We start from the raw sequence: 54,255 nt of genomic DNA on the forward strand, positions 1-54,255 counted from the left end.
TCCGGCGCGCTGGGCTGGAACGGCATGATCACCTTCGGCGCGCTCTACTTCATGGTGCCGCGTCTTTGGAACCGCGAGGGTCTGTATTCGCTGCGTCTGGTCAGCTGGCACTTCTGGCTCGCGACCATCGGCATCATCCTTTATGCGGCGTCCATGTGGGTCAGCGGCATCATGGAAGGCCTGATGTGGCGCGAAGTGGATGCGAACGGGTTCCTCGTGAACAGTTTTGCTGACGTGGTCGCGGCCAAATTCCCGATGAACGTCGTGCGCGGCCTGGGCGGGGTGCTGTTCCTCGCTGGCGGTATCGTGATGTGCTACAACCTTTACATGACCATTCGTCGGAGCCCGGCCGTGGAGGCCACTAACTCCGCCGTTCCGGCAGAATAGGGAGGGGCCGGAAACATGGCACTTCTGGACAAACACAAGATCCTTGAGAAAAACGTAACGCTGCTGGCCATCTTCGCCTTTCTGGTGGTCACCATCGGCGGCATCGTACAAATCGCACCACTGTTCTGGCTGGAGAACACCATCGAGGATGTGGAGGGCATGCGCCCCTACTCCCCGCTGGAACTGACCGGGCGCGACATCTATGTGCGCGAGGGTTGCTATACCTGCCACAGCCAGATGATCCGCCCGATGCGCGACGAGGTCGAGCGTTACGGCCACTATTCACTGGCGGCGGAATCGCAGTATGACCATCCGTTCCAGTGGGGCTCCAAGCGCGCGGGGCCTGATCTTGCGCGTGTCGGCGGGCGCTACTCGGATGAATGGCACGTGGATCACCTGAACGATCCGCAATCGGTGGTCCCCGAGTCCCTGATGCCGAAATACGCGTTCCTCGCGGACCGGCTGATCGACGGGCAATATGTCGGCGATCTGCTGAAGACGCACCGCTTTGTCGGCGTGCCTTATACCGATGAGATGATCGAGAACGCAGTGGCCGATTTCAAGGTGCAGATCGACCCGTTCGGCGATTACGACGCCATGCTGGAGCGCTATCCCGGCGCGCAGGTGCGCAATTTCGACAATCAGCCGGGTGTGTCGGAAATGGATGCGCTGATCGCGTATCTGCAAATGCTGGGTACGCTGGTCGACTTCTCGACCTTCACGCCCGTGGCCAGCCGGTAAGGGAGGGCGAGCGATGGAATCCTATACGTTCCTGCGCGCCTTCGCCGACAGCTGGATGCTGATCGCACTCTTTGCGTTCTTCATCGGTGTCTGCTTCTGGGTGTTCCGCCCCGGCGCGACCAAGACCTATGAATCGCCGGCGAACATTCCCTTCCGGCACGAAGACAAACCGGCGCCGCCGCGCGCGGAAGACCCCTCAGAGGAGGCGTGATCGACATGGCAAGACCACCGAAGAAAACCAAGGAAGATCCGAATACGACCGGCCACCAGTGGGACGGGATCGAGGAATTCGACAATCCCATGCCGCGCTGGTGGCTGTGGACCTTCTATGTCACCATCATCTGGGCCGTCGGCTATTCCATCGCCTATCCGGCATGGCCGGGCATCAAATCGGCCACGTCGGGGCTGCTGGGCTATTCCACCCGCGCCAACGTGGCAAGCGAGATTGCCCGCGTGAATGCGGCCAATGACGCGATCAACGTGCGCCTTGCATCCGCCGATCCGTCGACCATTGCGACCGACCCCGAGCTGTCGGGTTATGCGGCATCCGCTGGCAGCGCCGTGTTCAAGACGTGGTGCGCGCAGTGCCACGGATCGGGCGCGGCAGGCGCAAAGGGGTATCCGAACCTTCTGGACAACGAATGGCTCTGGGGCGGTGATATCGAGGCGATCCGCTATACCATCGCCCATGGTATCCGCAACGAGGAAGACCCCGACGCGCGCTTTTCGCAGATGCCCGCCTTCGGCGAGATCCTTGATCGTCAGGAGATCAGCCAGGCCGTCAATTACGTGATGTCGCTGTCGGGCACGCCCGACGACGCCGATCAGGTGGCGGCGGGCGAGGCTGTCTACATGGACAACTGCTCGGCCTGCCACATGGAGGACGGAAGCGGCGACCGCATGCAGGGCGCGCCCAACCTGACCGACGCGATCTGGCTTTATGGCGGGGACGTGGACACGTTGACGGAAACCGTGACCTACAGCCGCTATGGCGTGATGCCGCCCTGGAGTGAGCGTCTGACCGACGCGCAGATCGCGGCCGTGGCCTCTTACGTGCATCAGCTGGGCGGGGGCGAGTAACGCGGCGGCGAAGGAACATCCGCGCGCCTTTCGGGGCGGGCGGATGGGTGTCGGTCCGGTTCGCTCTGTTCGCGCGTTACGGACCGGGCCGGCGCCAATTTCATATCGCGGCGGATCGGGCCCTTCGGGGCCCTTTTTGCTGCGCAGCTGCCGCTTGCTGCCAGCGCCGGGCGCGCCACGGCCAGGGAGGCGGCGGCGCGCGGTAGGGGCTGTCAGTCACGGCGCCGCGCGATCAGGTGCGCCTCGATTTCCGCATTCGCGCGGGTATCGAACCGGGTGCGGCGGCCTTGATGCCCTTCGTTGTTCCGGGGGGCGGCGTCACGGGAGGCCGGCTCGGGCTGGCGGACGGCTGTCATTATAGATTTTGCAAAGATGTTCAGCATGGTGCATTCCTTTTGCAGAGTGACGATATGCTATACTTATGCAGGTATGGCTGCTATCTAGCGAGTCTGAAAGATTTCGCAAATGTAAGGCAGGCTTACATATGGATTGGCTGGCTCTTCCCCCACTGACCGCTTTGCGCGCCTTTGCCGCGCTGGCGCAGACCGGCTCGGTCAGCGCGGCAGGCGCGCAGCTGAACGTCACCCATGCCGCGATCAGCCAGCAGATCAAGACGCTGGAGGCGCATATGGGTCTGGCCCTGACGCGCCGCGATGGCCGCGCGCTGGCGTTGACCGGGGAAGGCAAGTATCTGGCCGAGGCGCTGACCGAGGGGTTCGGCGTGATGGCGCAGCGGGTGGCCGCCCTGACCGGCGCCGATGCGCAGCGGCCCTTGCAGATATCGGTGACGCCGCAATTCGCCGCCAGTTGGCTGATGCCGCGCCTCGGCGATTTTCAGACGCGCCATCCGGGTGTCGATCTGATGGTTCACCCATCGGCGCAGCGCGCCGATCCGGCGCCGGGCGGCGTGGACATCGCCATACGGTTCGGCCTCGGTGAATGGCCCGGCCTGCAATCCGAGCTTCTGGTGCCGACCGATATCGTCGTGGTCGCGGCGCCGTCGCTGGTGGGCGATCGCGTGTTTACCCGGCGCGAGGAGCTGCAGGAATATCCTTGGCTGGCCGAGCTGGACGCGAGCCCCGCGTCGGACTGGATGTTCCGGGCGGGCCGCGAGCGGATGCGCGGCACGTCGGTCACGCAGGTGCCCGGCAACCTGATGCTGGACGGCGCGCGCGCGGGGCATGGGATCGCGGTGCTGACGTCATCCTCGGTTGAGGATGACGTCGCGGCGGGGCGCCTGCGCATCCTGTTTTGCGATTCGGGCGAAACGGGGTATTTCATAGTTACGCGAGAGGGCGTCATGCGCCCTCAGGCCAAGGCTTTTGCGCGCTGGTTGCGCGCGCAAAGGCCGCATGGCAAACCGGATGCGGCCCGGATATGAGCGGGGCGCGCACGAGCAGTTGATGCAAGTCAAGGCAGCGCCAGAGAATGCCGCGCAGAACGCGCGGACACAATACACCGGAGATCAGTCCAGTGGCAGACACTCAGCCAGATACCCCACCTCCCAGCCTTTATGCCGCGCGCGAGCCGATTTTCCCCAAGCGGGTGAGCGGCAAGTTTCGCAATCTGAAGTGGGTGATCCTGATCGTCACGCTCGGGATCTATTACGTGACGCCTTGGATCCGCTGGGATCGCGGCCCGAACCTGCCGGATCAGGCGGTGCTGGTGGATCTGGCGAACCGCCGGTTCTATTGGTTCTGGATCGAGATCTGGCCGCATGAGTTCTACTTTGTCGCGGGCCTTCTGGTCATGGCGGGGCTTGGCCTGTTCCTGTTCACATCGGCGCTGGGCAGGGTCTGGTGCGGCTATGCGTGCCCGCAGACCGTCTGGACCGATCTGTTCATCCTTGTCGAGCGCTGGATCGAGGGCGACCGCAACGCGCGCCTGCGCCTGCACCGGCAGGAAAAGATGGACGCGCGCAAGCTGCGCCTGCGGTTGACGAAATGGCTGGTCTGGCTGCTGATCGCGATTGCCACGGGCGGGGCGTGGGTGTTCTATTTCACCGACGCACCGACGCTGCTGGTGGATCTGTTCACGCTGAACGCGCATCCCATCGCCTATACGACCATCGCCATTCTGACCGCGACGACGTTCTTCTTCGGCGGCTTCGCGCGCGAGCAGATCTGCATCTATGCCTGCCCGTGGCCGCGCATTCAGGCGGCGATGCTGGACGAGGATACGCTGACCGTCGGCTACCGCGAATGGCGGGGCGAGCCGCGCGGCAAGGGCAACGTGCGCCGCCGGAGCACCGAACAGGCGGTTGAGGCCGAACAGATGAGCCGTGCCGCCGGACCGGGCCAGCGCGTCTATCCGCCGACGCCCTATCCCGGCCAGCCACTGGGCATCCAGGGCATCACCGAAGGCCCCGGCGATTGCATCGACTGCATGGCCTGCGTCAACGTCTGCCCGATGGGCATCGACATCCGCGACGGCCAGCAGATGGAGTGCATCACCTGTGCGCTGTGCATCGACGCCTGCGACGAGATCATGGACAAGATCGGCAAGCCGCGCGGCCTGATCGATTACATGGCCCTGACCGACGAGCAGAACGAGCGGGCGGGCAATCCGCCCAAGCCCATCCTCAGGCACATCCTGCGCCCGCGCACGATCCTCTACACCGTGCTTTGGCTGGCGGTCGGATTCGGGCTGATCTTTGCGCTGTTCATCCGCTCGGACATCGAGATGACGGTCGCGCCCGTGCGCAACCCGACCTTCGTGACCATGGCGGACGGCACCATCCGCAATACCTATGAGGTGCGGCTGCTGAACAAACAGGGCGAAGCGCGCGATTTCAAGCTGACCGTGACCGAGGCCCCGGACGTCAATCTCGTTGTCGAGGGCGAGAAGGGGGCTTATGTCAAGGTGCCGGCGGACCGGACGATGAACCAGCGGGTTTATCTCGAAGCGCCCGCAGGCACGCCGCCGGCGACGTCCGAGCGCACGGATGTGCGGATCTGGGTCGAGGACCGGTTGAGCGGCGAACGGACCTACAAGGACACGATCTTCAACGGAAGGGCACAGTAATGGCCACGCGCGAGATTACCGGACGGCATGTCCTTTTCGGGTTTGTCGCTGCTTTCGGTGTCATCATCGGGGTCAACCTGTTGCTGGCCTATAGCGCGGTCAGCACGTTCCCCGGTCTGGAGGTCGAGAATTCCTATGTCGCCAGCCAGCAGTTCGATGATCGCCGTGGCGCGCAGGAGGCGCTGGGATGGACGGTGGATGCACGCCATCGTTCCGGCATCCTGACGCTGGCGATCACCGACACCGCGGGCAAGCCCGTCGAGGTGGCCGAGCTGGACGCGGTGCTGGGCCGCGCCACGCATGTGCGCGACGACACCGCGCCCGATTTCCGGTTTGACGGCGCCGCCTATGTCGCGCCCGTCGATCTGGCGCCGGGCAACTGGAACATCCGGATGGAGGCGGTCGCGGCCGACGGCACGCTCTTTCAGCAGCGCGTGGTGCTGCATACGAAATGACGAGCGTCCTGCGCCCTTCCTTCTCGGCCTGTCCGGCCTGCTCGGCGGCGCCTGCCGCCACGGACGCAGCGCAAGCGCAGGCAGCGCAGGCCGCGAAGGGTGACGCGCGCCTGATGCTGTCGGTGCCGGGCGTGCATTGCGCGGCCTGCATCACCAAGGTCGAGCGCGGGCTGATGGCCCATCCGGGCGTCAGCGCCGCGCGCGTCAACCTGACGCTGAAACGGGCCACCATCACGGCTGCGCCCGATATCGAGCCGGCCGAGATGATCGCGCTGGTCGAGGGGCTGGGATACGAGGCGCACGAGCTGGACGCCGCCGCCCTGCGCGCCACCGCGACGGACCGCGCGGGCCGCGAGCTGCTGATGCGGCTGGCCGTCGCGGGGTTTGCCAGCATGAACGTGATGCTCCTGTCGGTGGCCGTATGGTCGGGCGCGGCGGATGCGACGCGCGACATGTTCCACTGGATTTCGGCGGCGATCGCGCTGCCGACGATCGCGTTTTCCGGTCAGCCCTTCTATCGCAGTGCGTTTCACGCGCTGCGCAGCCGGCGGCTCAACATGGACGTGCCGATCACGCTGGCGATCCTGCTGGCCATCGGCACCTCGCTCTGGGAGACGGCGCTGAGCGGGCATCACGCTTATTTCGACGCGGCGCTCACGCTGGTGTTCTTCCTTCTGGCGGGGCGCTACCTGGACCATCGCACCCGCGCCATTGCCCGCTCGGCCGCCGAGGAGCTGACGGCGCTGGAAGTGCCGCGCGCCTGGCGGCTGGACGGCGCGGGCGAGACGCAGGTGGCGGTGGCCGAGCTGCGCGTGGGCGACCGGATCCGCGTGCGCCCCGGCGGGCGGATGCCCGTGGACGGCGTGATCGTGCAGGGCACATCCGAGCTGGACCGATCGCTTCTGACCGGCGAGACGCACCCCGTCTTCGCGGGCGAGGGGCAGGCGGTCTCGGCCGGCGAGATGAACCTGACCGGCCCGCTGACCTTGCGCGCCACGGCGGTGGGCAGCGATACGTCGCTGCACCGCATGGCCGATCTGGTGGCGGTGGCCGAGGCGGGGCGCGCCAATTACACATCGCTCGCGGACCGGGCTGCGAAGCTTTATGCGCCCGGCGTCCATATCCTGTCGGCGCTGGCCTTCCTTGGCTGGCTGATCGGCACGGGCGACATGCGCACGGCGCTGAACATTGCGGCGGCGGTTCTGATCATCACCTGCCCCTGCGCGCTGGGCCTGGCCGTGCCGGCCGTGACCACGGCGGCCAGCGGGCGGCTGTTCAAGCGCGGCATGCTGATCAAGCACGCCACCGCGCTGGAGCGGCTAGCCGAGGTGGATACAGTCGTCTTCGACAAGACCGGCACGCTGACCACCGGCACCCCCACGCTGGAGGCACCCGAGGGGCTGGACCCTCAGGCGCTGTCGGTGGCGGCGGCGCTTGCGGCGGGCTCGTCCCATCCGCTGAGCCGGGGCATCGATGACGCCGCCCGCCGCCTGGGCATTACGCCCGCGGATCTGCGCGATATCCGCGAGGTTCCCGGCTATGGCACCGAAGCGCTCTGGGATGGCAGGCGCGTGCGGCTGGGCCGGGCCAGCTGGACCGGCGCCGCGCCGCTGCCGCAGACGGCGACATTCCTGCAGCTGGGCGAGGGCGCGCCGCTGGCGCTGCGCTTTGCCGATACGCTGCGCACCGGTGCCGCCGAGGCGGTGGAGGCGCTCCGGTCCGCGGGCAAGCAGGTGATGCTGATCTCCGGCGACAGCCCCCCCGCCGTGCAAGCGATGGCCGAGCGGCTGGGCATCCCCGAATGGCAGGCCGAGGCGCTGCCCGAAGGCAAGGCCGCGCGCATTCAGGAACTGACGGATGCGGGGCAAAAGGTGCTGATGGTCGGCGACGGGCTGAACGATACGGCGGCGCTGAGCGCGGCGCATGTGTCGATCTCGCCCGCCACCGCGCTGGACGCCGCGCGCGCCGCGTCGGACATCGTGCTGCTGGGGGCGGACCTGTCACCGATCGCCGATGCCTGCGCGATTGCCCAAAGCGCCACGCGCCGCATCCGCGAGAATTTCCAGATCGCCACGGTCTATAACATCGTCGCCGTGCCGCTGGCCGTCGCGGGGCTGGCCACGCCGCTGATCGCGGCGCTGGCGATGTCGTCCAGCTCGATCATCGTGTCGCTGAACGCGCTGCGGCTGAAAGGGGGGCGGAGGTGAATATCCTTGTCTATCTCATCCCGATTTCGCTCTTTCTGGGCGGTATCGGGCTGGCCGCGTTCGTCTATACGCTGCGCAGCAACCAGTATGACGATCCCGAAGGCGACAGCCGCCGCATTCTCTCCGACGAATGGGATGACCACCCCAAGCCTTGATTGTGCGGGCGAGGGGGCGGATGACCCCAAAAAAAAGGCGCGGGGGACGTTACCCTCGCGCCTTTTTTATGGCGGATGACAGATTGCGGCGGATTACTCAGCCCGGCTCGATCATGAAGCAGGTGATCTGCCGCGATTGCAGCCTGCGGCAGGCCAGATCGGCGGTCTCGCGGGTCAACCCCATGAAATTCGCGTCATAGCCGTTGGAGCGGTTGACGACCTTGCGCAGCGAGCCGTCCAGCGTGCTCATTTCGCTCAGCGCGGTTTTCAGCAGGATCTTGCGCGCGGCGTACTGGCTGGGATAGCGCCCGACATTAATGCCCCAGTTGCGCCCGCCCGAGGTGGAGACGCGCGTGACGACCTCCTGAATCGGATCCTCGTCGCTGGTCTGAAGGCTGGCGAGGGTCAGGTCGGTCGGACGGTGCACCGGCTTGACCGTGGCGGGAACGGTTGCCGCGACCTGGATGACATTTTCGGGCGACGCGCCCGATTGCGTCGCAAGGGGCTGCTCGGCGCCGGGCAGGGTGGCGGCGGCCACCTCGACCTCCTGCGCGGCCTTCAGCGCCTTTTCGATGTCGTCCTGCGAGGCGACCAGCACCGGCGTATCGGGCACCGGGCGCAATCTGGGGCGCAGGCTGGATTTCACGGCCGCCGCGGCGACCAGACGCACGGTTTTACCTGCAACGCCCTGCTCCTCGCTGTCGCCGGCGGTGCGGATGACCTGCGTGCTGCCGCGGCCCATATAGACGGGCTTGGCCGGGCGGTTGACTGCAACGCGGGTGGGGGCCTGCCTGAACCCGAGATCAAGCAGCTCGGCCACGCGTGCGTTGCGCGTCGCGGTCGACCGGCCGCCAAAGACCGTCGCGATCACACGCTCGCCGCCGCGCTCGGCGCTGGCGGTCAGGTTGAAACCGGCTGCGCGGGTATAGCCGGTCTTGATGCCATCGGCGCCGGAATAGTCGCGCAGCAGCTTGCGGTTGGTGTGATACACCTTGCCGATGCCCGCATCCGCGGTGATGCGCGAGAACAGGTTGTAATATCCGGGGTAGTCATAAAACAGGTGCCGCCCCATGATCGTCATGTCATGCGCGGTGGACAGGTGCCCCTCTTCGGTCAGGCCATGCGCGTTCTTGAAGGTCGTGCGGCTCATCCCGAGGGCCTGGGCCGTGCGGTTCATCCGGCGGGCAAACGCGGCCTCCGATCCTTCGAGCGCCTCGCCGATGGCGGTGGCCGCGTCATTGGCCGACTTCACCGCAGCCGCGCGGATCAGGTAGCGCAGCTTGATCCGCTGGCCCGATTTGAGGCCCAGCTTGCTGGGCGGCTCGGCCGCGGCGTTGCGGGTGATGGTGACTTCGTCATCCAGCCCGATCTCGCCGTGCTCGATCGCCTCGAAGGCGATGTAGAGCGTCATCATCTTGGTCAGGGAGGCCGGATGAAGCCGGGCATCCGCGTTTTCCGAATGAAGCACCTTGCCCGATCTGGCATCCACCACATACGCCGCATAGGGCGCCGCAACCGCGCTCAGCGGAACGATGATCAACATCCAGATCGTGGCAAATGCCCACAGACCCAGCCGGAATGACTGCCTGTTCCGCGTTTTCATGGAACTACTCTTTTTTACTGCCTCGCGCCGCCGATTTCTTCGACTGACTTTCATTATTACGGCAAAGGTAGCACATGATTTGTTTCTAATAAAGTGTTCAATTCACTAGAGTTTACAAGGCGTGGCAATGGTCCGCCGCAAGATGTTGCGGCATGTCCCGCGTGGCGCACAACACCGGCCAATGTGGCAAAATCATGGCGCGCGGGGCCTCGGCGACCGCCCCATGTCCGCCACGGCGGCGTGGCGCGGGCAACTGGTCACGTGATCGTTGACCAGCCCGCATGCCTGCATGAAGGCATAAACGATGGTGGGGCCGCAGAACTTGAAGCCGCGCTTCTTCATATCCTTCGAGATTTCGGTTGAAAGAGGCGTGTAGGCGGGCACGTCCGCAAGGCAGTCCCAGCGGTTCTGCACCGGTGCGCCGCCGACGCGGTCCCAAAGATAGCGGTCAAATCCCATCTCCGTCTCCACCTTCTGCCAGGCGCGGGCGTTGGCGATGGTGCCCTCGGTCTTTCCGCGGTGCCGCACGATTCCCTTGTCGCTCAGCAGGCGCTGGACGTCCGCCTCGCCCCAAGTGGCGATGATGTCCGGATCGAACCCCTGAAACGCGGCGCGGAAATTGTCGCGCTTTTTAAGGATCGTGATCCAGCTGAGCCCGGCCTGAAACCCGTCGAGGATCAGTTTTTCCCACAAGGCGCGGCTGTCACGCTCGGGAACGCCCCATTCCGTGTCGTGATAGGCGATATAGATCTCTTCCTGGCCCACCCAGCCGCATCGCTCGGTCATCTGCATGCTCCTGCATTTCAAATTGTTCCTTTAAACCTTCCTTAGCGCATGGGGCGCAGATTGGGCGACAGTCAAATCGGAGCGACGCATGATGGACCAACGCAAGGCGAAATGGGCGGATATTCCCGCAGGGCTTCAGGACCCGTTGTCATACGCCATTTCGGCGCGGGATCAGTCGACCATTGCCATGGTCGAGGAGGCGGTGCGCCACAAACAGGTAATGCTGGCGTTCCAGCCCGTGGTCCCGGCGGGCCAGACCGAACGCGTGGCGTTTTACGAGGGGCTGATCCGCATTCTGGACGACACCGGGCGAATCATCCCCGCCAAAGAATTCATCGGCGCGATCGAGACGACCGAAACAGGGCGCATTATCGACTGCCTATCGCTGGAAAAGGGGCTCAGGACGCTGTCGATGCACTCGTCCTTGCGCCTGTCGATCAACATGTCCGCGCGCTCCATCGGGTATGGCCGCTGGATGCGCACGCTCAAGCGCGGCCTCGATGCCGATCCCACCGTGGGCGAGCGGCTGATACTCGAGATCACGGAAAGCTCCGCCATGCTGGTGCCTGATCTGGTGACGGGCTTCATGGCCGATCTTTCCGCGCGCGGTATCAGCTTTGCGCTGGATGATTTCGGCGCCGGTTTCACATCGTTCCGATATCTCAAGGATTTCTACTTTGACATCCTCAAGATCGATGGTCAGTTCATCCGCGGCATCGCCAATGATGCGAACAATCAGGTCCTGACGACGGCGCTTGCCACGATCGCGCGGCAGTTCGACATGTTCACCGTCGCCGAAAGCGTCGAGCGCGCGGATGACGCCGCCTATCTGACCGCGATCGGCATCGACTGCCTTCAGGGGTATTACTATGGCGCGCCATCGGTCAAACCGATCTGGCTGACGCCGGAGCCGCGCCTTGCGTCGGCATAGGGCGGCCGCGCGCTGCGGCGCGTGCCGTCCCGGTTGCCGCAGTGCGGCGCATGCGATATGAAAAATGACAACGGGCAGGGGATGGTGCCGGCCACAAGCCGGATCGCCCCGGCGCCTGGCAACACCCTGTCGGAGGATTATCCATGACAAATGTCGTTATCGCATCTGCCGCGCGCACTGCCGTAGGCTCGTTCGGGGGGGTGTTTGCGAACACGCCCGCTCATGATCTTGGCACCGCCGTGCTGGAGGCGGTGGTCGCCCGCGCCGGTATTGACAAGTCCGAGGTGTCCGAGACGATCCTTGGCCAGGTTCTGACCGCGGCCCAGGGGCAGAACCCGGCGCGCCAAGCGCACATCAACGCCGGTCTGCCGCAGGAAAGCGCGGCATGGAGCATCAACCAGGTTTGCGGTTCGGGCCTGCGCGCCGTCGCGCTGGGCGCGCAGCATATCCAGCTGGGCGATGCGGCGATCATCTGCGCCGGCGGTCAGGAAAACATGACGCTCAGCCCCCACGCTGCGCATCTGCGCAGCGGGCACAAGATGGGCGACGTGTCGATGATTGACACGATGATCCGCGACGGCCTTTGGGATGCTTTCAATGGCTATCATATGGGGCAGACCGCCGAAAACGTTGCCGATAAATGGTCGATCAGCCGCGAGATGCAGGACGAGTTCGCGCTGGCCAGCCAGAACAAGGCCGAGGCGGCGCAGAAGGCGGGCAAGTTCGACGACGAAATCGTGCCCTTCACCGTCAAGTCCCGCAAGGGCGAGACGGTCGTCGACAAGGACGAGTATATCCGCCACGGCGCCGTGATCGAGGCGATGCAGAAGATGCGTCCGGCCTTTACCAAGGATGGCAGCGTGACCGCCGCCAATGCCAGCGGCATCAACGATGGCGCCGCCGCCACGCTGCTGATGAGCGCCGAGGAGGCTGAAAAGCGCGGCATCGAGCCCTTGGCGCGCATCGTCAGCTACGCCACTGCGGGGCTGGATCCGGCGATCATGGGTGTGGGCCCCATTCATGCCTCGCGCCGGGCGCTGGAAAAGGCCGGCTGGAGCGTCGGCGATCTGGATCTGGTCGAGGCGAACGAGGCGTTCGCCGCCCAGGCTTGCGCGGTCAACAAGGACATGGGCTGGGATCCGTCCATCGTGAACGTCAATGGCGGCGCCATCGCGATCGGCCATCCCATCGGCGCTTCGGGCTGCCGGGTGCTGAATACGCTGCTGTTCGAGATGAAGCGCCGCGGCGCCAAGCGCGGTCTGGCCACGCTTTGCATCGGCGGCGGCATGGGCGTCGCCATGTGCGTCGAGCGCGGCTGATCGCACCCGGTTTCATTGCAGCCGATCTATCGGGCGCCCCGAAACGGGGCGCCTTTTTCTTATGCGCCGGCCGCCAATTGTCGATCCACGCGCATCGGTTTGCAAGGATGTGGGCCGGGGCGCTAAGCTGGTGCAAACGGCGCCAATTGCGGGCGCAGGTGCAAAAAGTCATGGCGCAACATTATTGCGCGTTGACAGTGCCTTGGGTAACAGAGTTACTGGACGGCAGCGAAAGATCAATGGACTGGAGGATATGACCATGGCAAGAACGGCACTCGTCACAGGGGGATCGCGGGGCATCGGCGCGGCGATTTCGAAGCAACTCAAGGCTGATGGTTGTAACGTCGCCGCCACCTATGCTGGCAATGATGAGGCGGCAAAGGCGTTCACCGACGAAACTGGAATCAAGACATACAAGTGGGATGTCGCGGATTACCAGCAAAGCGCGGACGGAATCGCGCAGGTCGAAAAGGATCTGGGACCGATCGACATCGTCGTTGCAAACGCGGGAATCACCCGCGACGCACCGTTTCACAAGATGACGCCCGAGCAGTGGCATCAGGTGATCGACACCAACCTGACCGGCGTTTTCAACACGATCCATCCCATCTGGCCCGGCATGCGCGAGCGAAAGTTCGGCCGTGTCATCGTCATCAGCTCGATCAACGGGCAAAAGGGCCAGTTCGCGCAGGTCAATTATGCGGCGACGAAGGCGGGCGATCTGGGAATCGTCAAGAGCCTCGCGCAAGAAGGCGCGCGTGCGGGCATCACCGCGAACGCTGTCTGCCCCGGCTATATCGCGACCGAAATGGTGATGGCTGTGCCCGAAAAGGTCCGCGAGGCCATCATCGGCCAGATCCCCACGGGCCGTCTGGGCGAGCCCGAAGAGATCGCGCGCTGCGTGTCGTTCCTGGCGGCCGACGGATCGGGGTTCATCAACGGATCGACGATTTCGGCGAATGGGGGCCAGTTCTTCGTCTGATCGGCGCTGCTGAAACGAAAAAAGGCCGACGCAAATCGCGTCGGCCTTGTGCGTCACTGGCGCAGGGCGCCGCAATCAGCTGCTGGAAAGACGTTCGATTTCTTCTTTCAGGCGAAGCTTTTGTTTTTTCATTTCATATACATCCAACGTACTGACACTCGGCGCGCGTTGCGCCTGATCCACTTTGGCCGACAGGTCCTGATGCTTTTTCTTCAGTTCCTCGATATGCGAAGCCAAGCTCATGTAAGCACTCCTCTTTGTTGTGTATGAAACTCACATGTGCAGTGCAGCACATTATTTCCACTCTGTCACGCTGCAGGCGCAGCATGGCGGCGAAATAATGCTAAGAAATGTCGCGGCTTTTTGGCACGTCGCGAAAAAGGACCGTCGCGCCGGGCCGTATTGGCGGGGCCCGCGGGGCGCTCTAGCCCTCTTCGGGCAGCTCGATACCGTTGTCTTTCAGCGTGCGCGCCGCGTCGGCGAAATCGTCGGGATGAACCATCAGGCGCCGTGGAAATATCCCGATGCCGCCCTCCAGAACGCTCATATTTACGTCCATTTCAAAGCAGTCTATACCCTCGCCCTGAAGCAGGGCCTGGGCGAATGCGATCGTCGCCATATCTGTGGTGCGCATGAGCAGTTTCATGCGTGTGATCTAACCACGCGGACCGCTCTTGTCGAGCCGCGGATAGGCGATTGGGGATATTGTGGATCAGATGGCAACCAAACCGCACGACAAACTGGCAGCCCGGTTCGCCGCCAAGCTGGCCTCCGTTGACGGGTTGATCCGCGCGCGCATGGAGTCGCGTCACGCGCCGCGCATTCCGCAGGTGACGGCGCATCTGGTCGGGGCAGGGGGCAAGCGTCTGCGCCCCATGCTGACCTTGGCGGCCGCCGAAATCTGCGGCTACCAAGGCGACAATGACGAAAAACTGGCCGCAACGGTCGAGTTCATTCACACGGCAACCTTGCTGCATGACGACGTTGTCGACGAGAGCAGCCAGAGGCGCGGGCGCGCCACCGCCAACCTTTTGTGGGACAACAAATCCAGTATTCTGGTGGGCGATTATCTGTTCGCGCGGTCCTTTCAGTTGATGGTCGAAACCGGCAGCCTGCGGGTGCTGGACATTCTGGCCGACGCCTCGGCGACGATCGCCGAGGGCGAGGTTTTGCAACTGACGGCGGCGCGCGATCTGGCGACGACCGAGGATATTTATCTGCAGGTGGTGCGCGGCAAGACGGCGGCGCTGTTTTCCGCCGCGACAGAGGTGGGCGGCGTCATTGCCGGTGCAGGTGATGCGCAGTGCCGCGCGCTGCATGCCTATGGCGATGCGCTGGGAATCGCGTTTCAGATCGCGGACGATCTGCTGGATTTCCAAGGCGATAGCGGGGCGACAGGCAAGAATATCGGAGACGATTTTCGCGAGCGCAAGCTGACCCTGCCGATCATCAAGGCGGTGGCGCAGGCGGATGACGCCGAGCGGGATTTCTGGCGCCGCACCATCGAGAAGGGCGATCAGCGCGAGGGCGATCTGGATCATGCGCTTGCGCTGATGCAAGGCCATGGCGCGCTGGACGCGGCGCGCGATGACGCGCTTGATTGGGCGCGGTGCGCAGGCGCGAGCCTGAAGGAGTTGCCCGCGCATCCGGTGCGCGACATGCTGGCGGACCTGGCCGATTACGTGGTTTCTCGCGTCGCGTGAGCGGCGCCCTGCGTCAGTCCGCGTTAAGGCAGGTGACGGCGACCCACCATCCCGGATGGCTTTCCTGAAGGCGGCCGGCCGCGCTGGCGGCGGTTTCGGCGTCGGCGTAGATCCCGAAACAGGTGCCGCCCGATCCTGACATCCGCGTCAGCATGCAGCCCGGCGTGACCTCCAGCGTCGAGAAGACCTGCTCGATCACCGGCTCGCAGGAAATGGCGGCGTCTTGCAGGTCGTTGCGCTGCTTCTTGAGCCATTCGATCAAGGTGGCCGCGTCCGTGCCGCTGGGAATCGGATCCGGCATCGGGGCGTTGTCGCGCTTGGCGAGGCGCTTGAACACTTCGGTCGTCATCACGGGGATGTTGGGGTTGACCAGCACCGCATGCAGCTCCGGCAGGTCCGGCATGGGGACCACCTGTTCGCCCACGCCGCTCATCCGCGCGGCGCCCGAGGGGGCGGCGCAGCAGACGGGCGCATCGGCGCCCAGGGGCAGGATGTCGCGCGGAATGGGCTTGCCGGTCAGTTCCGACAAGGCGCGAAGCGTGGCCGCCGCGTCGCTGGATCCGCCGCCGATACCGGCCGCGATGGGCAGCGTTTTTTCCAGCGTGATATGCGCATCGACCCCCATCATGCGCGCGGCGCGCAGCACCAGGTTGTCATCGCCGGGCGGCGTGCCTTCGGCCATGGGGCCGGTCAGATCGAGCGACAGCGCATCGGCGCGCGTCACCGTGATGCGGTCGCCGATATCGGCGAACATCACGAGCGAATCAAGCATGTGATAGCCGTCATCGCGGCGGCCGGTCACATGCAGTGTCATGTTGATCTTGGCCGGGGCGAAAACCTCGGCCGTGTTGCCGTCCTGTGTGCGGCCCGATTGGTCATCCTTCATTGTCGCTCACTTTCAGGGGCTCTGCGCCCTCTTCTTGCAATACCTTGTCCAGCCCGACCTCCAGCTTGCGGCGGATGCGGTCCGGATCCACGTCGGGCGCCGGTGTTTCGGTGTCCACGAGGGACAGCGCGCGGCGCCACTGAAAACGCGCCTCGGTCCGGCGGCCCACGGCCCACATCGCATCGCCCAGATGGTCATTCACCACCGGATCCACCGCATAAAGCTCGGCCGCGCGCTCCAGGTTGACGACGGCCTCCTGATAGCGGCCAAGGCGGAACTGCGCCCAGCCAAGGCTGTCGACGATCGCGCCCGAATTCGGCTCGGCCTCGACGGCGCGTTCGATCATGTCCAGCGCCTCGTCCAGCTTCATCCGGTGCTCGACCAGAGAATAGCCAAGGTAATTCAATACCATGGGCTCGCCGGGATTCAACTCCAGCGCGCGGCGAAAATCGGCCTCGGCCTCGGGCCACTGATCCTGGCGCTCGTGGCTGATCGCGCGGGCATAGATCACGAACCACGGCTCGTCGCCTTGCGCCTGGTAGAGCTTGACCGCCTCGTCATAGGCGCCCACGGCCTCGGCATATTGTTCGTTCTGGCGATAGAGATCGCCGGCGGATGCATGCACCAGCGCCACGTCGGGATGGCTTTTGCGCAGCTCGGCGACGATCGCGATCGCGCCTTCCAGATCGTCGGCGCTGCGCAGCGCCTCGGCGCGGCCCAGCTCGGCGGTGTAATAGGCCGGAGAGCTGCGCGGCACCTGCTGGAACGCCTCGGTGGCCAGAGTATAGCGGCCAAGCTGCGTCAGCAGCTCGCCGGTCATGATCTGTGCGTCAACATCCTCGGGGTCGAGAAACTCGGCCAGCCGGGTATAGAGCAGCACGTAATCCGCGCCCGTATCCTGAAGCAGCGCCATGCCAAGCGACAGGAACACCTCGCTGATGCCCTGGCGCGGCGTTTCGATCCGCCCGAGGTCCAGCCGCTCGCCCGCCTCGAGACGCGCACGCAGATCGGCGACCTGCGGATCGGAATCGCTGCCGAACGTGTCGTCCAGCACCTTGATCGCATCCTCGTTGCGCTCAAGCTGGCTGAGCACTTCGGCCCAGGCGATGACCGAGCGGCGCGTGGTCTGCATCGGTCCGTCAGTCTCGCCGGAATAGATCTTGTCGGCGCTTTCGAAATCGCCGACCGAGGCCAGCGCCAGCGCCTTGTGATAGACCGCAAGGCTGCGCAATCCCGGCTCGGCGGCGATGGCGTCGAACTTCTTGAGCGCGGCGGCCATGTCGCCGGTGCCCATCGTCGCCCAGGCGCCGATCAGCCCGTCTGCCAGCGGGCCGACAGCCTCTTCGGCCTCGATCTGGCGGAGCACGAAATCGAAATCGCCGCGCGCCACGGCGTCGCCCAGAAGGACCATCTGCGCGACCTGGCTGCGCATGTCCGCCTCATCCATGCGCTGCGCGATGGGGACGGCCTGCATGACCTCGCCGGTGGCCAGAAGGGCGCCCACGGCGCTGTCCAGAAGCACCAGGTTGTCGGGGTCCGATTTCAGCGCGCGCAGCGCATATTTCGCGGCGGCGGCATAATCGCTGTCGTAGCGCGCCGCGCGCGTGGCCAGATAGGGGCCCGCACCGTCATCCGCGCTGGCAGGCAGCGGCACCGCAAATGTCGGTGCCGTCAATGCCAGGATCGTCAGAAATCGAAATGTCACGCGCGCTGCCCCTGCTGTGTCGTGCCTCTTTGGCGGGCAACGTAATGCGGCGGCGCCCCAAGGGCAATGACACCCGGCACATCTGCGCCGAGCGTCCAATGAATTTTGCGTGTGCAAAAACCCGTCAGGGGCGGGCTACATATTGGGGTAATTCGGCCCGTCGCCACCCTGCGGCGTCGTCCAGTTGATGTTCTGCGCCGGATCCTTGATGTCGCAGGTCTTGCAATGCACGCAGTTCTGAAAGTTGATCTGGAAGCGCGGCGGTTTGCCGTCCTCCTCGATGAACTCGTAGACGCCCGCGGGGCAATAGCGCGCCGAGGGGCCTGCATATTTCGGCAGGTTGAAATCCACCGGAATGCTGGGATCCTTCAGCTTCAGATGCGCCGGCTGGTTTTCCTCGTGATTGGTCATCGAGAAACTGACATTCGTCAGCCGGTCAAAGCTGAGCTTGCCGTCGGGCTTGGGATAGTCGATGGGCTTGTGCTTGTCGGCCAGTTCGGTCGCCTCGGCGTCGGTCTTGCCGTGCTTGAGCGTGCCAAGCAGCGAAAAGCCCAATGTGTTTGTCCACATATCCATGCCACCCAGCGCCAGCGATGCGGTCAGGCCGCGCTTGGACCACAAGGGTTTGACATTGCGCACTTTCTTGAGGTCCTTGCCGATGTCGCCCGTGCGCACCTCGGTCTCGTAATCGGTCAGCTCGTCGCCGCTGCGCCCGGCCTTGATCGCCTCATGCGCCGCCTCGGCGGCGGCCATCCCGGACAGCATCGCGTTGTGGTTGCCCTTGATGCGCGGCACGTTGACCATGCCCACCGAACAGCCCAGCAGCGCCACGCCCGGCGCGACCATTTTCGGCATCGACTGCCAGCCGCCCTCGCTGATCGCGCGGGCGCCGTAAGCCACGCGCTTGCCGCCCTTCAGCAGCTCTGCCACCATCGGGTGATGCTTGAACCGCTGGAATTCCATATAGGGATAGAGATAGGGGTTCTTGTAATTCAGGTGGACGACGAAGCCGACATAAACCTGATTGTTGTCAAGGTGATAGATGAAGGATCCCCCACCGGCATTCTTGCCCAGCGGCCAGCCCATCGTGTGGGTGACGCTGCCCGCGTCATGCTTGTCCGGGTCGATCTCCCAGATTTCCTTCATGCCAAGGCCGAATTTCTGCGGCTCGTGGCCCGCAGCCAGATCGAACTTCTGCATCACTCGCTTGGCCAGCGATCCGCGCACGCCCTCGCCGAGGAAGACATACTTGCCGTGCAGCTCCATCCCCGGCTCGTAATTCGGGCCCTCGGTGCCATCGGGATTGCGGCCGAATTCGCCGGCGACGACGCCCTTGACGCGGCCATCCTCGCCATAAACGATGTCCGAGCAGGCCATGCCGGGGAACACCTCGACGCCCAGCTCTTCGGCCTGTTCGGCCATCCAGCGGCAGACATTGCCCATCGAGACGATATAGTTGCCGTGGTTGTTCATCAGCGGCGGCATCGGGAAGTTGGGCACGCGGACCTGGCCGCCTTCGCCCAGCAGATAGAAACGGTCGCTCTTGACCGGCACGTTCAGCGGCGCGCCCTTTTCCTTCCAGTCGGGGATCAGACGGTTCAGCCCGACAGGGTCCAGCACCGCGCCGGACAGGATATGCGCGCCCACTTCGCTGCCTTTTTCCAAGACGACAACCTGGCAGTCAGGATCCAGCTGCTTGAGCCGGATCGCGGCGCTCAGCCCGGCCGGGCCGGCCCCCACGATGACCACGTCATATTCCATCATCTCGCGCGTCGTGTCGGACATCGGATAATCCTTTCAAAGGCCGCGCAGGGCGGGCAACATAGTTGCGCATGTCCCTACCGCGTGTGGGCAAGCGGCGTCAATTCAAACACGACGCGGGGCCCGGGGCAAACCGGCATTTTGTCACCCACGCGCAATCGCCCGCGCGCCGGCGTGATTGCGCGCGCGGGAGGGATGCACTATTGCAAAGCCGCGCGCGCTGGGGTCAACCTTGGGCGCGCGGGAATGACACAGACGGGCGCAAGCGGCGGAGGTCGCGTCGCCGATTGGGGAAGAGACATGGAAAAGATACCGATGACACGCGCGGGCTTTGATGCGCTGGGCGCCGAGCTGAAGCAGCTGAAATCGGTCGAGCGTCCCGCCATCATCCGTGCCATCGCCGAGGCGCGCGAGCATGGCGATCTGTCCGAGAACGCCGAGTATCACTCTGCCCGCGAAAAGCAGAGCTTCATCGAGGGCCGCATCAAGGAGCTGGAGGGCGCGCTGGGCCTGTCCGAGGTGATCGATCCCAGGAAACTGTCCGGCCCGATCAAGTTCGGCGCCACAGTCACGCTGGTCGACGAGGATACGGACGAGGAGAAGACCTGGCAGATCGTCGGTGAGCATGAGGCCAATATCGAAAAAGGGCTGCTCAACATCAGATCCCCGATCGCGCGCGCGCTGATCGGCAAAGAAGAGGGCGACAGCGTCGAAGTGCGCACACCCGGCGGCGACCGCGCCTACGAAGTTCTCAAGATTGCGTATGTCTAAGCGATCTGCCGTGGAACGGGGCGCGTGAGCATGGTCTCGGGCATGAATACCGCCAGAACGATCGCGCCTGCCGCGTCGCGTGCGGATGCCGCGACGATATCGGGGGTGGAGATCGCGGCGCTGGTGCTTTCGGGTGTCTGGCTTCTGGGGGCGACGCTGTTCTTTGTCGTGCTCGGCACCGGGATGGGCGACGGCGCGCTGGGCTTCGTGATGACGGCGCTGGCGATCTTCCTGCCGGTGGCGATGATCTGGGTGGCGGCGATTGCCGCCCGCACGGCGCGCATCATGCGCGAGGAAAGCGCCCGGCTGCATGCCGCGATCGAGGCGATCCGGCTCGCCTATATCACGCAGAACAAGGCCTTGGCGCCGCAGGACGGCAAGGAAATGTCGGTTGCGCGCAAGCTGGACGAGATTGCGGCGGCGCAGCGCAAGACCGAAACGGCGCTGGCGACATTCTCCTCCTCGCGCCCGCTGCCCTCGGTCATGCCCGCGGCGCGCAAGCCCGCGCCTGCGCCCGCCGCCCCGGCGGACGCTCAGGTCTCCCTGCCGCTCGGCACACCGCCCGAGGACATGCTGCCGCCGCTGGAGCGCAGCGATTTCATCCGCGCGCTGAATTTCCCCGAAACCGCCGAGGACAAGGCCGGCTTTGCCGCGCTGCGCCGCGCGCTCAAGGATCGCCCGACCGCGCAGCTGATCCAGGCCGCGCAGGACGTGCTGACCCTGCTCAGCCAGGACGGCATCTACATGGACGATCTGCGCCCGGACATGGCGCGCCCGGAAATCTGGCGCAACTTCGCCGGCGGGGCCCGCGGGCGTGCGATTGCGGCGCTGGGCGGCATCCGCGACCGCTCTTCCCTCGCGCTGGCGGCGGCGCGGATGAAGAACGATCCGATTTTCCGCGACGCGGCGCATCATTTCCTGCGCCGCTTTGATCAGATGTTCAGCAGCTTTGCCGAAGATGCGGAGGATCGCGACATCTCGGACCTGTCCGACACCCGCACGGCGCGCGCCTTCATGCTGCTGGGCCGCGTGGCCGGCACGTTCGACTGATGGCGCCCGGCGGCGGATTTGAGCCTTCGTGATGAAAGCGCGGGCCCGTGGCTTTTCTTGGGAAAAATACCCAAATCCCGATGGTTAGCCACGCGCGCCGCGCCATGAGGTAGGGGGCATTCGCATGCTCGACAAGCTTGAGATGTTCATCGCCGTCGCCAAGGAAGAGCATTTCGGGCGTGCCGCCGCCAGCCTTGGCATCACCCAGCCGTCGCTTTCGGCGGGGATCAAGCAGCTCGAGGACCAGCTGGGGGTCAAGCTGATCTTTCGCGGCTCGCGGTTTGGCGGGCTGACGCCTGAAGGGCAGAGCGCGCTGGAATGGGCGCGCCGCATCGTCGGGGACGCGCGCCAGTTGAAGGAGGAGATGCGCTTCAAGCGGCACGGCCTGTCGGGGCGGCTGCGCATCGCGGTCATTCCCACGGCCCTGACATGGGCGGCCGAGCTGTCGATGCGCTTCAGTGAAAAGCACCCGAATGTGCGGTTTACCATCCTGTCGCGCACCTCGATCGAGATCCTGTCGATGCTGGAGAACCTCGATGTGGATGCCGGCATCTCCTATCTCGATAACGAGCCGACGGGGCGGGTCAGCACCGAGCCGCTCTATGAGGAGAAATACATGCTGGTCTGCGCGCTGAGCTCCAAATTCGCCGCGCGCCGCAGTGTCGGCTGGGAAGAGCTGGACGGCGAGCGGCTGTGCCTGCTGACGCCGGACAATCAGAACCGCCGGATCATAAACAAGAATTTCGCCGCCGTAGGGGTCATGCCCGAAGCGATCATCGAATCGAACTCGACGGTGGTGATGGTCGCGAATGTGGAAACTGGGCGCTGGCTGACCGTTCTGCCCGAAGACATGGCGCGGTTTCTGACGACGGGAAAATCGCTCAGGCTGGTGCCGCTCAAGGGGCGCGAGCCTGCCCATGCCGTCGGGCTGGTGGCGCCTTACCGCGAGCCGCACACACCCGTTCTGGCCGCGCTTCTGGCCGAGGCGCGGCGCATGTCGGCGATGTCTTGATAGGCATTACCTATCGGATGACTGATCTTTCATATTGATTTGACGTTATCAAAACGGTTGCTTCGGGCGAGTTCACCCAAGAGGCCAGCCATGCAATCACCATCGCCAGCAACGTCCCACGAGGACCTGCGCGCCATCGTCTCGGACCACATGCATCTTGAAGGGCCGATGTTGCCCATGCTGCACGCGATCCAGGCCGATTTCGGATACATCCCGGAGGATGCCATTTCGGTGATCGCCGATATGCTGAACATGACCCGCGCCGAGGTTTATGGCGTGGTGACGTTCTATCACGATTTCCGCAAGGCTCCGGCCGGGCGCCACGTGGTCCGGATCTGCCGCGCGGAGGCGTGCCAATCGGTGGGTGGCACGGCGCTGTCCGAGGCGGCGCTGGCCCGTCTGGGAATCGGCTGGGGCGGGACCACCGCCAACGGTGCCGTGACGGTCGAGCCGGTCTATTGCCTTGGCCTGTGCGCCTGCGGCCCGGCCGCGATGGTCGACGGCAAGGTCGTCGGGCGGCTGGATGCGGCCCGGCTGGACGCGCTGCTGGCGGAGGCGGGCGCATGAAGATCTATATCCCGATGGACAGCGCCGCCAAGGCGCTGGGCGCCGATGACGTGGCCGATGCGGTCAAGGCCGGGCTGGCCGAACGCGGCATCGAGGCGCAGATCATCCGCAACGGCACGCGCGGCATGATCTGGCTGGAGCCTCTGGTTGAAATCGACAGTGGCGAGGGGCGCATCGCCTATGGCCCGGTCAACGCGCAGGACGTGCCTGCGCTGCTGGACGGCAAGATGGACAGCCTCGGCCGTGTCGAGGATATCCCGTTCTTTGCCCGCCAGACGCGCCTGACCTTTCAGCGCTGCGGCGTGATCGACCCGCTCGATCTGGCAGCATACGAGGCGCATGGCGGTCTGGCTGGCCTGCGGCGGGCCGCCGCGATGACCGGCCCCCGGATCGTCGAGGAAACCACGACATCCGGTCTGCGCGGGCGCGGTGGCGCGGGTTTCCCGACTGGTATCAAGTGGAAGACCGTCTGCGAGGCTGAGGCCGATCAGAAATACATCGTCTGCAATGCCGACGAGGGCGACAGCGGCACCTTCGCCGACCGCATGATCATGGAGGGCGATCCCTTCAGCCTGATCGAGGGGATGGCGATTGCCGGTCTGGGTGTGGGCGCGACGAAGGGCTACGTCTATCTGCGCTCGGAATATCCCGATGCGATTCGCGTGATGAACGCCGCTGTTGAGATTGCGCGCGCGCAAGGTGTGCTGGGCGCGGATATCGCCGGATCGGGCCGCGCGTTCGACATGGAAATCCGCGTCGGCGCCGGCGCCTATGTCTGCGGCGAGGAAACGTCGCTGCTCAATTCGCTGGAGGGCAAGCGCGGCGTCGTACGCGCCAAACCGCCATTGCCCGCGCTGGAGGGATTCCTGGGCAAGCCGACCGTCGTGAACAATGTCATCTCGCTGGCCACCGTGCCGGTCATCTTCGAGAAGGGCGCGCAGCATTACGCGGATTTCGGGCTGGGGCGCTCGCGCGGAACCGTGACCTTGCAGATCGCGGGCAACGTGGCGCGCGGCGGGCTGTTCGAGACGGCCTTCGGTATCAGCCTTGGCGAGGTGGTCGAGGATATCGCAGGCGGCACGCGCAGCGGAAGGCCGGTGAAGGCGGTGCAGGTCGGCGGCCCCTTGGGCGCCTACATGCCGCGCGAGAAATTCGACACGCCCATGGGCTATGAGGAGTTTGACCAGAACGGCGGGCTGATCGGCCATGCGGGGCTGGTGATCTTCGATGACAGCGCCGACATGCTGCAGATGGCGCGCTTTGCCATGGTGTTCTGCGCGGTGGAATCCTGCGGCAAATGCACCCCCTGCCGGATCGGCGCGACGCGCGGGGTCGAAACCATCGACCGCATCGCGCGCGGCGACACCGCCGCGACCGGGCTTCTGACGGATCTTTGCGAGACGATGAAGGAAGGCTCGCTTTGCGCGCTGGGCGGTTTCACGCCTTTTCCGGTGATGTCCGCGCTGACTCATTTTCCAGATGATTTTGCGACCCGCAAGGAGGCAGCAGAATGAAAGATTTCATCATTCCGACCAAGGACATGGACATGGGCACCCCGGCAAGGCAGGGCGCGCCGGTCACGCTGAAGGTCGACGGCTTTGACGTGACGGTTCCCGAGGGCACATCGGTCATGCGCGCGGCTGCCGAGTTGGGGATGCAGATCCCCAAGCTGTGCGCCTCCGACAATCTGGAAGCGTTCGGATCCTGCCGGCTTTGCGTGGTCGAAATCGAGGGGCGGCGCGGCACGCCCGCCTCCTGCACCACGCCGGTCGCGGATGGAATGGTTGTCCATACGCAATCTGAGAAGGTCAAGAGGATCCGGAAAGGCGTGATGGAGTTGTACATTTCCGATCACCCGCTGGATTGCCTGACCTGTTCGGCCAATGGCGATTGCGAATTGCAGGACATGGCCGGGGCCGTCGGTCTGCGCGACCAACGCTACGAGGCGGGGCGCAACCATTACGACACATCGGGCGCCGGAATGCTGGCTGCGGGCGATATTCGCGCCCGAGCGCCGCAGGGCGACATGGGCAATCCCGACTATATCCCGGTGGACGACAGCAACCCATATTTCACCTACGATCCGGCTAAATGCATCGTCTGCAATCGCTGCGTGCGCGCCTGCGAGGAGGTGCAGGGCACCTTCGCGCTGACGATCGAGGGGCGCGGGTTTGACAGCCGCGTGTCGGCGGGTGCGGCGGGCGATGATTTCATGGCCTCCGATTGCGTCAGCTGCGGCGCCTGCGTGCAGGCCTGCCCGACCGCCACGCTGCAGGAGAAATCCGTGATCGAGATGGGCACGCCCGAACGCTCGGTCATCACCACCTGCGCCTATTGCGGCGTCGGCTGTTCCTTCAAGGCCGAGCTGAACGGCGATCAATTGGTGCGCATGGTCCCCTACAAGCACGGCAAGGCCAATCGCGGCCACAGCTGCGTCAAGGGCCGGTTTGCTTACGGCTACGCCAATCACAAGGACCGCATCCTGAGCCCGATGATCCGCGAGCGCATCGACGCGCCGTGGCAGGAGGTCAGCTGGGACGAGGCGCTGAGCTTTGCCGCGCAGCGGATGCGCGGGCTACAGGAGACCTACGGGCGCAAGTCCATCGGCGTCATCACCTCCAGCCGCTGCACCAACGAAGAGACGTATCTGGTGCAGAAACTGGCGCGCAACGTGTTCGGCAACAACAACACCGATACCTGCGCGCGGGTGTGCCATTCGCCCACGGGCTATGGCCTGGGGCAGACCTTCGGCACGTCGGCCGGCACGCAGGATTTCGATTCGGTCGAGGAGACGGATGTCATCATCCTGATCGGCGCCAATCCAACCGATGCGCACCCTGTTTTCGCCAGCCGCATGAAGAAACGGCTGCGCGCGGGTGCCAAAATGATCGTCGTGGACCCTCGCCGGATCGATCTTGTCCGCTCGGCCCATGTCGAGGCATCGCATCACCTGCCGCTGCGCCCCGGCACCAACGTGGCGGTGGTCACGGCGCTGGCGCATGTGATCGTCACCGAGGGGTTGATGGATCAGGATTTCATCCGCGAGCGGTGCGACTGGGACGAGTTTCAGCACTACGCCGAATTCGTGAGCGAGGCGCGCCATTCGCCCGAGGCGACCGCGATGCTGACCGGCGTCGATCCGGCCGAGCTGCGCGCGGCGGCGCGCCTGTTCGCGACGGGCGGCAATGGCGCGATCTACTATGGGCTTGGCGTGACCGAGCACAGCCAGGGCTCGACCACGGTGATGGGGATTGCGAACCTCGCCATGCTGACCGGCAATATCGGGCGGCGCGGCGTGGGCGTGAACCCTCTGCGCGGTCAGAACAACGTGCAGGGCTCGTGCGACATGGGCAGCTTTCCGCATGAGCTGCCCGGCTATCGCCACGTCAAGGGCGAGGCCACGCGCGAGGTGTTCGAGAAGATCTGGGGAACCAGGATTGATCCCGAACCGGGCCTGCGCATTCCCAACATGCTGGATGCGGCCGTCGATGGCACGTTCAAGGGACTATACTGTCAGGGCGAGGATATCCTGCAGTCGGACCCCGACACCAAGCATGTCGCGGCGGGCCTTGCCGCGATGGAATGCGTGATCGTGCATGACCTGTTCCTGAACGAGACGGCGAATTACGCGCATGTGTTCCTGCCCGGCTCGACCTTTTTGGAAAAGGACGGCACCTTCACCAATGCCGAGCGCCGCATCAACCGCGTGCGCCGCGTGATGGCGCCGCTGAACGGCTATGCCGATTGGGAGGTGACGCAGCTTCTGGCCAATGCGATGGGCGGCGACTGGCACTATACCCATCCCGCGCAGATCATGGACGAGATCGCGTCGACCACGCCCAGTTTTGCCGGTGTCGATTACGCGCTGCTGGAGGAAAAAGGCAGCGTGCAATGGCCTTGCAACGAGGAGCATCCAGGCGGCACGCCGCTGATGCATGTGGACGGGTTCGTGCGTGGCAAGGGGCGCTTCATCGTGACCGAATACGTGGCGACGGACGAAAAGACCGGCCCGCGCTTTCCGCTCTTGCTGACCACGGGGCGCATCCTGTCGCAATACAACGTCGGCGCGCAGACGCGGCGCACTGAAAATTCGGTCTGGCACGATCAAGATATGCTGGAGATCCACCCCCATGACGCCGAAGTGCGCGGCGTCAACGACGGCGACTGGGTCAAGCTGGCGAGCCGCGCGGGCGAGACGACGCTGCGCGCGCGCATCACCGACCGCGTCAGCACCGGGGTTGTCTATACCACCTTCCACCACCCGGACACGCAGGCGAACGTCATCACCACCGATTTCTCGGACTGGGCAACCAACTGCCCGGAATACAAGGTGACGGCGGTGCAGATCAGCCCCTCCAACGGGCCGACCGAATGGCAGGAGGACTATGCCGAGCAAGCCGCGCAGGCCCGGCGCATCCTGCCCGCGGCGGAGTGATGCAGATGGCCATCCCCTCCGCGATCAGCCGCAGGGCCGTGTCGCTGCATCCCGGCGGCGCGGCCGATATCTGCCGCGCCCTGCCCGAGGAGGTGCCGGTCGCCATCGTCTGCAACGGCACCTCGCAGGCGGTGATGATGGCCAGCCCCGGCGACATCGCGGATTTCGCGCATGGTTTCGCATTGTCCGAAGGGTTCATCACGTCGCTGGACCAGATCGAGGCGTTCGAGGTGGCCGAGCACGACAGCGGCATCGAGGCGCGGTTCTGGCTGCGCCAAGGCCGCGCCGAGGCGCTGGCCGCGCGGCGTCGCTTCATGGCCGGGCCGGTGGGCTGTGGCCTCTGCGGTATCGACAGTCTGGCCGAGGCGATGCGCCCCTTGCCGCAGGTGCGTGCCGGTCTCGGCCTCAGCCGGGCCGAGCTGATCCGCGCGACCGAGGATCTGCGCGCGCATCAGCCGCTTCACGATCAGACCCACGCCACCCACGCTGCCGGATTTCTGGTGCCGGGGCAGGGGATTACGCATGTTCGCGAGGATGTGGGCCGACACAATGCGCTGGACAAGCTGATCGGCGCGCTGGCGCGGCAAGGGGTGGATGCGGCGGGCGGCGCAATCGTGATGACGTCGCGCCTGTCGGTCGAGCTGGTGCAGAAATGCGCCATCGCGGGCGTGCCGGTCCTGATCGCCGTCTCGGCGCCCACGGCCCATGCGCTGCGCCTTGCCGAAGGTGCCGGGATCACGCTGGCCGCCTTTGTGCGCGGCGCGCGCGCGCAGGTCTATTCCCATCCCATACGTATCACGAACGAGGTGCCCCATGTCGCCTGACAAGATGGTCTATATGGCCAACCAGATTGCCACATTCTTCAAAAGCCAGAAGGAGGCGGACCGCGTGCAGAATGTCGCGGCCCATATCAGCGATTTCTGGGAGCCGCGGATGCGTGCGCAGCTGAAGGCGTATATTGCGGGCGGCGGTGCGGGGCTGGACCCGCTCGTTCTGGCCGCCGCCGAGCAGGTCCCCGAAGCGCATCTCGAAGAAAACGTGAGCTGATTTAGTGCTGCCTTATCGACGTGTTATGCGGGAAAGCTCACGCTTCGGCGGCGGCGCGTCTTGAGGTGCGGCGCGTGATTGCCAGCCGCCGCAGGAACGCGAGGATGAAGACGCCCGTCAGGATCAGCACGATAGTCGGCGCGGGGGCGGAATCGATATAGAAGCTGACATAGGTGCCGCCCAGCATCGACGCGGTGCAGATCAGCACCGATGCCCACAGCATCCGGCCAAAGCTGCGCACCAGCAGGAACGCGATCGCCCCCGGCGTGACCAAGAGCGCCACCGCAAGGATCAGCCCGACCGAGCTGAGCGTGGCGACGATGGTCAGCGACAGCGCGGCCAGCAGCCCGTAATGCAGCAGGCCCGTGCGCAGCCCCGATGCCTGCACTTGCGCCGGATCGAAGGCATGCAGCAGCAGATCGCGCCATTTCAGCACCAGAAGCGCGGTCACAACCAGCGCGATCAGCCCCGACGACCACAGATCCTTTGGCCCGACGCCCAGCATGTTGCCGAACAGGACATGGTCGAGATGCTCGTTCGTCTCGATCGAGGTGTACATGATGATGCCGATCCCGAACATGCCGGAAAAGACGACGCCCATCACCGTGTCCTGCTTGACCCGGCTGTTATGCGACAGATACCCCGTCAGGAGCGCGCAGGTCATGCCGGCCGCAAACGCGCCCACGATCAGCGGCAGGCCCAGGATCCAGGCCAGCACGATCCCCGGCAGCGTGGCGTGACTGACCGCATCGCCCATCAGCGCCCAGCCCTTGAGCACCAGAAAGCACGACAGCAGCGCCGTGGGCGGCGCCACCAGCAGCACGATCCAGAAGGCGTTCTGCATGAAGGGAAACTGAAACGGCAGCAGCAGCGTGTCGATCATGTCCGGGCCTCCTTGGCGGCGGATGCCGGGACAGGCTGTTGCCTGCGCTCCAGCGCCGCGCGGGCCTTGCGCCGGGCGGCCAGCGTGCCGTGTTTGGGGGCGAAGACGAAGGCCAGAAGAAAGACCAGCGTCTGAAGCGTCACGATCACGCCGCCTGTCGCGCCGTCCAGAAAATAGCTGGCATAGGCGCCGACAAAGCTGGTGATCGTGCCGATCAGCACCGACACCACGATCAGCCGCGGAAAGCGGTCGCAGAGCAGATAGGCGGTCGCGCCCGGAGTGACGACAAGCGCGATCACAAGGAACGCGCCGACCGTCATCATCGCAGCGACGATGGCGGCGGAAAGCAAAGCAAAGAAGACGACTTTCAGAAGGTCGGGCCGCAAGCCGATGCTGCGCGCGTGGTTTTCATCGAAGAACACCACCATCAGATCCTTCCATTTGGCCAGGAGGACAGCCAGCGATATGAACCCGATAAGGGCCAGTTGCAGCGTGTCGCCCGGCGTGATGGCCAGGATGTTGCCCATGATGATGGTTTGGATGCTGACGGACATCGGCGACAGCGAGACCATGAACAGGCCAAGGCCGAAGAACGAGGTGAAGATGATGCCGATGATGACGTCGATCTTCAGCCCCGAGCGCCCCGACAGGAACAGCATCGCGCCTGCGGCCAGCCCGCCCGCGATGAACGCGCCAAGGGCGAAGGGCAGGCCCAGCATGAACGCGCCCGCGACGCCCGGAACCACCGAATGCGAGAGCGCATCGCCGATCAGGGACCAGCCCTTGAGCATGAGATAGCATGACAGGAACGCGCAGACGCCCCCCGTCAGCGCCGACACCCACATCGCGTTGAACATGTATGTATAGCCGAACGGCTCAAGCAGGATGTCGATCATTCGGATGTCTCCGCCTTGGCCTTGACCGGCTTCTTGCGCCGCTCGCCGTAATGAACGAAAGGGCGTTCGTCATCGGTGATGATGCGCAGCTCGCGCGGGTCGTCATCATCGTGCAGATCGTCGCCGCCAAGGGTGAAGTGGCGCAGCACGCCGCCGAACGCGGATTCCAGGTTTTCGCGCGTGAACACCGTCTCGGTCGGCCCGTAGGCCAGCACGGTGCCCTTGACCAGAATGGTCCGATCGCAGAATTCGGGGACCGATCCGAGGTTGTGGGTAGAGACCAGCATCACGCGGCCCTCGTCGCGCAATTCGCGCAGAAGGGCGATGATCTGTTCCTCGGTCTTGACGTCGACGCCGGTGAAGGGCTCGTCCAGCAAGATGACCTGCCCGTCCTGCGCGAGGCTGCGGGCGAGGAAGACGCGCTTGCGCTGCCCGCCGGACAGCTCGCCGATCTGGCGCTGGCGGAAATCGCTCATCCCGACGCGGGCAAGGGCCTGTTCGACCGCCGCATTGTCCGCGGCGCGGGGGCGGCGGGTAAAGCCCATGTGGCCGTAGCGGCCCATCATCACCACGTCCTCGACCAGCACGGGGAAGGCCCAGTCGACCTCTTCGGATTGCGGCACGTAGGCCACGAGGTTGTCGCGCAGCGCCTCCTTGACGGATTTGCCCAGCAGGCGGATTTCGCCGCGCGCCGTGGGCACGAAGGCCATGATCGCCTTGAAAAGCGTGGATTTACCTGCGCCATTGACCCCGACAAGCGCCGTGATGGTGCCGCGCGGGACCTCGAAGCTGGCGTCAAAAAGCGCGGTGTGCCCGTTGCGGTAGGTCACGGTCACGTCGCGCGCCATGATGCCGCCCGCGGGGTCGGACGTGGCTGGCATATCGCTGATTGTCTGCTCGCGCATGGGCTGATCCTTGGGTGCAATGCGGGGGGCGGCGTCCGGCGCCGCGTTTACGTAATTCAATCGGCTTGCGGCGCCAGCGCGTTCGCGATCGTCTCGGCATCGATGCGCAGCAGGTCGAGATAGGTCGGCACCGGCCCGTCCGCCGCGCTGAGGCTGTCGACATAAAGCTCGCCGCCATATCTGGCGCCGGTTTCGCGGGCGACCTGCTTGGCCGGATCGGTGTTAACGGTGCTTTCGCAGAAGACCACGGGGATCTCATGCTCGCGCACGCCGTCGATGACCGCGCGCACCTGCTGCGGCGTGCCGACCTGATCGGCGTTTATCGGCCACAGGTAAAGCTCCTTCAGGCCGAAATCGCGGGCAAGATAGCTGAACGCGCCCTCGCACGTGACCAGCCAGCGGTGATTTTCGGGGATCTGCGCGATCCGGTCGCGCAGGGGCTGCACCTCATCCGTGAGCTGCTGCTTGTAGGCGTCTGCGTTTGCCCGATAGCCGCTTGCGTTGTCCGGGTCATGCTCGGCGAAGGCGGCGGCGATATTATCGATATAGATCAGCGCGTTGTCGAGCCCCATCCATGCATGAGGGTTTGCTTGTCCCTCGTAAGAGCCCGACGAGATCGAGATCGGATCAATCCCGTCCGTCAGCGTGGCCGAGGGAATGTCGCCCATGTTGGCGAGAAATTGCTCGAACCACAGCTCGAGGTTGAGACCGTTCCACAGGATCAGGTCGGCATCGGAGGCGCGCACAATATCCTGCGGCGTCGGCTCGTAGCCGTGGATCTCGGCGCCCGGTTTGGTGATCGACACCACCTGCGCATGATCGCCCGCGACGTTCTGCGCGATGTCCTGCAGGATGGTGAAGGTGGTGACCACCTTCATCGCGTCGCCATCCTTGGCCGCGGCGCCCGTGGCCAGAAGGGCGGCGGCGATAGCGGTGGTGGCGGTGCGGCGCAGGGAAGTCTTCATTTTGCGGGTCCTGTTCAGGTTGTAAACTGTGTACTGAAAATGCGAAGCACTCGCAAGAGTCAAGCTAGTTGAGAATGATTTGCAAAATATTTGTCTAGACGCGTTTCGATTTGCAGGCCGGTTTCGGCGGGGCAGGGCGCGCCTTTACTGGCGCGGGCCCCGCTGCTCGATCCAGCGAAAGCCCAGCGTGATCAGCCCCGCGATGACCAGATAGGCCAGCGCCAGCAGCAAAAGCGGCTCGTAGATGATGAACGTGTCCTGCCGCACGCGGGCGGCGACGGCGTAAAGCTCGACAATGGTGATGGTCGCGACCAGCGGCGTTGCCTTGAGCTGCAGGATCGTCTCGCCGCCCAGCGTCGGCAGGGCCTGCCGGAACGCCTGCGGCAGCCATATGCGGCGGAAGATCTTGAACCGCGGCATGCCGAAAGCGCGGGCGGCCTCGATCTGGCCTTTCTGAACCGATGCGAAGGCGCCGCGCATGACCTCGCCCTCATAGCCCGCATAAGACAGGGTCAGCGACAGCACCGCATAGGGCCAGGCCTGCCGCAGGTAGGGCCAAAGCTCGGACTCGCGGATCCACGGGAATTGCGGGAAAAGCGAGCCGAGGCCGAAATAGAGCAGCCATATCTGCAGCAGAAGCGGCGTGCCGCGGATCACCGTGCAGAAGGCGCGTGCGGGGGCGGCCAGATACCATGGTCCGATCGCCTGCGCGAGGCCCAGCGGCACGGCCAGCGCAAAGCCCAGCACGATGGTGACGACCAGCAGCCAGATCGTCACCCACAGCCCGCTGAGCGCGAGCGGCGTGTAACGGGGCAGCCAGCTCCAGTCGAGGGCGAGGGCGCACCAGAGAACGAAGGCCGCGAAGAGGCCCAGCATGATCAGGCGGCGGGGGATCAGCATCGCGCGGATCATGACGTGCCCCTATGCGATGGCTGGCCGCGCCGCGCCCATTTCTCGATCCGTCCAAAAAGGACGCCCGAAAGGAGCGTGACCATCAGATAAAGGAATCCGGCGGCGAGGAAGAAGGTGAAATAGGCCCGCGTCGATTGCGCCGCCTGGCGCGTCTCCAGCGTCAGCTCGGAAAACCCGACAACGGCCAGAAGGGCAGTGTCCTTGGTGGCGATCAGCCACAGGTTGGCAAGGCCGGGAATGGCGAAGGCCGTCATCGCCGGGATCGTCACGCGCCGCGCCAGCAGCCCGCGCGGCATGCCGAAGGCGCGGGCCGCTTCGATCTGGCCGGGCGGGACCGCCTTGATCGCGCCGCGCAGGATTTCTGTGGCGTAGGCGCCCTGCACCACGCCCAGCACCCAGATACCGGCGGCGATGCCGCTGATTTCCACCGGGCCGCGGCCCATGGCGGCGGCGATCTGGTTGATGATGTCGGTGCCGACGAAATAGAGGATGAGGATCAGCACCAGTTCGGGCACGGCGCGCACGACGGTGGTATAAACCTCCAGCAGATCGCGCACCCAGGGGCTGCCGTAAAGTTTTCCCATCGCGCCGAAGAACCCGATGATCAGGCCAAAGCCGAACGCCCCCAGCGCGATCTGGATCGAGGCCGCCAGACCGCGCAGCAGATTCGCCCCCCAGCCGGGGGGCGAAAGTGACAGAAGTTCAAGCGTTTGTTCCAAGAGGCGCGCTTATTCGCTGTAGATCGTGGTCGAGAAATACTTGTCCGTGATCTCGTCATAAGTGCCGTTTTCACGGATCTCGGCGATGGCTGCGTTCAGCTTCTCGCGCAGCTCGTCCTCGCCCTTGCGCAGACCCGCGCCGACGCCCTTGCCGAGGATGGATTCGTCATCCGGCACGTTGCCGACGATCTCGCAGCAATCGCCGATGTCGCTGTTCACGAAATCGGCCATGGCGATGCTGTCGGCCTGCACCGCGTCAATGCGCCCGGAATAAAGGTCCTGGTTCGCCTCGTCCTGGGTCTGGTAGACGCGGATCTCGCTGGCCGCATCCTCGAAGTGCTTTTGCGCATAGGCCTGGTGCGTGGTCGACGCCTGCACACCGAGGATCTTGCCGTCCAGCCCTTCGGCATTCGGGGTCATGTCGGAGCCCTTCGGCGCGACGATGACGGCTGGCGTCTTGTAGTAATGATCGGTGAAGGCGATCTTTTCGGCGCGGTCCTCGGTGATCGACATCGAGGCCATGATCACGTCGATCTGCTCGCCCAGAAGCGACGGGATGATGCCGTCCCAGCCGGTCGGCGTGATCTCGCACTCAAGGTCTGCGGCCTCGCAAAGCGCATTCGCGATCTCGACCTCCCAGCCGGACCAGTTGCCGGCGCTGTCGGGCGCGGCGAAGGGCGGGTAGGGCTCGGACGCGATGCCGATCTTGACGGTCTCGGCGGCGGCGGCGCCTGCGGTCAGAAGCGCGGCGGTGGCCGTTGCCATAATCATGTTCATTTTCATTTGGTTATTCTCCCTTGTTGATCTTATGGTTGAACTTCCGCAGGCGCCGCGCAACTTATGACACGGTCCTGAGAAACTGTTGCAGCCGTTCCGACTGCGGATTGCCGAAGACCTCTTCGGGCGGGCCTTCCTCCTCGATGCGGCCTTCGGACAAGTAGATGACGTGGCTGGCGACCTCGCGCGCGAATTTCATCTCGTGCGTGACGAGGATCATCGTGCGCCCCTCGGCGGCCAGATCGCGGATGACGGTCAGCACCTCGCCCACCAGTTCGGGGTCGAGCGCGCTGGTCGGCTCGTCAAACAGCATCACGGCGGGATCCACCGCCAGCGCGCGGGCGATCGCGGCGCGCTGTTGCTGGCCGCCCGAGAGGAACGCGGGATAGCTGTCATGCTTTTCGCCAAGGCCCACGCGCTCCAGCAACTCGACCGCGCGGGCCGTCGCCTCGCGTTTGGGGATGCCGAGAACGTGCACCGGCACCTCGATCACGTTTTCCAGCAATGTGCGGTGGGTCCAGAGGTTGAATGCCTGGAACACCATGCCCAGCCTGGTGCGGATACGCTCGATCTGTTTCGGCTTGGCGGGGGAGCCGTCGGGCTTCATGGCGATTTCCTCGCCGCCGACGATGATTCGGCCCGAACTGGGCGTTTCCAGAAAGTTGATGCAGCGCAGCATCGTGGATTTGCCCGAGCCCGATCCGCCGATGATCGCCACGACGTCGCCGCGGGCGGCGGTCAGCGATACGCCCTTGAGAACTTCCAGATCGCCGAAGGACTTGTGCAGATCCTCGACCCTGATCGCCTCCTGCGATGCGCTGTCTGTGCCGTCTGCGGCGTCCGCTTGTGGCGCGGTTTGTGCCGAACTCATGCAATGCTCCCCATTCTTGGCTTGTAGTAACTCCGATTTCGGCTAATTGTGCAACTGTATAATTACTGCACCTTGCAAACATCTTGCCTGAAAGCCCCGCCATGCCGCCCGAACGCAAGCCATTTCGCCGGATCGGACCAGACCAGCGCCGCGACGCGATGATCGACGCGATGCTGTCGCTGATCGCCGAGGAGGGGATGGCGGCCGCGACCACCCGCGCGGTCGCCGCGCGGGCAGGGGTAACGCCGGGGCTGATCCGGCACTATTTCGACAGCAAGGACGCGCTGCTGAGCGCCGCCTACGAGCGGCACATGAGCGCGCTGACAGCCGCCACATGCGGGCCGCATCAGGGGCGCAGCGCCGCGCAGCGGCTGGCGCGTTTCGTCGCCGCGGGCCTGCGCGCGCCGGTGACCAGCGCCGAGGCGGTGTCGCTCTGGGCGGGGTTCTTGGCGCATGTGCAGCACGGCGGCGCCATGCAGGACACCCACGCCGCCACCTATGCCGAGTTTCGCGACCATCTGCAGGCGCTGATCGCCGATGCGCTGGTCGAGGCGGGGCGCGCCGTGCCGGAACCCGCGCTGCGCCGCCACGCCATTGCCTGCAACGCGGTGATCGACGGGCTGTGGCTGGAGGGCGGCATGCTGCCGGATGCCTTTGCCCCCGGCGAGCTGGCGCGGATCGGGCTGGACTCCGTCAGCGCGATGCTGGATCTGGCGCTGACGCCTGACATGATCGAAGAAGAGGACACGCCATGAAATACGCAAGCATAACCGAGCGTCTGTCGGGTCTTGGCGGCGCCAAATGGGCCGTGCATTCCCGCGCCCGTGCGCTCAAGGCGGCGGGCCGCGACATTGTCGAGCTGACCATCGGCGAGCCGGACGTGCCGCCGCGCGATACGCTGCTGGAGGACGCCGCCGCCGCCATGCGCGCCGGGCGCATGGGATATTCCAACGGCATGGGCGAGCCGGGCCTGCGCGCGGCGCTGGCCGCACGCTACACCGCATCGACCGGGCGCGAGATCACGCCCGATCAAGTGATGTGCCTGCCCGGCACGCAGACCGCGCTTTTCACCACGCTGATGGGGCTGGTCGAGGCGGGCGACGAGGTGCTGGTCGGCGATCCGATGTATGCCACCTACGAGGGCTGCATCCGCGCCAGCGGCGCCGCGATGGTGCCCGTGCCGCTGCGGCCCGAGAACGGGTTTCGCATCCGCGCGGAGGATATCGCGGCGCGCCTGACGCCGCGCAGCCGCGCGATCCTGCTGAACACGCCGCACAACCCGACGGGCGCGGTGCTGACGCGAGACGACATCCGCGAAATCGGCGCACTGGCGCGCAGGCATGATCTGTGGATCATTTCCGACGAGGTGTACGAGGAGCTGATCTTCGAGGGCGTGCCCTTTGCCTCGCCACTGGCCGAGGCGGATCTGGCCGATCGCACGGTCGTGGTCTCGTCCATCTCCAAAAGCCACGCGGCGCCGGGGTTTCGCAGCGGCTGGGCCATCGGCAGCGCGGAGTTCACGGCAAACCTGCTGTCGCTGTCCGAGACGATGCTGTTCGGCAGCCAGCCCTTCCTGGCCGACGCGACCGCCGCCGCCGTGTCGGAGCCGTCGCCCGTGGCGCCGGGCATGCGCCAGCGCTTTGCCGCGCGTGCAGCCTATCTGGCCGGCCGGCTGGAACAGGAAAGCGCGCTGAAGGTCAGCCGCCCGCAGGCGGGGATGTTCGCGCTGATCGACATCTCCTCCACGGGGATGGACGCGGAAACCTATGCGTTCGATCTGCTGGACAAGGCGGGGGTGGCCGTGATGCCCGGCACGTCCTTTGGCGCGATGCTGAACGACTGGGTCCGCGTTGCCCTGACCGCGCCCGATGCCGCGCTTGAGGATGCCTGCGGGCGCATCATCGACCATGCGGCGGGGTGCAGGCATGCCCCCAGTGCCGCCCGTTCCTGAAGGAGACCGCCCATGAGCAACCCCGCCACGCATTTCACCCACGCCGTCAGCCGCCGCCCCGGTGCCAGCGTCACCGGCGGCCTGCGCGCCGAGGATCGCGGCGCGCCGGACCTTGCGCGCATGCTGGCCGCGCATGACGCCTATATCGCCACGCTGCGCGAAACCGGCGCCGAGGTGATCGTGCTGGAGGCGCTGGAGGACTATCCCGACGCGCTGTTTGTCGAGGACACCGCCCTTTGCCTGCCCGAGGGCGCGGTGATGATGCGCCCCGGCGCGGACAGCCGGATGGGCGAGGTGGCGCATATGCGCCCCACGCTGGCCGGGCTTTTCGACGATCTGCGCGACATTGCCGGGCCGGGGCATATCGAGGGCGGCGATATCCTGTTTACCGGGCGCGAGGTGCTGGTGGGCCGCTCGGCGCGCACCGATGCTGCCGGCGTGGCAGAGCTGCGCGCGATACTGGACGAATGGGGACATCCCTTGCGCGAGATGCAGACGCCGGACGGCGTGCTGCATTTCAAGACCGATTGCTCGCTGCTGGACCCCGAAACGATCCTGTCGACGCGCCTTCTGGACGCCAGCGGCTGTTTTGACGGCTACCGCGTGCTGCATCTGCCCGAGGGCGAGGAGGCGGCGGCCAATGCGATCCGGTTCAATGACGTGGTGCTGATGCCGGACGGCTTTCCGCGAACCGCCGAGATGCTGGAGCGCGAGGGCTATGACGTGCGGCTCATCGACAATACCGATTGCGCATTGCTGGATGGCGGCATGTCTTGCCTGTCGCTGCGCCTGAACGTGGCATAGCAAAAGGCCGGGCGCGGTGCCCGGCCGTCGCTGGCGCGGCGCTTACTTCAGTTCGACCTCGACAAAGGACATCGGGGCATCGCCATCGTTGATGACGTTATGCTCGGTCCCTTCCACGCGCTTGTAGACGCTGCCGGCGGGCACGTGGTTCTCCATGATCTCGCCGCCCGGAAGCTCCAGCCGCATCTTGCACTCGGTCAGCGTGGTGATGACGTAATCCATGCCATGCGTGTGCCAGCCGGTCTGCTGGCCCGGCTCGAAATCAAAGCGGGTGACGCGGGTGCGCTCGTCGTCGATCAGTTGGGTTGCGGTGCATGTCATTGCCATTGTCATAACCTCCGGCGTGCGTCTGTGGGGAAAGGTGAAACACCATCTCGCCACAGTGCGGGCCAAGTGTCCAGATGCCGCGCGCCGGATCTGAGCGCGCCGCCGCTTGCCCCTCCGCGCCGCAGCGATTAGGAACCGTGTCAAACGCCCCCAAGCGGCGGCCCAAGCGGGAGTGAGTGAGATGAAACGCGCCCTTATCACCGGGATAACCGGGCAGGACGGATCCTATCTGGCCGAGCTGTTGCTGGAAAAAGGTTATGAGGTGCATGGCATCAAGCGGCGCGCATCGTCGTTCAACACCCAGCGGATCGACCATATATTCCAGGACCCGCACGAGGCCGATCCCCGGCTGAAGCTGCATTACGGGGATCTGACGGACACGTCCAACCTGACCCGCCTTCTGGCCGAGATCCGGCCCGACGAGGTCTATAACCTCGGCGCGCAAAGCCATGTGGCCGTCAGTTTCGAGGCGCCCGAATACACCGCCGACGTGGACGGCATCGGCACCTTGCGCCTGCTCGAGGCGATCCGGTTCCTGGGCATGGAGAAGACCTGCCGTTTCTATCAGGCCTCCACCTCCGAGCTCTATGGTCTGGTGCAGGAAGTGCCGCAGCGCGAGACGACGCCGTTCCATCCGCGCAGCCCCTATGCGGTGGCCAAGCTCTATTCCTACTGGATCACCGTCAACTATCGCGAGGCGTATGGCATGTATGCCTGCAACGGCATCCTGTTCAACCACGAGAGCCCCCGCCGGGGCGAGACCTTCGTCACGCGCAAGATCACCCGCGGGCTGGCGGGTATCGCGCAAGGTCTGGAAGACTGCCTTTACATGGGCAATATTGACGCGCTGCGCGATTGGGGCCACGCGAAGGATTACGTGCGCATGCAGTGGATGATGCTGCAGCAGGACGCGCCCGATGATTTCGTCATCGCCACGGGCAAGCAGTATTCCGTCCGCGAATTCATCCGCTGGTCCGCCGCCGAGCTGGGGATCGAGATGGAGTTTACCGGCGCCGGGCTGGACGAGGTGGGCCGCGTCTCCGCCGTGACGTCCGACATGGCGCCCGAGGTGAAGGCGGGCGATGTGATCTTGCGCATCGATCCGCGCTATTTCCGCCCCGCCGAGGTCGAGACGCTGCTGGGCGATCCGACCAAGGCGCGCGAGCGTCTGGGCTGGGAGCCGCAGATCACCGCGCGCGAGATGTGCGCCGAGATGGTGGCCGAGGATCTGCGCGGCGCCCGGCGTCAGCGCGTGCTGATCGATCACGGCTATGATCTGCCGCATACGCGCGAGGATTGAATGGGCACGCGTGGCACGATCCTTCTGACCGGCGGCTCCGGCATGGTGGGGCGCAACATCCGCGCCCATGCTCGTGCGGCCGACTGGACAATCCTTGCGCCGTCCAGCGCCGAGCTGGATCTGACCGACAGCGCCGCCGTGCAGGCCCGGATGGAGGCGCTGCGCCCTGATCTGGTCATTCACGCGGCCGGCCGGGTGGGCGGAATCCACGCCAACATGGCGCATCCGGTCGCGTTTCTGGCCGACAACGCCGCCATGGGACAGAACGTGATCCTCGGCGCGCGCGCGGCCGGGGTGCGGCGGCTGATCAATCTGGCATCGACCTGCATGTATCCGCGGGCGGCGCCCAATCCGCTGCATGAGGACATGATCCTGACCGGCCCGCTGGAGCCGACGAACGAGGGCTATGCGCTGGCCAAGATCATGGCGACGCGGCTGTGCGAATATATCCGGCGCGAGGATCCGTCGCTGCTCTACAAGACGTTGATCCCCTGCAACCTTTATGGCCTTCACGACAAGTTCGATCCGAAACAGTCGCATCTGGTGCCGGCCATCATCCACAAGCTGCACGACGCCAGGCTGACCGGCGCGCCCAGTGTCGAGATCTGGGGCGACGGGACCGCGCGGCGCGAATTCATGTTCGCGGGCGATCTGGCGGACGCGGTGCTGCGCGCCGCCGAGGATATGGACGCGCTGCCGGACCTGATGAATGTCGGGCCGGGCCATGATCATTCGATCAACGACTATTACGCCGCCGCGGCCGATGTGATCGGCTGGACCGGCGAGTTCACCCACGATCTGGGCCGCCCTGTCGGCATGCAGCGCAAACTCTGCGCGACGGACCGGCAGACCGCATGGGGCTGGCAGCCCGAGACATCTTTGGCGGAGGGTTTGCGACAGACCTATCGTCACTATCTGCAGGAGGTGCAGACATGAGCATCAAGTTTCCCCTCGCAACATCGTCCTGGGACCAGGCCGAGCAGGACGCGCTGGCCCGCGTGATCGCCTCGGACATGTACTCGATGGGCGCCGAGGTGAAGGCGTTCGAGGAGCAGTTCGCGCGCCAGTTCGGCTGCAATCATGCGGTCATGGTGAATTCGGGCAGCTCCGCCAACCTGCTGATGACGGCGGCGCTGCGCTATACCTCCAATCCCGCGCTGCGCCTGATGCCGGGGGACGAGATCATCGTCCCGGCAGTCAGCTGGTCCACGACCTATTATCCGCTGCAGCAATACGGGCTGCGGATGAAGTTCGTCGATATCGACCTGAATACGCTCAACTACGATCTGGACGCGCTGGCGGACGCGATCACGGACCGCACCCGCGCCCTGATGGTGGTGAATCTGTTGGGCAACCCGAATGATTTCGATGCCATCGCCCGGCTGACGGATGGCCGCGACATCGTGATGATCGAGGATAACTGCGAATCGATGGGCGCCACGCTGAACGGCAGGGAATGTGGCACCTTCGGCGTGATGGGCAGCTATTCGGCGTTTTTCTCGCACCATATCTCGACCATGGAGGGCGGCATCGTCGCCACCGATGACGAGGAGCTTTACCACGTCATGCTGTCCTTGCGCGCCCATGGCTGGACGCGCAACCTGCCAAAGGAAAACCACGTCACCGGCACAAAAAGCGATGATCCCTTCGAGGAAAGCTTTCGTTTCGTGCTGCCCGGCTACAACCTGCGCCCGCTGGAGATGTCCGGCGCGCTGGGACAGGCGCAGCTGGAAAAGCTGCCGCGCCTGATCGAGGGGCGCCGCGCCAATGGCGCGCTTCTGCAGCAGCGGCTGGGCAACCACCCCAAGTTCATGATCCAGCGCGAGACGGGCCGCAGCAGCTGGTTCGGCTTCTCGCTGGTGCTGCGTCCGGACGTGCAGACCGAGCGCAAGGAGTTCGTCGAATGGCTGCGCGCCGAAGGATTCGAGACGCGCCCCATCGTCAGCGGCAATTTCGCCAAGAACGACGTGCTGAAATATTTCGATTACGAAATCCACGGCGATCTGAAGAATGCCGACTACATCGACCGCCGCGGCCTCTTCGTGGGCAATCATCATTACCCGATTGCCGAGGCGATCGACGCGCTCGCCGATTACTGACGCGTTCCGGCGCCAGCCGGCGCCCCGCACGATTCGCGCCTTGCGAAACCGGCGCGCCGCGCGGCCGCGCCCACCGCAAGGGGCGCGGCGGAGCGGGCGAGAATCCCCTTTCATGGCCCACTGACCGACATGCAGGCCGCGCGCCGGTGCTGCGCGCGCCGGAACCGCAGGCGAAAGTTGATCAAAAACGCCGGTTGCACAGGCGCAGCGCCGAAACGCTTGTTTTCAAGGTGGATCACCGGGATTGCGGCGAAATCGGGCGGGGGGTCTGTGCCCAAAACATCACAGGACGGCCCCGAACGCCGCGCCTCCGGCTGCGTTCGTTGACAGCGAAGGGCCAAAAGCAGCATTAGATGTCTCAAGTCGCGTCCAACCTTGGGAGGCGGCGGATCATGACACACATCATTCCTGCTACTCTGAGGAGGGACACACCTTGAAAAAGCATCTGCTTAGCACCAGCGCGATCGCCCTGGGCGTCGCCATGGCAGCACCCGCTGCGGCCCAAGAATGGGACGTCTCGTTCGGCGGCTTCATGAGCCAGCACGTCGCGTACGCTGATATCTCCGGTTCGGCCGTCTCTGGCGAAGATCACGACGGCGTCGATTTGCACTCGAACACCGAAATCCATTTCAGCCCGTCGATCACGCTGGACAACGGCCTGACCTTCGGCGCGCATGTTGAATTTGAAGGTGAAAACCAGACTGGTTTCACACAGATCGACGAATCCTACATGACGATCAGCTCGGACACTCTGGGTCAGATCATCATCGGTTCCGAGAACTCGGCCGGTTACAAGTCCATGGTTGGCGCGCCCGGCGTGACCTCCATGTACATCAACTCGCCCTCGATCTCGACATTCATCCCCTTCTCGGCAGCATACCCCGGTGGCTTCCGTCAGGCAGGTCTGTCGTCCTACACCGAAGTTGGTGGTAACAATGACGTTCAGCGTCTGACCTACTTCACGCCTTCGTTCAACGGCCTGACCGTCGGTATTTCGTATGCACCGACCGGTTCACTGAACGTGCGGAACAGCTACGGTGTTGACCGTAACTCCGTCATGCACGACATTTTCGACATCGGCGTGAACTACAGCCAGACCTTCGGCACGACCAGCGTCACACTGGCCGCGCGGTATGGCACGGCTGAATCGGCCAACACGTACGTGGCGTCTGATCCCGAGACTTGGGGCGTCGGTGCACAGCTCGGCTTCGGTGATTTCACCGTTGGCGCAAGCTACAGCAAGAACGACAACGACATTTCGGGTGTTCCGGTGGGTACCGCGGCCGCTGGTGATAGCGAAGGCTGGAGCCTTGGCGTTACGTACGACATGGCAGGTCCTTGGGCATTCGAAGCTCTGACCTATCAGGGCGAGGCGGATGCTATCGACGCAGCCGGCAACATCTCTAACAATGCCGAGTACGAAGCTTACCGCATCGGCGCGAGCCGCGATCTGGGCCCGGGCGTCAGCTGGGATGTCTACGTTGCGCATGTCAAAGCCGACAACGGACGTACTGGTGCCGATTACGAAGACGTCAAAGGCACGATCATCGGCACAGGCATCAACCTGTCCTTCTAAGATCGGTTGACGCGAAAATAAGCGGGAGGGGTGGCAACGCCCCTCCCGTTCGTTTATTTGCAGCGGTCAGACGCAACTTGCAGACAGGCGCGCCAGATGAGCAAAACCCCGATCAAGGCCACGCTGGCGCCCAAGCCGCCCGCCGGTCAACGCCCCAAGCCGAAGGCCAGCATCGTCTGGCTGGCGTCCTATCCCAAATCCGGCAACACGTGGACGCGGATATTCCTCGCCAATTACCTCATGAACACCCAACAGCCGGTGCCGATCAATCAGGTCCACCGCTTCGGCATGGGCGATTCCATCGCCAAAACCTACCGCATGGTTGCGCGTGACGAAAACGTCGATCTGAACGATGTGCATGTCACCCTGCGCCTGCGTGACAAGGTGCTGCGCGGCATCATCGCCAATGGCGCCGATGTCAATCTGGTCAAGACTCACAATATTCGCAGCCTCGCTTATGGGACCGAATTGATCCCCCCGAAATACACCCGCTCGGCCGTCTATATCATGCGCAACCCGCTGGATATGGTGCTGTCCTTTGCCCGCCATTACGGCATCGACGTGGAAGAGGCGGCAGATGTGATCGGGCGCACTGACAATTCCAACGCCAGCGACAGCTCGACCGTCTGGCAGTTTCTCGGCAGTTGGTCCGAGCATGTCAAAAGCTGGACGCAAAGCGCGCCCTATCCCAGCCTCGTGCTGCGCTATGAGGATCTGCTGGCCAAGCCTGAAAAATCCTTCGGCGCGCTGGTCGAGCATCTGGGCATGCCGCTGGATGCCGAGCGTCTGGACCGCGCCATCCGCTTCGCCAGCTTTGACGAGGTGAAGGCGCAGGAGGCCAAGAGCGGCTTTGCCGAGAATCCGGGCAAAAGCGAGACATTCTTCACCTCCGGCAAGGCCGGGGCGTGGAAAGAGGCGCTGACCGACGATCTGGTGAAAAAGCTGAAGACCGACCATCGCGATGTGATGAAACGGTTCGGCTATCTATGAGCAACCTGAAACGGATCATCTGGATCGCATCCTATCCCAAATCGGGAAACACGTGGATCCGCAGCCTTCTGGCGCATTACTTCATGCCCGCCGGGCAGGCGCCCGACATCAACAACCTGCGCAACTTCACCACCGCCGATGTGCGGCAGGATTTCTATGATGCGGCCAATGGCGCGCCGTTCAAGGGCACCGATCTGGCCGACTGGATGCGCGTGCGCCCCGCCGCGCTGCGCCTGATCGCGCAATCGCGCCCCAACCACCATTTCGTCAAGACGCATTGCCAGACGATCCGTCTGGAGGGGCAGGACCTGATCCCGCCCGAAGTAACGGCGGGCGGGATCTATCTGATCCGCAACCCGTTCGATTTGGCCCCCAGTTTCGCGCGGCATCAGTCGGCCGATATCGACACCGCGATTTCGCGGATGATGAACCCCGAGACGGTGATGGGCACGCCGAACGGCATCTTCGACATGCTGGGCCGGTGGGACGATCATATCCATTCCTGGACCAGCGCGCCGGGGCTGAAGCGGCGCGTGATCCGCTATGAGGATCTGCTGAGCAAGCCCGCCAAGGAAATGCGCGGCCTGCTGGAGGTATTCCTCGGCCAGAAGGTGGATGCCGCCAAGCTGGCCCGCGCGGTCAAGGCGACGGCCTTTGCCAACATGCAAAAACAGGAGCGCGAGCTGGGCTTTACCGAACGGCCCGAGGGCATGACCAGTTTCTTCGCCAAGGGGCAGGCGGGGGTCTGGAAGGATGATCTGACCCCGACGCAGGTGGCCCGCATCCGCGCCGCGTTCCTGCCGACGCTGGAGACCTATTATCCCGAACTGCTGAAAGACACCGCTGCCGTCGCCGCGCGCGCCTGATCCATCGGCCGCATACGGGACTGGCGCCGGGCCGCGCCACGCCTATATATCGGGCAAGACAATGCAAGGTGAAACAGATGAAAAATCCGGTTCTTATCCTTCTTGCCGCGCTCGGGCTTGCCGCCTGCTCGTCCAACATGCCCGCGGGCACCGCCGTTCTGGGTGACAATCCGGCCCTGGGGGGCGGTACGTTCACATCGCCCGGCGGGCTGACCGTGGCGGTGGATGCGCGCAATATCGGCGGGCGGACCGGCATTTGCGGCGTCTGGGCCGAGAGCATCAATCAATCCGTGATGACGCGCAATTCCGGGCCCCGGATCCTGGCCAGCGGCGGCGTGGTACTGGGCGGCGAGGCCGTGGCGCAGGGCCTTGGGTTCCTGCGCAATGTGGACCCTGCAACCTCTTACGCGGGCCTTGAGGCAAATTGCATCACGACCGAGCGCGCATGGCGCGCCGGCGACGAGGCGCGCGAATTGCGCATCATCCTGCCACGGCAGATTGTCGAGAACCAGCTGGACGGCGATTTCGGCGAGTCGGGGGGCATCCTGATCTGGTTCCGTCCCGGCGGGCCCGGCGCGCACCCCTCGGACAAGAAACCGTGGTATCATCTGGATGGAACGGGCGTTTCGGGCTCCCTGGACCAGTGACGCGGGCGGCGTCTGCCTCATGGGGTAGGGCGCACAACAGGAACCGGACCGGCGGCGCGGCGTTTGTCTTCGGCCTTGGCCAAGGGCAGGTTTTGAAAAGGAACGCGACATGATCGACATAACCAATGTGGGCGGCTTGATCGTCCTGATCTGCGATATCTGGGCGATCGTCTCGATCTTCGGATCGCGCGCCTCGGTGGGCAAAAAGGTGCTGTGGATCGCGGTCGTTCTGCTTTTGCCGATCCTCGGGTTCATCCTCTGGCTGATCTTTGGTCCGCGCGCGGGCAAGGGACAGGCCTGATGGCGCGCGGCCGCGCGGGATACGGGCACTCGCGGGTGCCGGTGGGCATCTGGCCCGCGCTGAAAGGTGTCTGGGTTCTGATCGGGGAAAAGAACCTGAACCTGATTGCGTCAGGCATCGGATTTTACGGGATTCTCGCCACGTTTCCGGCCATCGCCGCTGTGATCGCGCTCTGGGGGTTTTTCGCGGATCCCGGGCTTGTGGCGGGACAGGTATCGGAGTTCACGACGGTTCTGCCGGACGAGGTGGCTGATCTGCTGACCGCGCGCGTTGGGGAATTAGTTGCCGCGGAAGCGACCACTCTTGGCTGGGCCGGTCTGATTTCCATCGGTGTGGCGCTATGGTCCGCGCGGGCCGGGATCGCGGCGCTGATCGTGGGGATGAACGCGGTGTATGGCGAGCGCAATCGCGGCGGCGTGCGCCATATCCTGCTGGCGTTCAGCCTTACCGGCGTGATGATCTGCCTTGCCCTGGCGTGTTTTGCCGCGCTGGTGGTCGCACCGATCGCGCTCAGCTTCCTGCCGCTGGGGTTTCTGGGCACGCTGGTGGCTGAAGTTCTGCGCTGGACTGTTGCCATCGCGACCGTGATGCTGGCGCTTGGGCTGCTCTACCGCTATGCGCCCAACCGGCGCGGCATCGCGCGGGCAGGGTGGATCACGCCGGGGGCGATCGCCGCCACCGTTCTTTGGGCACTGGCGACATGGGCCTTTAGCTTTTATTTGCAGAATTTCGGCAATTACAACAAGATCTACGGCTCTTTGGGCGCCGTTATCGTGATGCTGCTCTGGCTCTATCTGACGGCGTTCGTCTGCCTTCTGGGCGCGGCGCTGAATGCCGAGTTGGAGCTGCAACAGCGCAAGGATACAACGCGCGGCCCCGCCAAGCCGATGGGCCAGCGGGGCGCGTTCGTTGCCGATAATCTGAGCAGAGACGCCGAAGCGCCTAAATGACGGGGGGACGCCGCGATTGCCGCGTGTTACCTGCGCCCGCGTGCGGCGAGCGCGGCATTCAGCCCGATGATGAACGCCTCTGCCAGGGGCGGCATCGCGCCGGGCTGGGGCGGTTTTGCAGGCTCGCGCAAAGGTGCCGCTTCGGGGCTGAAACGCTCGCGCCGCGCCGATGATGCGGCCATGCCGAGGATGATCAAACCGATCCCCGCATAGATGCCTGCAAGAACAAGCGCGGCAACCGCCGCGGAATAGACCTGTTCCAGCAATATCCATCCAGCCGCCGTCAGAAACCCGATTCCGATGGCAACCATCAGACCACCGACACCGCACATCAGCGCGCGCCGAATGGCGCGCGCCGAGCGATACTTGAGTGCATCGATAAGGCCCATGTTGGCTTAGCGGCGCGAGGTGGACAGGATGCCCACGACAAACCCCAGCGCGGCCGCCATGCCCAGCGACAGGGCGGGCTTTTCCTGAACGAAGTCATGCGCCTGCGCGTTCAAGGCGTTGGCCTGCGCCTGAGCGGCGGAAACGGCGTCCGAGCCGCGCTCGCGCATCTCGTCAAAGCGCTTTTGCGCTGCTGCGGTCATGTTGTCGCGCTGCGCCTTTGCCATTTCGCCCAGCGTGTCGGTGATGGTGCCGATATCCTTGCGCAGTGTCGCGATTTGCGCCTGCAGATCATCGCTATCGGGGGTGGTGACTTTGCTTTGTGCCATGAAGGGCCTCCTGTAGTTCCGAAATATATCAGCAGGAGCAACGCGCGGACGGCGGTTCGGGTTCCCGGCCATATTATTCCCGCTGCCGGAACCGCGCCGAAGGCGGCGGCGTTTGAAATGTAGCCAGGTCTTGTTCAATTCAGAACCGAGGCAGAAAAGGAGATTAGCATGCTGTATTGGGCAATCGTTTTCTTGATCGTCGCGCTCGTCGCGGCCGTATTCGGGTTTGGCGGGATTGCGTCAGCGTCGGCCGGTATCGCACAGATTCTGTTCTTTATCTTCATCGTGCTGTTCGTCATCGCGATCATCGCACGCGCCATGCAGGGCCGGAGGTAACGATGCATGTGCTGCCAAACAGCCGCGCCAACAAAAAGCGCCGCTTGCAATAGAGGTTGCAAGCGGCGCTTTTTGTGATCTCGATCTGACGGGCGGCTGCGGGCCTATGCCGTCTTGAGCGTTTCCGTGGACGAAAAGAACATCGCCTGACCCACGGCCGAGCGCACCTGATCTTCGCTATAGGGCTTGGCGATCACGAAGGCCGGCTCGGGCTTGTCCCCGGTCAGCAGGCGTTCGGGGAAGGCGGTGATGAAGATGACGGGAATATCGCCCACCTGTTCCAGCAGCGTCTTGACCGCGTCGATGCCGCTTGAATTGTCGGCCAGCTGAATATCGGCAAGGATCAGATCCGGGGTCTTTTGCAGCCCCAGCTCAATCGCCGCGTCGCGGGTGCGCCCGATGCCGGTGACGTTGTGGCCGATGGATGTCACGATGCTGTGCAGATCCATGGCGATGATCGCCTCATCCTCGATCACCAGGACATCGCCGGACATGCTGTTTTCGATTTCCTGACGCGCGGCGGCGATCAGATCATCCGCATCCTCGGGGCTGATATCCATGATCTGCCCGATCTCGTCCGAGTTGAAACCCTCGATCGAATTGAGCAGCAGGGCCTGACGCGTGTCGGGCGTCAGCGTGCGCATGTGATCCTGCGCCGAGGTCTCAAGGCTCCGCGCGGGAGCGGCGCCTTCGACAGTCTCCTCCGGAGCGCCGGCGCTTTGCCAGACAAGGCGGAACGCACGGAAAAGGGCCACCCGTGCCGAGGGGTGATCGGCATAGGCGTCTCGGTCTTCGAGGATGGCTTCGAGTGTTGCTGTCGCGAAAGCATCACCGCTGGACTGGCTGCCAGTCAGTGCGCGAGCATAGCGCCGCAGATAGGGGAGGTGATGCGCAATCTGCTGAGAAAAATCCAGCTTCGTGTCAGAAATACCCATTGTTGCTCCGTATTCATTCGGTATTTTTAAGCATATGTCAGGAACTAACGTGCCATCATTGCGTTCGGTTCCAGCAGGCGTGCGAAAAATGACGGCTCGAAGGTGACTGACTATGGATTGGCAGACAGCATGACGACAGGCAAGGGCGATAGCGGCGCGGCGGGCGGAAAACTGCCAGCAACGGGTCCAAAAAGAAATCAGATCGATGAAAACCTGCGGCGTGTCTATGATGACATGCTGGACGATGACGTGCCCGACCGTTTCGAGGATTTGCTTCGCCAACTGCGCGAGCAGGAAAGCCAAAAATGAACCCCAAAAAATCCGCCGACAAGGCCCCGCCGTGCGATCCGCGCGACGAGATCGTCACGCATCTGAAACCGATGCGCGCCTTCGCGTTGTCGCTGACCCGCGACATGGCGCGTGCCGACGATCTGGTGCAGGACACCGTCGTCAAGGCGTGGACGAATATCGACAAGTTCGCCGCCGGCACTAACATGCGTGCCTGGCTTTTCACCATCCTGCGCAACACGTTTTATTCCGAGCGCCGCAAGGCCAAGCGCGAGGTGGCAGATGTCGATGGCGCCATGACCGAACGCATGGCGGTCAAGCCCGCGCATGACGGCAATCTGGCCCTGACGGATTTCCGCCGCGTCTTTGAACAGCTTCCTGCCGAACAGCGCGAGGCGCTGATCCTCGTGGGGGCGCAGGGCTTTGCCTATGAGGAGGCGGCCGCGATGTGTGGCTGCGCCGTGGGCACGGTCAAGAGCCGCGCAAACCGCGGCCGCAAGCGTCTGGCGGAGATGTTGGGGATGCGCGAGGATGAGGCGATGGAATTGACCGATCAGGCGACAGTGGCCGTCATCAGCCGGAATCCGGGCGTGTCCTGATCATGGATGGGCGTCCCGAACGGGCTGTGATTCCCGATGACGGGTGGCAGTCGCTGAGGCGTCGCAATGCGCTCTTGCCACGGGTTGCGCTGCTTTTGACGCTGGCATTGCTGCCGCTGGGCATCATCGCCGTCGCGCAGACCCAGCGCGCGGTGGATACCACGCGCAAGACCTACCGCGCCAGCCTCAGCGCCCAGACCGCGCGCCTGGTCCAGCCCGAGCGCGAGGCGATCCAGAACGCCCAGGGCATCACGCAGGGCCTTGCGGATGCGTTGGTGGTTCTGCAGCCCACAGATGAGGTTTGCACCGATCTGATGCGCTATTCCGCGTCGCGCAACGATCAGGTCGTGTTCCTCGGTTTCATAGATTCCGAAGAGAAATCGCAATGCAACAATTACGGTAAAGCATACGATTTCAGTGGCGTAGATAATTTGAGCGAGGCAATGGCGCGCGGGTCCCTGTCGATCTCCTACAACCCCAGGGGCGGCGCCAGCAACCAGCCCGTCGTCATCCTGCGGCAACCCGTTTTCAGCGAGTTGGGCGTTCTCAAGGGGCTCGTCACGCTGTCGGTGCTGTCGGACAATCTGGTCGCGCAGCGGCGCGGCGATCGCGTGGCGGACGGCGCGGTCATCGCCACGTTCAACAATGTCGGCGAGATCCTGACCAGCGATCTGCCGCCGGACGAACTGGCCGGGTTCCTGCCCTCCGAGACGCCGCTGGAGGATCTTGTCGGCGGCGGCAAGCAGCTCTTTACCGAGGCCTCGCGCGCCGGGCCGCAGCGGGAGTTCACGGTCGTGCCCCTGCTTGAGGGCAAAGCCTATGCGCTGGGAAGCTGGGAACCCGCGCGCCCGCTGATCCGCGACCGCGCCTTTGCCACGCTGACGCTGCTTTTTCCGCTGCTGATGTGGCTGATCAGCCTTGTCGTGGCGCTGGTGGCGATCCGCCTTCAGGTGATCCGCCCGATCCGGATCCTAGGCCGCCAGATGCGTGATTTTGCCGAAGGACGGCGCGTTTTCCATAGCGAGGCGCTGGACAGCGCGCCCAGCGAGCTGCGCGAGATTGGCGAGACATTCGCGTCGATGGCGCAGAAGGTCATCCGCGACGAGGCGGATCTGGAAAACACCGTTCACGAGCGCGACGTGCTGATCAAGGAAGTACATCACAGGGTCAAGAACAACCTTCAGTTGATGTCGTCGATCCTCAGCATGCAGGCCCGCACCGCGCCCACCGCCGACACGCGCAGCGCCCTGCGCAAGGTTCAGGACCGTCTGGCCAGCCTCGCGGCCGTTCACCGCGGCCTGTACGAGACGCCGCAGGTCAGCCAGGTCCGCGTTGATGTGCTGCTCGATGATCTGCTCAAGCAGTTGGCGACGCTTGGCGGTGGGGACGCGGCGCCGCTGGATGTGGCGTTCGATCTGAAGCCTGTGACGCTGGTTCCCGATCAGGCCGGCCCCCTGGCCATGCTGGCGGCCGAAGGGTTCACCAATGCGTTGAAATACGCCGGGGCAGGCCCGGACGGCAAGCGGCGCATTCGCGTCAGGATATGCCCGTCCGAGGCCGATTCCGACATGGTCCTGTTCGAGATTTCCAACACCGTCACCGGCGGCGTGCGCGCGGAGACGGAGCAGGGGCTGGGCCTCAAGCTGATCCAGGCATTCTGTGCGCAGCTCGATTGCCGGATGACCAGCAACGAGGAAGAGGATGGATGGTACACCATGCAGGTCGTCTTCAAGGTGCAGGAATTCGAGCCGGGTCAGCACACACCGCGTGTCTGAGCCGCGCGGCAGAGGAGGAAGCGTGATGAAGGTAATGCGGGACGGCGACGGCGCGACGATAGACGCGGCGGATCTGGGCAGCCTGCTGGATATGCCCGCCGCCGATGTCGCCGCCGCGATGCGCGCGGGCGACATCACTAGCCAGTTCGAAACCGGCACGGATGAGGATGCGGGCACGTTTCGCCTGACGTTCTGGCACAGGGCGCCGGGCGGCGCGCGCCGGGTGCGCCTGACCTGCGCGGATGATGGCACCGTCCTCAAGACATCGCGGACCGCCGCAGCGCCGCGCAAGCCGGAGGAGTGACGGCGGGCGCCCGGACCCGCCGCCTGTCAGATCGCATAGCCGCCGTCAGGACGCGCGGCTGAACCTCACGCCATCGGGCATGTGTGCATCCAGCGCGCTGGCCACGATCCGCGTCAGCGCACGCCCCGCGGGATGCAGCCGCAATCCGCCTGCGTCCAGCGTCACCAGGTCGCCAAACCGCGCCGCGATCTGCGCCAGATCCGCGTCGAGGGCCGCGGCAGTTGGGCCGTGGCGCGCGTGCAGGGCGTCGCGGTCGATCATGAACTCGCACATCAGCATTTCGATGGCATCCGCGCGCAGCAAATCATCCCCGGTCATCACATGACCGCGCGCACCGGCCAGCTGCCCGGCCTCGATCCGCTGGATGTAGGCGGCGGTGGCGGCGGCATTCTGAACATAACCTTGCGGCAGCCGCGAGATGGAGGATGCGCCCAGCCCGATGAGCGTGGCGCAGCTGTCGGCGGTGTAGCCCTGAAAATTGCGGCGCAGACGCCCCTCGTCCTTGGCAAGTGCCAGCTCGTCCCCGGCGCGTGCGAAATGGTCGATGCCGATCGTCTCGAACCCCGCGGCGCGGAACTGCGCTGCGGCCAGCTCGGACAGCCGGTGGCGCGCCATGTCATCGGGCAGGGCGTTCTCGTCAATCAGCTTTTGACGCTTGGCCACCCACGGCACATGGGCATATCCGAACAGCGCGATGCGTTCGGGGTTCAGCGTCAGCACCTTCGCGACGGTATCGGCGATGCGCGTCTCGGTCTGGTGCGGCAGGCCATAAACCAGATCGCAGTTGAGCGACGTGATGCCCGCGCCGCGCAGATCGTCGACGCAGGCGCGCGTGATGTCATAGGGCTGCTCGCGCCCGATGGCGGCCTGCACCTCGGGGTCGAAATCCTGAATGCCGATGCTGGCGCGGTTCATGCCCTCGGCCGCCAGCGCGTCGATCTTGGCGCGGTCCACCATTGTCGGGTCGATCTCGACCGAGAACTCCCACGCCTCGGCGGGCGGGATCGCCGCCTTGACCGCTCGGGCCAGCCGATGGATCAGATGCGGCGGCAGGATCGTCGGCGTGCCGCCCCCCCAATGCAGGCGCCCCATGCGCAGGCCCGCGGGAATTGTTTGCGCAACCAGCCGCAATTCGGCCTCCAGCGTGCCGATATAGCTTTCGACCGGGCTGAGCGTGGTGGTGCCCTGCGTGCGGCAGGCGCAGAACCAGCAGAGCCGCTCGCAAAAGGGGATGTGAAGATAGACCGAAACCGGCTCTGCCGGATCCAGTGCGGCCAGCGCCTCGGCCTGAAAAGCGGTGCCGACGGCGGGGGAAAAGACCGGCGCCGTCGGGTACGAGGTATAGCGGGGCACGCGGGCGTCAAAGAGGCCCAGTGCGCGAAGTGTGTCCAGATGTTCCATGATGGTCCTGTCGCATACGGGCGCGCGCCCATCCTTGTGCCAGATCAAACAAGAGGCGATATTGTTGCGCGGCGACCCCAAAGGAATGCAGATGCAGATGATCCCGCTGGAGATTCAGGCGGCCCTGTGGGGGCTGGTTGCGGGCGGCGCGCTGCTGCTGGGGGCGGCTGCGGGGTATTTCCTGCGCGTGCCGACCCGGCTGGCCTCGATGATTATGGCGTTCGGCGTCGGCGTTCTGGTCTCGGTGCTGGCCTTCAACCTGATGGACGAGGCCGCCCGGACCGGCGGCATCGGTGCCGCCGTCGCAGGCTTTGCCGCGGGGGGCAGCGTCTTTGCGCTGGCCAACAGCGTGCTGGCGCGGGCCGGCGCAGGAGAGCGCAAGAACTCCGCGCGCAGCGGTGCCGGCACGGCCGCCGCATCGCTGGCCATTGCCGTCGGATCGCTGCTGGACGGGATCCCCGAAAGCGCCGCGATCGGCATATCGCTGCTGGATGGCGAGGGGGTCGCGCTGGTCACGATGCTGGCGATCTTCATCTCCAACGTGCCCGAGGGGCT

At 64.7% G+C, this 54,255-nt stretch carries 60 protein-coding genes (2 of these 60 only partly in view); 39 read left to right on the plus strand and 21 right to left on the minus strand.

Features of this window, described 5'->3' with window-relative positions:
* The 4 genes in view from ccoN to ccoP are tightly spaced (at most 15 nt apart) and all read left to right on the plus strand, a layout consistent with a single transcriptional unit that may run on beyond the window.
* Positions 1-387: the 3' end of a cytochrome-c oxidase, cbb3-type subunit I gene (ccoN, locus tag DC366_RS05260; RefSeq protein WP_108691142.1), read on the plus strand. Its footprint begins 1,218 nt before the window's first position; only the last 387 of its 1,605 coding nucleotides appear in the window; its start codon lies beyond the left edge, outside the window; it ends in the stop codon at positions 385-387.
* Positions 388-402: 15 nt separating this feature from the next.
* Entirely contained in the window at positions 403-1,128 is a 726-nt protein-coding gene (gene ccoO / locus DC366_RS05265) for a cytochrome-c oxidase, cbb3-type subunit II (protein ID WP_108691143.1), read from the plus strand.
* A gap of 13 nt (positions 1,129-1,141) precedes the next feature.
* The gene (locus DC366_RS05270; RefSeq protein WP_108691144.1) at positions 1,142-1,339 is read left to right on the plus strand and encodes a cbb3-type cytochrome c oxidase subunit 3; all 198 of its coding nucleotides are present in this window, start codon (positions 1,142-1,144) and stop codon (positions 1,337-1,339) included.
* Positions 1,340-1,344: 5 nt separating this feature from the next.
* Positions 1,345-2,208 carry a cytochrome-c oxidase, cbb3-type subunit III gene (ccoP, locus tag DC366_RS05275; RefSeq protein ID WP_108691358.1) on the plus strand — a complete coding sequence of 288 codons (864 nt, stop codon included), beginning with the start codon at positions 1,345-1,347 and terminating at the stop codon, positions 2,206-2,208.
* Between the two features lie 212 nt (positions 2,209-2,420).
* Here the strand turns inward: ccoP and DC366_RS19825 are convergent, their stop codons facing one another.
* Positions 2,421-2,591 (minus strand): hypothetical protein, encoded by a 171-nt coding sequence (locus tag DC366_RS19825; protein ID WP_165802849.1) that lies wholly within the window; start codon positions 2,589-2,591, stop codon positions 2,421-2,423.
* A 101-nt stretch (positions 2,592-2,692) separates the two neighbouring features.
* On the opposite strand from DC366_RS19825, the gene DC366_RS05280 reads away from it, so the two are divergent.
* From DC366_RS05280 to ccoS, 5 genes are read left to right on the plus strand one after another with little or no spacing between them, the layout of a single operon-like run.
* Positions 2,693-3,589, plus strand: a complete 897-nt coding sequence (locus tag DC366_RS05280; RefSeq protein ID WP_108691145.1) for a LysR family transcriptional regulator — start codon at positions 2,693-2,695, stop codon at positions 3,587-3,589.
* A 47-nt stretch (positions 3,590-3,636) separates the two neighbouring features.
* A complete protein-coding gene (locus DC366_RS05285) occupies positions 3,637-5,232 on the plus strand; it encodes an RdxA/RdxB/FixG family protein (protein WP_108691146.1) in 1,596 nt (531 codons plus the stop codon).
* Complete coding sequence (locus tag DC366_RS05290) at positions 5,232-5,687, plus strand: FixH family protein (RefSeq protein ID WP_108691147.1); 456 nt, start codon at positions 5,232-5,234, stop codon at positions 5,685-5,687. The genes DC366_RS05285 and DC366_RS05290 overlap by 1 nt, the downstream gene beginning before the upstream one ends.
* Complete coding sequence (locus DC366_RS05295; RefSeq protein ID WP_108691148.1) at positions 5,684-7,894, plus strand: heavy metal translocating P-type ATPase; 2,211 nt, start codon at positions 5,684-5,686, stop codon at positions 7,892-7,894. Before DC366_RS05290 ends, DC366_RS05295 begins: the two co-directional genes overlap by 4 nt.
* Positions 7,891-8,049 (plus strand): cbb3-type cytochrome oxidase assembly protein CcoS, encoded by a 159-nt coding sequence (gene ccoS, locus DC366_RS05300; RefSeq protein ID WP_108691149.1) that lies wholly within the window; start codon positions 7,891-7,893, stop codon positions 8,047-8,049. Before DC366_RS05295 ends, ccoS begins: the two co-directional genes overlap by 4 nt.
* A gap of 97 nt (positions 8,050-8,146) precedes the next feature.
* Here ccoS and DC366_RS05305 read toward each other — a convergent pair whose 3' ends face one another.
* Both DC366_RS05305 and DC366_RS05310 read right to left on the minus strand, forming a co-directional pair.
* Positions 8,147-9,652, minus strand: a complete 1,506-nt coding sequence (locus DC366_RS05305; RefSeq protein WP_439331649.1) for a D-alanyl-D-alanine carboxypeptidase family protein — start codon at positions 9,650-9,652, stop codon at positions 8,147-8,149.
* Positions 9,653-9,844: 192 nt separating this feature from the next.
* The gene (locus DC366_RS05310; protein WP_108691150.1) at positions 9,845-10,444 is read right to left on the minus strand and encodes a DNA-3-methyladenine glycosylase I; all 600 of its coding nucleotides are present in this window, start codon (positions 10,442-10,444) and stop codon (positions 9,845-9,847) included.
* An 82-nt stretch (positions 10,445-10,526) separates the two neighbouring features.
* On the opposite strand from DC366_RS05310, the gene DC366_RS05315 reads away from it, so the two are divergent.
* The 3 genes from DC366_RS05315 (at position 10,527) to phbB (ending at position 13,670) form a co-directional block, all read left to right on the plus strand.
* Positions 10,527-11,369, plus strand: coding sequence for an EAL domain-containing protein (locus DC366_RS05315; RefSeq protein ID WP_439331650.1), 843 nt, complete (start codon positions 10,527-10,529; stop codon positions 11,367-11,369).
* A 143-nt stretch (positions 11,370-11,512) separates the two neighbouring features.
* Positions 11,513-12,688: an acetyl-CoA C-acetyltransferase gene (locus DC366_RS05320; RefSeq protein ID WP_108691151.1), complete on the plus strand. Its 1,176-nt coding sequence runs from the start codon at positions 11,513-11,515 to the stop codon at positions 12,686-12,688.
* Positions 12,689-12,947: 259 nt separating this feature from the next.
* Positions 12,948-13,670, plus strand: a complete 723-nt coding sequence (gene phbB, locus DC366_RS05325; protein WP_108691152.1) for an acetoacetyl-CoA reductase — start codon at positions 12,948-12,950, stop codon at positions 13,668-13,670.
* A gap of 75 nt (positions 13,671-13,745) precedes the next feature.
* On the opposite strand, the gene DC366_RS05330 is transcribed toward phbB, so the two are convergent.
* Together DC366_RS05330 and DC366_RS05335 are read right to left on the minus strand one after the other, a co-directional pair.
* Positions 13,746-13,913: a YdcH family protein gene (locus tag DC366_RS05330; protein WP_108691153.1), complete on the minus strand. Its 168-nt coding sequence runs from the start codon at positions 13,911-13,913 to the stop codon at positions 13,746-13,748.
* Between the two features lie 181 nt (positions 13,914-14,094).
* Entirely contained in the window at positions 14,095-14,316 is a 222-nt protein-coding gene (locus DC366_RS05335; RefSeq protein WP_108691154.1) for a putative signal transducing protein, read from the minus strand.
* Positions 14,317-14,386: 70 nt separating this feature from the next.
* Here DC366_RS05335 and DC366_RS05340 point away from each other — a divergent pair, with 70 nt between their 5' ends.
* The gene (locus tag DC366_RS05340) at positions 14,387-15,373 is read left to right on the plus strand and encodes a polyprenyl synthetase family protein (RefSeq protein ID WP_207768661.1); all 987 of its coding nucleotides are present in this window, start codon (positions 14,387-14,389) and stop codon (positions 15,371-15,373) included.
* 13 nt (positions 15,374-15,386) lie between these two features.
* Here DC366_RS05340 and DC366_RS05345 read toward each other — a convergent pair whose 3' ends face one another.
* From DC366_RS05345 to DC366_RS05355, 3 genes are all read right to left on the minus strand, one after another.
* Complete coding sequence (locus DC366_RS05345) at positions 15,387-16,259, minus strand: 4-(cytidine 5'-diphospho)-2-C-methyl-D-erythritol kinase (protein ID WP_108691156.1); 873 nt, start codon at positions 16,257-16,259, stop codon at positions 15,387-15,389.
* Positions 16,249-17,964: a tetratricopeptide repeat protein gene (locus DC366_RS05350; RefSeq protein WP_108691157.1), complete on the minus strand. Its 1,716-nt coding sequence runs from the start codon at positions 17,962-17,964 to the stop codon at positions 16,249-16,251. The genes DC366_RS05345 and DC366_RS05350 overlap by 11 nt, the downstream gene beginning before the upstream one ends.
* A gap of 135 nt (positions 17,965-18,099) precedes the next feature.
* Positions 18,100-19,749, minus strand: a complete 1,650-nt coding sequence (locus DC366_RS05355; RefSeq protein WP_108691158.1) for an electron transfer flavoprotein-ubiquinone oxidoreductase — start codon at positions 19,747-19,749, stop codon at positions 18,100-18,102.
* Between the two features lie 276 nt (positions 19,750-20,025).
* Here DC366_RS05355 and greA point away from each other — a divergent pair, with 276 nt between their 5' ends.
* The 8 genes from greA to DC366_RS05395 all read left to right on the plus strand — a co-directional run bounded on the left by greA (position 20,026) and on the right by DC366_RS05395 (position 28,607).
* Positions 20,026-20,496, plus strand: a complete 471-nt coding sequence (greA, locus tag DC366_RS05360; protein ID WP_108691159.1) for a transcription elongation factor GreA — start codon at positions 20,026-20,028, stop codon at positions 20,494-20,496.
* Positions 20,497-20,538: 42 nt separating this feature from the next.
* Entirely contained in the window at positions 20,539-21,546 is a 1,008-nt protein-coding gene (locus tag DC366_RS05365) for a hypothetical protein (protein ID WP_207768662.1), read from the plus strand.
* 124 nt (positions 21,547-21,670) lie between these two features.
* The gene (locus DC366_RS05370; RefSeq protein WP_108691161.1) at positions 21,671-22,558 is read left to right on the plus strand and encodes a LysR family transcriptional regulator; all 888 of its coding nucleotides are present in this window, start codon (positions 21,671-21,673) and stop codon (positions 22,556-22,558) included.
* 90 nt (positions 22,559-22,648) lie between these two features.
* Positions 22,649-23,125: a formate dehydrogenase subunit gamma gene (locus DC366_RS05375; RefSeq protein ID WP_108691162.1), complete on the plus strand. Its 477-nt coding sequence runs from the start codon at positions 22,649-22,651 to the stop codon at positions 23,123-23,125.
* A complete protein-coding gene (locus DC366_RS05380; protein ID WP_108691163.1) occupies positions 23,122-24,639 on the plus strand; it encodes a formate dehydrogenase beta subunit in 1,518 nt (505 codons plus the stop codon). Before DC366_RS05375 ends, DC366_RS05380 begins: the two co-directional genes overlap by 4 nt.
* On the plus strand, positions 24,636-27,560 hold the full coding sequence (fdhF, locus tag DC366_RS05385) for a formate dehydrogenase subunit alpha (protein WP_108691164.1): 2,925 nt from the start codon (positions 24,636-24,638) through the stop codon (positions 27,558-27,560). Before DC366_RS05380 ends, fdhF begins: the two co-directional genes overlap by 4 nt.
* A 5-nt stretch (positions 27,561-27,565) precedes the next feature.
* Complete coding sequence (gene fdhD, locus DC366_RS05390) at positions 27,566-28,384, plus strand: formate dehydrogenase accessory sulfurtransferase FdhD (RefSeq protein WP_108691361.1); 819 nt, start codon at positions 27,566-27,568, stop codon at positions 28,382-28,384.
* On the plus strand, positions 28,374-28,607 hold the full coding sequence (locus tag DC366_RS05395; protein ID WP_108691165.1) for a formate dehydrogenase subunit delta: 234 nt from the start codon (positions 28,374-28,376) through the stop codon (positions 28,605-28,607). The genes fdhD and DC366_RS05395 overlap by 11 nt, the downstream gene beginning before the upstream one ends.
* A gap of 37 nt (positions 28,608-28,644) precedes the next feature.
* Here DC366_RS05395 and DC366_RS05400 read toward each other — a convergent pair whose 3' ends face one another.
* The 8 genes from DC366_RS05400 to DC366_RS05435 all read right to left on the minus strand — a co-directional run bounded on the left by DC366_RS05400 (position 28,645) and on the right by DC366_RS05435 (position 35,535).
* Entirely contained in the window at positions 28,645-29,490 is an 846-nt protein-coding gene (locus tag DC366_RS05400) for a metal ABC transporter permease (RefSeq protein ID WP_108691166.1), read from the minus strand.
* Positions 29,487-30,386, minus strand: a complete 900-nt coding sequence (locus DC366_RS05405) for a metal ABC transporter permease (protein ID WP_108691167.1) — start codon at positions 30,384-30,386, stop codon at positions 29,487-29,489. Before DC366_RS05405 ends, DC366_RS05400 begins: the two co-directional genes overlap by 4 nt.
* Entirely contained in the window at positions 30,383-31,291 is a 909-nt protein-coding gene (locus tag DC366_RS05410) for a manganese/iron ABC transporter ATP-binding protein (RefSeq protein ID WP_108691168.1), read from the minus strand. Before DC366_RS05410 ends, DC366_RS05405 begins: the two co-directional genes overlap by 4 nt.
* A gap of 56 nt (positions 31,292-31,347) precedes the next feature.
* Positions 31,348-32,256 carry a metal ABC transporter substrate-binding protein gene (locus DC366_RS05415; protein WP_108691169.1) on the minus strand — a complete coding sequence of 303 codons (909 nt, stop codon included), beginning with the start codon at positions 32,254-32,256 and terminating at the stop codon, positions 31,348-31,350.
* A gap of 144 nt (positions 32,257-32,400) precedes the next feature.
* Entirely contained in the window at positions 32,401-33,168 is a 768-nt protein-coding gene (locus tag DC366_RS05420; RefSeq protein ID WP_108691170.1) for an ABC transporter permease, read from the minus strand.
* On the minus strand, positions 33,165-33,887 hold the full coding sequence (locus DC366_RS05425) for an ABC transporter permease (RefSeq protein ID WP_108691171.1): 723 nt from the start codon (positions 33,885-33,887) through the stop codon (positions 33,165-33,167). The genes DC366_RS05420 and DC366_RS05425 overlap by 4 nt, the downstream gene beginning before the upstream one ends.
* 9 nt (positions 33,888-33,896) lie before the next feature.
* Positions 33,897-34,658, minus strand: a complete 762-nt coding sequence (locus tag DC366_RS05430) for a transporter substrate-binding domain-containing protein (RefSeq protein ID WP_439331651.1) — start codon at positions 34,656-34,658, stop codon at positions 33,897-33,899.
* 67 nt (positions 34,659-34,725) lie between these two features.
* On the minus strand, positions 34,726-35,535 hold the full coding sequence (locus DC366_RS05435) for an ABC transporter ATP-binding protein (RefSeq protein ID WP_108691173.1): 810 nt from the start codon (positions 35,533-35,535) through the stop codon (positions 34,726-34,728).
* Between the two features lie 101 nt (positions 35,536-35,636).
* Between DC366_RS05435 and DC366_RS05440 the strand changes: the two genes are divergently transcribed.
* From DC366_RS05440 to DC366_RS05450, 3 genes are read left to right on the plus strand one after another with little or no spacing between them, the layout of a single operon-like run.
* Complete coding sequence (locus DC366_RS05440; protein ID WP_108691174.1) at positions 35,637-36,290, plus strand: TetR family transcriptional regulator C-terminal domain-containing protein; 654 nt, start codon at positions 35,637-35,639, stop codon at positions 36,288-36,290.
* The gene (locus tag DC366_RS05445) at positions 36,287-37,486 is read left to right on the plus strand and encodes a pyridoxal phosphate-dependent aminotransferase (protein WP_108691175.1); all 1,200 of its coding nucleotides are present in this window, start codon (positions 36,287-36,289) and stop codon (positions 37,484-37,486) included. Before DC366_RS05440 ends, DC366_RS05445 begins: the two co-directional genes overlap by 4 nt.
* A gap of 12 nt (positions 37,487-37,498) precedes the next feature.
* Positions 37,499-38,290, plus strand: coding sequence for a dimethylarginine dimethylaminohydrolase family protein (locus DC366_RS05450; protein ID WP_108691176.1), 792 nt, complete (start codon positions 37,499-37,501; stop codon positions 38,288-38,290).
* 42 nt (positions 38,291-38,332) lie between these two features.
* On the opposite strand, the gene DC366_RS05455 is transcribed toward DC366_RS05450, so the two are convergent.
* A complete protein-coding gene (locus tag DC366_RS05455; RefSeq protein WP_108691177.1) occupies positions 38,333-38,617 on the minus strand; it encodes a cupin domain-containing protein in 285 nt (94 codons plus the stop codon).
* A 181-nt stretch (positions 38,618-38,798) separates the two neighbouring features.
* Between DC366_RS05455 and gmd the strand changes: the two genes are divergently transcribed.
* The 9 genes from gmd to DC366_RS05505 all read left to right on the plus strand — a co-directional run bounded on the left by gmd (position 38,799) and on the right by DC366_RS05505 (position 47,346).
* The gene (gene gmd, locus DC366_RS05460; RefSeq protein WP_108691178.1) at positions 38,799-39,917 is read left to right on the plus strand and encodes a GDP-mannose 4,6-dehydratase; all 1,119 of its coding nucleotides are present in this window, start codon (positions 38,799-38,801) and stop codon (positions 39,915-39,917) included.
* The gene (locus DC366_RS05465) at positions 39,918-40,853 is read left to right on the plus strand and encodes a GDP-L-fucose synthase family protein (RefSeq protein WP_108691179.1); all 936 of its coding nucleotides are present in this window, start codon (positions 39,918-39,920) and stop codon (positions 40,851-40,853) included.
* A complete protein-coding gene (locus DC366_RS05470; RefSeq protein WP_108691180.1) occupies positions 40,850-42,016 on the plus strand; it encodes a DegT/DnrJ/EryC1/StrS family aminotransferase in 1,167 nt (388 codons plus the stop codon). Before DC366_RS05465 ends, DC366_RS05470 begins: the two co-directional genes overlap by 4 nt.
* A 433-nt stretch (positions 42,017-42,449) precedes the next feature.
* Positions 42,450-43,592 (plus strand): porin, encoded by a 1,143-nt coding sequence (locus tag DC366_RS05480; RefSeq protein ID WP_243405044.1) that lies wholly within the window; start codon positions 42,450-42,452, stop codon positions 43,590-43,592.
* A 96-nt stretch (positions 43,593-43,688) separates the two neighbouring features.
* Positions 43,689-44,582, plus strand: coding sequence for a sulfotransferase domain-containing protein (locus DC366_RS05485; RefSeq protein WP_108691182.1), 894 nt, complete (start codon positions 43,689-43,691; stop codon positions 44,580-44,582).
* Positions 44,579-45,448: a sulfotransferase domain-containing protein gene (locus DC366_RS05490; RefSeq protein WP_108691183.1), complete on the plus strand. Its 870-nt coding sequence runs from the start codon at positions 44,579-44,581 to the stop codon at positions 45,446-45,448. The genes DC366_RS05485 and DC366_RS05490 overlap by 4 nt, the downstream gene beginning before the upstream one ends.
* A gap of 77 nt (positions 45,449-45,525) precedes the next feature.
* Positions 45,526-46,095, plus strand: coding sequence for a hypothetical protein (locus DC366_RS05495; protein WP_108691184.1), 570 nt, complete (start codon positions 45,526-45,528; stop codon positions 46,093-46,095).
* 109 nt (positions 46,096-46,204) lie between these two features.
* Complete coding sequence (locus DC366_RS05500) at positions 46,205-46,396, plus strand: PLD nuclease N-terminal domain-containing protein (protein WP_108691185.1); 192 nt, start codon at positions 46,205-46,207, stop codon at positions 46,394-46,396.
* Complete coding sequence (locus DC366_RS05505) at positions 46,396-47,346, plus strand: YihY/virulence factor BrkB family protein (RefSeq protein WP_108691186.1); 951 nt, start codon at positions 46,396-46,398, stop codon at positions 47,344-47,346. Before DC366_RS05500 ends, DC366_RS05505 begins: the two co-directional genes overlap by 1 nt.
* A gap of 26 nt (positions 47,347-47,372) precedes the next feature.
* Here the strand turns inward: DC366_RS05505 and DC366_RS05510 are convergent, their stop codons facing one another.
* Both DC366_RS05510 and DC366_RS05515 read right to left on the minus strand, forming a co-directional pair.
* The gene (locus DC366_RS05510) at positions 47,373-47,735 is read right to left on the minus strand and encodes a phage holin family protein (protein WP_108691187.1); all 363 of its coding nucleotides are present in this window, start codon (positions 47,733-47,735) and stop codon (positions 47,373-47,375) included.
* A gap of 6 nt (positions 47,736-47,741) precedes the next feature.
* Positions 47,742-48,062: an ElaB/YgaM/YqjD family protein gene (locus tag DC366_RS05515; protein WP_165802850.1), complete on the minus strand. Its 321-nt coding sequence runs from the start codon at positions 48,060-48,062 to the stop codon at positions 47,742-47,744.
* Between the two features lie 168 nt (positions 48,063-48,230).
* Here DC366_RS05515 and DC366_RS05520 point away from each other — a divergent pair, with 168 nt between their 5' ends.
* Positions 48,231-48,398: a DUF1328 domain-containing protein gene (locus DC366_RS05520; protein WP_108691189.1), complete on the plus strand. Its 168-nt coding sequence runs from the start codon at positions 48,231-48,233 to the stop codon at positions 48,396-48,398.
* Between the two features lie 104 nt (positions 48,399-48,502).
* Here DC366_RS05520 and DC366_RS05525 read toward each other — a convergent pair whose 3' ends face one another.
* The gene (locus DC366_RS05525) at positions 48,503-49,333 is read right to left on the minus strand and encodes a response regulator (RefSeq protein ID WP_108691190.1); all 831 of its coding nucleotides are present in this window, start codon (positions 49,331-49,333) and stop codon (positions 48,503-48,505) included.
* 129 nt (positions 49,334-49,462) lie between these two features.
* Between DC366_RS05525 and DC366_RS05530 the strand changes: the two genes are divergently transcribed.
* Genes DC366_RS05530 through DC366_RS05545 form a run of 4 tightly spaced genes read left to right on the plus strand, consistent with a single transcriptional unit; the run spans position 49,463 to position 52,299 of the window.
* Complete coding sequence (locus DC366_RS05530) at positions 49,463-49,642, plus strand: NepR family anti-sigma factor (RefSeq protein ID WP_165802851.1); 180 nt, start codon at positions 49,463-49,465, stop codon at positions 49,640-49,642.
* Entirely contained in the window at positions 49,639-50,220 is a 582-nt protein-coding gene (locus tag DC366_RS05535; protein ID WP_108691191.1) for an RNA polymerase sigma factor, read from the plus strand. Before DC366_RS05530 ends, DC366_RS05535 begins: the two co-directional genes overlap by 4 nt.
* A 2-nt stretch (positions 50,221-50,222) precedes the next feature.
* Entirely contained in the window at positions 50,223-51,995 is a 1,773-nt protein-coding gene (locus DC366_RS05540) for a sensor histidine kinase (protein WP_108691192.1), read from the plus strand.
* A gap of 25 nt (positions 51,996-52,020) precedes the next feature.
* Entirely contained in the window at positions 52,021-52,299 is a 279-nt protein-coding gene (locus tag DC366_RS05545) for a DUF6522 family protein (RefSeq protein WP_108691193.1), read from the plus strand.
* A gap of 45 nt (positions 52,300-52,344) precedes the next feature.
* On the opposite strand, the gene hemN is transcribed toward DC366_RS05545, so the two are convergent.
* Positions 52,345-53,700 carry an oxygen-independent coproporphyrinogen III oxidase gene (hemN, locus tag DC366_RS05550; RefSeq protein ID WP_108691194.1) on the minus strand — a complete coding sequence of 452 codons (1,356 nt, stop codon included), beginning with the start codon at positions 53,698-53,700 and terminating at the stop codon, positions 52,345-52,347.
* A gap of 91 nt (positions 53,701-53,791) precedes the next feature.
* Here hemN and DC366_RS05555 point away from each other — a divergent pair, with 91 nt between their 5' ends.
* Positions 53,792-54,255, plus strand: partial view of a ZIP family metal transporter gene (locus DC366_RS05555; protein ID WP_108691364.1) — the 5' portion only. 289 nt of this gene lie beyond the right edge of the window; only the first 464 of its 753 coding nucleotides appear in the window; its start codon is at positions 53,792-53,794; its stop codon lies beyond the right edge, outside the window.

It is taken from the genome of Pelagivirga sediminicola (genome assembly GCF_003072125.1).
Lineage (GTDB): Bacteria > Pseudomonadota > Alphaproteobacteria > Rhodobacterales > Rhodobacteraceae > Roseovarius > Roseovarius sediminicola.

What these genes read in the sequence shown, in the direction of transcription:
- DC366_RS05295 (WP_108691148.1), top strand. Translation starts at nt 5,684, where the DNA reads ATGACGAGCGTCCTGCGCCCTTCCTTCTCGGCCTGTCCGGCCTGCTCG.
- phbB (WP_108691152.1), top strand. Translation starts at nt 12,948, where the DNA reads ATGGCAAGAACGGCACTCGTCACAGGGGGATCGCGGGGCATCGGCGCG.
- DC366_RS05285 (WP_108691146.1), top strand. Translation starts at nt 3,637, where the DNA reads ATGCCGCGCAGAACGCGCGGACACAATACACCGGAGATCAGTCCAGTG.
- greA (WP_108691159.1), top strand. Translation starts at nt 20,026, where the DNA reads ATGGAAAAGATACCGATGACACGCGCGGGCTTTGATGCGCTGGGCGCC.
- DC366_RS05310 (WP_108691150.1), bottom strand. Translation starts at nt 10,444, where the DNA reads ATGCAGATGACCGAGCGATGCGGCTGGGTGGGCCAGGAAGAGATCTAT.
- DC366_RS05430 (WP_439331651.1), bottom strand. Translation starts at nt 34,658, where the DNA reads ATGATTATGGCAACGGCCACCGCCGCGCTTCTGACCGCAGGCGCCGCC.
- DC366_RS05420 (WP_108691170.1), bottom strand. Translation starts at nt 33,168, where the DNA reads ATGATCCGCGCGATGCTGATCCCCCGCCGCCTGATCATGCTGGGCCTC.
- DC366_RS05535 (WP_108691191.1), top strand. Translation starts at nt 49,639, where the DNA reads ATGAACCCCAAAAAATCCGCCGACAAGGCCCCGCCGTGCGATCCGCGC.
- fdhD (WP_108691361.1), top strand. Translation starts at nt 27,566, where the DNA reads ATGGCCATCCCCTCCGCGATCAGCCGCAGGGCCGTGTCGCTGCATCCC.
- DC366_RS05290 (WP_108691147.1), top strand. Translation starts at nt 5,232, where the DNA reads ATGGCCACGCGCGAGATTACCGGACGGCATGTCCTTTTCGGGTTTGTC.
- DC366_RS05540 (WP_108691192.1), top strand. Translation starts at nt 50,223, where the DNA reads ATGGATGGGCGTCCCGAACGGGCTGTGATTCCCGATGACGGGTGGCAG.
- gmd (WP_108691178.1), top strand. Translation starts at nt 38,799, where the DNA reads ATGAAACGCGCCCTTATCACCGGGATAACCGGGCAGGACGGATCCTAT.
- DC366_RS05330 (WP_108691153.1), bottom strand. Translation starts at nt 13,913, where the DNA reads ATGAGCTTGGCTTCGCATATCGAGGAACTGAAGAAAAAGCATCAGGAC.
- fdhF (WP_108691164.1), top strand. Translation starts at nt 24,636, where the DNA reads ATGAAAGATTTCATCATTCCGACCAAGGACATGGACATGGGCACCCCG.
- DC366_RS19825 (WP_165802849.1), bottom strand. Translation starts at nt 2,591, where the DNA reads ATGCTGAACATCTTTGCAAAATCTATAATGACAGCCGTCCGCCAGCCC.
- DC366_RS05380 (WP_108691163.1), top strand. Translation starts at nt 23,122, where the DNA reads ATGAAGATCTATATCCCGATGGACAGCGCCGCCAAGGCGCTGGGCGCC.
- DC366_RS05365 (WP_207768662.1), top strand. Translation starts at nt 20,539, where the DNA reads ATGAATACCGCCAGAACGATCGCGCCTGCCGCGTCGCGTGCGGATGCC.
- DC366_RS05335 (WP_108691154.1), bottom strand. Translation starts at nt 14,316, where the DNA reads ATGAAACTGCTCATGCGCACCACAGATATGGCGACGATCGCATTCGCC.
- DC366_RS05525 (WP_108691190.1), bottom strand. Translation starts at nt 49,333, where the DNA reads ATGGGTATTTCTGACACGAAGCTGGATTTTTCTCAGCAGATTGCGCAT.
- DC366_RS05465 (WP_108691179.1), top strand. Translation starts at nt 39,918, where the DNA reads ATGGGCACGCGTGGCACGATCCTTCTGACCGGCGGCTCCGGCATGGTG.
- DC366_RS05405 (WP_108691167.1), bottom strand. Translation starts at nt 30,386, where the DNA reads ATGATCGACATCCTGCTTGAGCCGTTCGGCTATACATACATGTTCAAC.
- DC366_RS05500 (WP_108691185.1), top strand. Translation starts at nt 46,205, where the DNA reads ATGATCGACATAACCAATGTGGGCGGCTTGATCGTCCTGATCTGCGAT.
- DC366_RS05395 (WP_108691165.1), top strand. Translation starts at nt 28,374, where the DNA reads ATGTCGCCTGACAAGATGGTCTATATGGCCAACCAGATTGCCACATTC.
- DC366_RS05440 (WP_108691174.1), top strand. Translation starts at nt 35,637, where the DNA reads ATGCCGCCCGAACGCAAGCCATTTCGCCGGATCGGACCAGACCAGCGC.
- DC366_RS05410 (WP_108691168.1), bottom strand. Translation starts at nt 31,291, where the DNA reads ATGCGCGAGCAGACAATCAGCGATATGCCAGCCACGTCCGACCCCGCG.
- DC366_RS05345 (WP_108691156.1), bottom strand. Translation starts at nt 16,259, where the DNA reads ATGAAGGATGACCAATCGGGCCGCACACAGGACGGCAACACGGCCGAG.
- DC366_RS05305 (WP_439331649.1), bottom strand. Translation starts at nt 9,652, where the DNA reads ATGAAAACGCGGAACAGGCAGTCATTCCGGCTGGGTCTGTGGGCATTT.
- DC366_RS05510 (WP_108691187.1), bottom strand. Translation starts at nt 47,735, where the DNA reads ATGGGCCTTATCGATGCACTCAAGTATCGCTCGGCGCGCGCCATTCGG.
- DC366_RS05320 (WP_108691151.1), top strand. Translation starts at nt 11,513, where the DNA reads ATGACAAATGTCGTTATCGCATCTGCCGCGCGCACTGCCGTAGGCTCG.
- DC366_RS05400 (WP_108691166.1), bottom strand. Translation starts at nt 29,490, where the DNA reads ATGATCGACACGCTGCTGCTGCCGTTTCAGTTTCCCTTCATGCAGAAC.
- DC366_RS05490 (WP_108691183.1), top strand. Translation starts at nt 44,579, where the DNA reads ATGAGCAACCTGAAACGGATCATCTGGATCGCATCCTATCCCAAATCG.
- DC366_RS05415 (WP_108691169.1), bottom strand. Translation starts at nt 32,256, where the DNA reads ATGAAGACTTCCCTGCGCCGCACCGCCACCACCGCTATCGCCGCCGCC.
- DC366_RS05355 (WP_108691158.1), bottom strand. Translation starts at nt 19,749, where the DNA reads ATGTCCGACACGACGCGCGAGATGATGGAATATGACGTGGTCATCGTG.
- DC366_RS05450 (WP_108691176.1), top strand. Translation starts at nt 37,499, where the DNA reads ATGAGCAACCCCGCCACGCATTTCACCCACGCCGTCAGCCGCCGCCCC.
- DC366_RS05340 (WP_207768661.1), top strand. Translation starts at nt 14,387, where the DNA reads ATGGCAACCAAACCGCACGACAAACTGGCAGCCCGGTTCGCCGCCAAG.
- DC366_RS05315 (WP_439331650.1), top strand. Translation starts at nt 10,527, where the DNA reads ATGATGGACCAACGCAAGGCGAAATGGGCGGATATTCCCGCAGGGCTT.
- DC366_RS05515 (WP_165802850.1), bottom strand. Translation starts at nt 48,062, where the DNA reads ATGGCACAAAGCAAAGTCACCACCCCCGATAGCGATGATCTGCAGGCG.
- ccoP (WP_108691358.1), top strand. Translation starts at nt 1,345, where the DNA reads ATGGCAAGACCACCGAAGAAAACCAAGGAAGATCCGAATACGACCGGC.
- hemN (WP_108691194.1), bottom strand. Translation starts at nt 53,700, where the DNA reads ATGGAACATCTGGACACACTTCGCGCACTGGGCCTCTTTGACGCCCGC.
- DC366_RS05530 (WP_165802851.1), top strand. Translation starts at nt 49,463, where the DNA reads ATGACGACAGGCAAGGGCGATAGCGGCGCGGCGGGCGGAAAACTGCCA.
- DC366_RS05375 (WP_108691162.1), top strand. Translation starts at nt 22,649, where the DNA reads ATGCAATCACCATCGCCAGCAACGTCCCACGAGGACCTGCGCGCCATC.
- DC366_RS05545 (WP_108691193.1), top strand. Translation starts at nt 52,021, where the DNA reads ATGAAGGTAATGCGGGACGGCGACGGCGCGACGATAGACGCGGCGGAT.
- DC366_RS05520 (WP_108691189.1), top strand. Translation starts at nt 48,231, where the DNA reads ATGCTGTATTGGGCAATCGTTTTCTTGATCGTCGCGCTCGTCGCGGCC.
- DC366_RS05370 (WP_108691161.1), top strand. Translation starts at nt 21,671, where the DNA reads ATGCTCGACAAGCTTGAGATGTTCATCGCCGTCGCCAAGGAAGAGCAT.
- DC366_RS05470 (WP_108691180.1), top strand. Translation starts at nt 40,850, where the DNA reads ATGAGCATCAAGTTTCCCCTCGCAACATCGTCCTGGGACCAGGCCGAG.
- DC366_RS05280 (WP_108691145.1), top strand. Translation starts at nt 2,693, where the DNA reads ATGGATTGGCTGGCTCTTCCCCCACTGACCGCTTTGCGCGCCTTTGCC.
- ccoO (WP_108691143.1), top strand. Translation starts at nt 403, where the DNA reads ATGGCACTTCTGGACAAACACAAGATCCTTGAGAAAAACGTAACGCTG.
- DC366_RS05505 (WP_108691186.1), top strand. Translation starts at nt 46,396, where the DNA reads ATGGCGCGCGGCCGCGCGGGATACGGGCACTCGCGGGTGCCGGTGGGC.
- DC366_RS05270 (WP_108691144.1), top strand. Translation starts at nt 1,142, where the DNA reads ATGGAATCCTATACGTTCCTGCGCGCCTTCGCCGACAGCTGGATGCTG.
- DC366_RS05445 (WP_108691175.1), top strand. Translation starts at nt 36,287, where the DNA reads ATGAAATACGCAAGCATAACCGAGCGTCTGTCGGGTCTTGGCGGCGCC.
- DC366_RS05455 (WP_108691177.1), bottom strand. Translation starts at nt 38,617, where the DNA reads ATGGCAATGACATGCACCGCAACCCAACTGATCGACGACGAGCGCACC.
- DC366_RS05435 (WP_108691173.1), bottom strand. Translation starts at nt 35,535, where the DNA reads ATGAGTTCGGCACAAACCGCGCCACAAGCGGACGCCGCAGACGGCACA.
- DC366_RS05485 (WP_108691182.1), top strand. Translation starts at nt 43,689, where the DNA reads ATGAGCAAAACCCCGATCAAGGCCACGCTGGCGCCCAAGCCGCCCGCC.
- DC366_RS05495 (WP_108691184.1), top strand. Translation starts at nt 45,526, where the DNA reads ATGAAAAATCCGGTTCTTATCCTTCTTGCCGCGCTCGGGCTTGCCGCC.